This is a genomic window from Streptomyces sp. NPDC002092, assembly GCF_053593775.1.
Map to the genome: position 1 here is coordinate 337,522 of NZ_JBSFDG010000002.1, position 52,656 is coordinate 390,177.

65 protein-coding genes, 1 tRNA gene and 3 pseudogenes (2 of these 69 cut by a window edge) are annotated in these 52,656 nt (G+C 70.6%); 31 read left to right on the forward strand and 38 right to left on the reverse strand.

Features of this window, described 5'->3' with window-relative positions; genetic code table 11:
• Both dnaK and ACWCRD_RS05505 read right to left on the reverse strand, forming a co-directional pair.
• On the reverse strand, positions 1–1,541 hold the 5' portion of the coding sequence (dnaK, locus tag ACWCRD_RS05500) for a molecular chaperone DnaK (protein WP_450964645.1). Its footprint begins 301 nt before the window's first position; only the first 1,541 of its 1,842 coding nucleotides appear in the window; its start codon is at positions 1,539–1,541; its stop codon lies beyond the left edge, outside the window.
• 93 nt (positions 1,542–1,634) lie between these two features.
• The gene (locus tag ACWCRD_RS05505) at positions 1,635–2,669 is read right to left on the reverse strand and encodes an MraY family glycosyltransferase (RefSeq protein ID WP_450964646.1); all 1,035 of its coding nucleotides are present in this window, start codon (positions 2,667–2,669) and stop codon (positions 1,635–1,637) included.
• Positions 2,670–2,888: 219 nt separating this feature from the next.
• On the opposite strand from ACWCRD_RS05505, the gene ACWCRD_RS05510 reads away from it, so the two are divergent.
• Positions 2,889–5,171: a (Fe-S)-binding protein gene (locus ACWCRD_RS05510; protein WP_450964647.1), complete on the forward strand. Its 2,283-nt coding sequence runs from the start codon at positions 2,889–2,891 to the stop codon at positions 5,169–5,171.
• 71 nt (positions 5,172–5,242) lie between these two features.
• Here ACWCRD_RS05510 and ACWCRD_RS05515 read toward each other — a convergent pair whose 3' ends face one another.
• The 3 genes from ACWCRD_RS05515 to ACWCRD_RS05525 are packed head-to-tail and all read right to left on the reverse strand — an operon-like array spanning position 5,243 to position 6,053.
• Entirely contained in the window at positions 5,243–5,494 is a 252-nt protein-coding gene (locus tag ACWCRD_RS05515) for a hypothetical protein (protein WP_450964648.1), read from the reverse strand.
• Positions 5,491–5,772 carry a hypothetical protein gene (locus ACWCRD_RS05520; RefSeq protein ID WP_450964649.1) on the reverse strand — a complete coding sequence of 94 codons (282 nt, stop codon included), beginning with the start codon at positions 5,770–5,772 and terminating at the stop codon, positions 5,491–5,493. The genes ACWCRD_RS05515 and ACWCRD_RS05520 overlap by 4 nt, the downstream gene beginning before the upstream one ends.
• On the reverse strand, positions 5,769–6,053 hold the full coding sequence (locus ACWCRD_RS05525) for a hypothetical protein (protein ID WP_450964650.1): 285 nt from the start codon (positions 6,051–6,053) through the stop codon (positions 5,769–5,771). Before ACWCRD_RS05525 ends, ACWCRD_RS05520 begins: the two co-directional genes overlap by 4 nt.
• Positions 6,054–6,214: 161 nt before the next feature.
• On the opposite strand from ACWCRD_RS05525, the gene ACWCRD_RS05530 reads away from it, so the two are divergent.
• Positions 6,215–6,475 (forward strand): GntR family transcriptional regulator, encoded by a 261-nt coding sequence (locus tag ACWCRD_RS05530; protein WP_450964651.1) that lies wholly within the window; start codon positions 6,215–6,217, stop codon positions 6,473–6,475.
• Positions 6,476–6,568: 93 nt separating this feature from the next.
• Positions 6,569–7,156: a TetR/AcrR family transcriptional regulator gene (locus ACWCRD_RS05535; protein WP_450964652.1), complete on the forward strand. Its 588-nt coding sequence runs from the start codon at positions 6,569–6,571 to the stop codon at positions 7,154–7,156.
• A 56-nt stretch (positions 7,157–7,212) separates the two neighbouring features.
• Here ACWCRD_RS05535 and ACWCRD_RS05540 read toward each other — a convergent pair whose 3' ends face one another.
• Positions 7,213–7,539, reverse strand: a complete 327-nt coding sequence (locus tag ACWCRD_RS05540) for an antibiotic biosynthesis monooxygenase family protein (RefSeq protein ID WP_450964653.1) — start codon at positions 7,537–7,539, stop codon at positions 7,213–7,215.
• 77 nt (positions 7,540–7,616) lie between these two features.
• Positions 7,617–9,032 carry a hypothetical protein gene (locus tag ACWCRD_RS05545; protein ID WP_450964654.1) on the reverse strand — a complete coding sequence of 472 codons (1,416 nt, stop codon included), beginning with the start codon at positions 9,030–9,032 and terminating at the stop codon, positions 7,617–7,619.
• A gap of 287 nt (positions 9,033–9,319) precedes the next feature.
• Here ACWCRD_RS05545 and ACWCRD_RS05550 point away from each other — a divergent pair, with 287 nt between their 5' ends.
• From ACWCRD_RS05550 to ACWCRD_RS05565, 4 genes are all read left to right on the forward strand, one after another.
• Positions 9,320–9,457 (forward strand): hypothetical protein, encoded by a 138-nt coding sequence (locus ACWCRD_RS05550; protein ID WP_450964655.1) that lies wholly within the window; start codon positions 9,320–9,322, stop codon positions 9,455–9,457.
• A gap of 115 nt (positions 9,458–9,572) precedes the next feature.
• On the forward strand, positions 9,573–10,976 hold the full coding sequence (locus tag ACWCRD_RS05555; RefSeq protein WP_450964656.1) for an FG-GAP and VCBS repeat-containing protein: 1,404 nt from the start codon (positions 9,573–9,575) through the stop codon (positions 10,974–10,976).
• Positions 10,977–11,188: 212 nt separating this feature from the next.
• Positions 11,189–12,664, forward strand: a complete 1,476-nt coding sequence (locus ACWCRD_RS05560; RefSeq protein WP_450964657.1) for an FG-GAP and VCBS repeat-containing protein — start codon at positions 11,189–11,191, stop codon at positions 12,662–12,664.
• 190 nt (positions 12,665–12,854) lie between these two features.
• Positions 12,855–13,760, forward strand: coding sequence for a Yip1 family protein (locus ACWCRD_RS05565; RefSeq protein WP_450964658.1), 906 nt, complete (start codon positions 12,855–12,857; stop codon positions 13,758–13,760).
• A gap of 71 nt (positions 13,761–13,831) precedes the next feature.
• Here the strand turns inward: ACWCRD_RS05565 and ACWCRD_RS05570 are convergent, their stop codons facing one another.
• The 4 genes from ACWCRD_RS05570 to dcd all read right to left on the reverse strand — a co-directional run bounded on the left by ACWCRD_RS05570 (position 13,832) and on the right by dcd (position 16,343).
• On the reverse strand, positions 13,832–14,617 hold the full coding sequence (locus ACWCRD_RS05570) for a calcium-binding protein (RefSeq protein WP_450964659.1): 786 nt from the start codon (positions 14,615–14,617) through the stop codon (positions 13,832–13,834).
• A 120-nt stretch (positions 14,618–14,737) separates the two neighbouring features.
• Positions 14,738–15,151, reverse strand: coding sequence for a VOC family protein (locus tag ACWCRD_RS05575; protein WP_450964660.1), 414 nt, complete (start codon positions 15,149–15,151; stop codon positions 14,738–14,740).
• Positions 15,152–15,243: 92 nt separating this feature from the next.
• Positions 15,244–15,753: a phosphoribosyltransferase gene (locus tag ACWCRD_RS05580; RefSeq protein ID WP_450964944.1), complete on the reverse strand. Its 510-nt coding sequence runs from the start codon at positions 15,751–15,753 to the stop codon at positions 15,244–15,246.
• A gap of 14 nt (positions 15,754–15,767) precedes the next feature.
• Positions 15,768–16,343: a dCTP deaminase gene (dcd, locus tag ACWCRD_RS05585; RefSeq protein WP_115906897.1), complete on the reverse strand. Its 576-nt coding sequence runs from the start codon at positions 16,341–16,343 to the stop codon at positions 15,768–15,770.
• A gap of 513 nt (positions 16,344–16,856) precedes the next feature.
• Here dcd and ACWCRD_RS05590 point away from each other — a divergent pair.
• Positions 16,857–16,927: transfer RNA gene (locus ACWCRD_RS05590), tRNA-Gly, on the forward strand.
• Between the two features lie 183 nt (positions 16,928–17,110).
• On the opposite strand, the gene ACWCRD_RS05595 is transcribed toward ACWCRD_RS05590, so the two are convergent.
• Positions 17,111–17,554 (reverse strand): PIN domain-containing protein, encoded by a 444-nt coding sequence (locus ACWCRD_RS05595; protein ID WP_450964661.1) that lies wholly within the window; start codon positions 17,552–17,554, stop codon positions 17,111–17,113.
• Positions 17,551–17,817: a ribbon-helix-helix domain-containing protein gene (locus tag ACWCRD_RS05600; protein WP_450964662.1), complete on the reverse strand. Its 267-nt coding sequence runs from the start codon at positions 17,815–17,817 to the stop codon at positions 17,551–17,553. Before ACWCRD_RS05600 ends, ACWCRD_RS05595 begins: the two co-directional genes overlap by 4 nt.
• Before the next feature lie 180 nt (positions 17,818–17,997).
• On the opposite strand from ACWCRD_RS05600, the gene ACWCRD_RS05605 reads away from it, so the two are divergent.
• Positions 17,998–18,477, forward strand: a complete 480-nt coding sequence (locus ACWCRD_RS05605; protein WP_450964663.1) for a hypothetical protein — start codon at positions 17,998–18,000, stop codon at positions 18,475–18,477.
• Positions 18,478–18,790: 313 nt separating this feature from the next.
• Here the strand turns inward: ACWCRD_RS05605 and ACWCRD_RS05610 are convergent, their stop codons facing one another.
• The 4 genes from ACWCRD_RS05610 to ACWCRD_RS05625 form a co-directional block, all read right to left on the reverse strand.
• Positions 18,791–19,465, reverse strand: a complete 675-nt coding sequence (locus ACWCRD_RS05610) for a hypothetical protein (RefSeq protein ID WP_450964664.1) — start codon at positions 19,463–19,465, stop codon at positions 18,791–18,793.
• Positions 19,462–19,833, reverse strand: coding sequence for an STAS domain-containing protein (locus ACWCRD_RS05615; protein ID WP_450964665.1), 372 nt, complete (start codon positions 19,831–19,833; stop codon positions 19,462–19,464). The genes ACWCRD_RS05610 and ACWCRD_RS05615 overlap by 4 nt, the downstream gene beginning before the upstream one ends.
• Before the next feature lie 365 nt (positions 19,834–20,198).
• Complete coding sequence (locus ACWCRD_RS05620) at positions 20,199–20,468, reverse strand: hypothetical protein (RefSeq protein ID WP_450964666.1); 270 nt, start codon at positions 20,466–20,468, stop codon at positions 20,199–20,201.
• A gap of 5 nt (positions 20,469–20,473) precedes the next feature.
• The gene (locus ACWCRD_RS05625; protein ID WP_450964667.1) at positions 20,474–21,070 is read right to left on the reverse strand and encodes a DUF5994 family protein; all 597 of its coding nucleotides are present in this window, start codon (positions 21,068–21,070) and stop codon (positions 20,474–20,476) included.
• 296 nt (positions 21,071–21,366) lie between these two features.
• On the opposite strand from ACWCRD_RS05625, the gene ACWCRD_RS05630 reads away from it, so the two are divergent.
• The 4 genes from ACWCRD_RS05630 to ACWCRD_RS05645 are packed head-to-tail and all read left to right on the forward strand — an operon-like array spanning position 21,367 to position 24,514.
• Positions 21,367–21,723, forward strand: coding sequence for a PRC-barrel domain-containing protein (locus ACWCRD_RS05630; protein WP_389072315.1), 357 nt, complete (start codon positions 21,367–21,369; stop codon positions 21,721–21,723).
• Between the two features lie 36 nt (positions 21,724–21,759).
• Positions 21,760–21,930, forward strand: a complete 171-nt coding sequence (locus tag ACWCRD_RS05635; RefSeq protein ID WP_450964668.1) for a hypothetical protein — start codon at positions 21,760–21,762, stop codon at positions 21,928–21,930.
• Positions 21,931–21,957: 27 nt separating this feature from the next.
• Positions 21,958–23,667: a SpoIIE family protein phosphatase gene (locus tag ACWCRD_RS05640; RefSeq protein WP_450964669.1), complete on the forward strand. Its 1,710-nt coding sequence runs from the start codon at positions 21,958–21,960 to the stop codon at positions 23,665–23,667.
• A 16-nt stretch (positions 23,668–23,683) separates the two neighbouring features.
• Entirely contained in the window at positions 23,684–24,514 is an 831-nt protein-coding gene (locus ACWCRD_RS05645; protein ID WP_450964670.1) for a GAF domain-containing protein, read from the forward strand.
• 6 nt (positions 24,515–24,520) lie between these two features.
• Here the strand turns inward: ACWCRD_RS05645 and ACWCRD_RS05650 are convergent, their stop codons facing one another.
• Genes ACWCRD_RS05650 through ACWCRD_RS05660 form a run of 3 tightly spaced genes read right to left on the reverse strand, consistent with a single transcriptional unit; the run spans position 24,521 to position 26,452 of the window.
• Entirely contained in the window at positions 24,521–24,988 is a 468-nt protein-coding gene (locus tag ACWCRD_RS05650) for a DUF5994 family protein (protein ID WP_450964671.1), read from the reverse strand.
• Positions 24,958–25,395, reverse strand: coding sequence for a DUF5994 family protein (locus ACWCRD_RS05655; protein WP_450964672.1), 438 nt, complete (start codon positions 25,393–25,395; stop codon positions 24,958–24,960). The genes ACWCRD_RS05650 and ACWCRD_RS05655 overlap by 31 nt, the downstream gene beginning before the upstream one ends.
• Positions 25,396–25,441: 46 nt before the next feature.
• Positions 25,442–26,452, reverse strand: coding sequence for an acyl-CoA desaturase (locus ACWCRD_RS05660; protein WP_450964673.1), 1,011 nt, complete (start codon positions 26,450–26,452; stop codon positions 25,442–25,444).
• 231 nt (positions 26,453–26,683) lie between these two features.
• On the opposite strand from ACWCRD_RS05660, the gene ACWCRD_RS05665 reads away from it, so the two are divergent.
• The gene (locus ACWCRD_RS05665; RefSeq protein WP_450964674.1) at positions 26,684–27,070 is read left to right on the forward strand and encodes a transposase family protein; all 387 of its coding nucleotides are present in this window, start codon (positions 26,684–26,686) and stop codon (positions 27,068–27,070) included.
• A 13-nt stretch (positions 27,071–27,083) separates the two neighbouring features.
• Here the strand turns inward: ACWCRD_RS05665 and ACWCRD_RS05670 are convergent, their stop codons facing one another.
• From ACWCRD_RS05670 to ACWCRD_RS05690, 5 genes are all read right to left on the reverse strand, one after another.
• Positions 27,084–27,605, reverse strand: coding sequence for an aldo/keto reductase (locus tag ACWCRD_RS05670; RefSeq protein ID WP_450964675.1), 522 nt, complete (start codon positions 27,603–27,605; stop codon positions 27,084–27,086).
• Between the two features lie 248 nt (positions 27,606–27,853).
• On the reverse strand, positions 27,854–28,048 hold the full coding sequence (locus ACWCRD_RS05675; protein WP_450964676.1) for an NmrA family NAD(P)-binding protein: 195 nt from the start codon (positions 28,046–28,048) through the stop codon (positions 27,854–27,856).
• A gap of 268 nt (positions 28,049–28,316) precedes the next feature.
• Positions 28,317–28,796 carry a MarR family winged helix-turn-helix transcriptional regulator gene (locus tag ACWCRD_RS05680; protein ID WP_450758353.1) on the reverse strand — a complete coding sequence of 160 codons (480 nt, stop codon included), beginning with the start codon at positions 28,794–28,796 and terminating at the stop codon, positions 28,317–28,319.
• Positions 28,797–28,807: 11 nt separating this feature from the next.
• The gene (locus ACWCRD_RS05685; protein ID WP_450964677.1) at positions 28,808–29,869 is read right to left on the reverse strand and encodes an alkene reductase; all 1,062 of its coding nucleotides are present in this window, start codon (positions 29,867–29,869) and stop codon (positions 28,808–28,810) included.
• Positions 29,870–29,953: 84 nt separating this feature from the next.
• Positions 29,954–30,859: an NADP-dependent oxidoreductase gene (locus ACWCRD_RS05690; protein ID WP_450964678.1), complete on the reverse strand. Its 906-nt coding sequence runs from the start codon at positions 30,857–30,859 to the stop codon at positions 29,954–29,956.
• A 440-nt stretch (positions 30,860–31,299) separates the two neighbouring features.
• Between ACWCRD_RS05690 and ACWCRD_RS05695 the strand changes: the two genes are divergently transcribed.
• Positions 31,300–31,515, forward strand: coding sequence for a type II toxin-antitoxin system VapB family antitoxin (locus ACWCRD_RS05695; protein ID WP_450758349.1), 216 nt, complete (start codon positions 31,300–31,302; stop codon positions 31,513–31,515).
• Positions 31,512–31,934 (forward strand): PIN domain-containing protein, encoded by a 423-nt coding sequence (locus ACWCRD_RS05700; RefSeq protein WP_450964679.1) that lies wholly within the window; start codon positions 31,512–31,514, stop codon positions 31,932–31,934. The genes ACWCRD_RS05695 and ACWCRD_RS05700 overlap by 4 nt, the downstream gene beginning before the upstream one ends.
• 488 nt (positions 31,935–32,422) lie before the next feature.
• Here the strand turns inward: ACWCRD_RS05700 and ACWCRD_RS05705 are convergent, their stop codons facing one another.
• The 3 genes from ACWCRD_RS05705 to ACWCRD_RS05715 are packed head-to-tail and all read right to left on the reverse strand — an operon-like array spanning position 32,423 to position 33,990.
• Entirely contained in the window at positions 32,423–32,851 is a 429-nt protein-coding gene (locus tag ACWCRD_RS05705; RefSeq protein WP_450964680.1) for an arsenate reductase ArsC, read from the reverse strand.
• 24 nt (positions 32,852–32,875) lie between these two features.
• Positions 32,876–33,619, reverse strand: coding sequence for an aquaporin (locus ACWCRD_RS05710; protein WP_450964681.1), 744 nt, complete (start codon positions 33,617–33,619; stop codon positions 32,876–32,878).
• A complete protein-coding gene (locus tag ACWCRD_RS05715) occupies positions 33,616–33,990 on the reverse strand; it encodes an ArsR/SmtB family transcription factor (protein ID WP_450964682.1) in 375 nt (124 codons plus the stop codon). The genes ACWCRD_RS05710 and ACWCRD_RS05715 overlap by 4 nt, the downstream gene beginning before the upstream one ends.
• 104 nt (positions 33,991–34,094) lie before the next feature.
• Between ACWCRD_RS05715 and arsM the strand changes: the two genes are divergently transcribed.
• From arsM to ACWCRD_RS05730, 3 genes are all read left to right on the forward strand, one after another.
• Positions 34,095–34,988: an arsenite methyltransferase gene (gene arsM, locus ACWCRD_RS05720; protein ID WP_450964683.1), complete on the forward strand. Its 894-nt coding sequence runs from the start codon at positions 34,095–34,097 to the stop codon at positions 34,986–34,988.
• Between the two features lie 241 nt (positions 34,989–35,229).
• Complete coding sequence (locus ACWCRD_RS05725; RefSeq protein WP_450964684.1) at positions 35,230–35,889, forward strand: MSMEG_1061 family FMN-dependent PPOX-type flavoprotein; 660 nt, start codon at positions 35,230–35,232, stop codon at positions 35,887–35,889.
• 79 nt (positions 35,890–35,968) lie between these two features.
• Positions 35,969–36,124: a hypothetical protein gene (locus ACWCRD_RS05730; protein ID WP_450964685.1), complete on the forward strand. Its 156-nt coding sequence runs from the start codon at positions 35,969–35,971 to the stop codon at positions 36,122–36,124.
• Positions 36,125–36,431: 307 nt separating this feature from the next.
• Here the strand turns inward: ACWCRD_RS05730 and ACWCRD_RS05735 are convergent, their stop codons facing one another.
• From ACWCRD_RS05735 to ACWCRD_RS05750, 4 genes and pseudogenes are all read right to left on the reverse strand, one after another.
• Complete coding sequence (locus ACWCRD_RS05735) at positions 36,432–37,091, reverse strand: sigma-70 family RNA polymerase sigma factor (protein WP_450964686.1); 660 nt, start codon at positions 37,089–37,091, stop codon at positions 36,432–36,434.
• Between the two features lie 162 nt (positions 37,092–37,253).
• Complete coding sequence (locus ACWCRD_RS05740) at positions 37,254–37,907, reverse strand: hypothetical protein (RefSeq protein ID WP_450964687.1); 654 nt, start codon at positions 37,905–37,907, stop codon at positions 37,254–37,256.
• 112 nt (positions 37,908–38,019) lie between these two features.
• Entirely contained in the window at positions 38,020–39,006 is a 987-nt protein-coding gene (locus ACWCRD_RS05745; protein ID WP_450964688.1) for a hypothetical protein, read from the reverse strand.
• Between the two features lie 149 nt (positions 39,007–39,155).
• Positions 39,156–39,643, reverse strand: a pseudogene (locus tag ACWCRD_RS05750) (HAD-IC family P-type ATPase); the annotation flags it as partial.
• Here ACWCRD_RS05750 and ACWCRD_RS05755 point away from each other — a divergent pair.
• Positions 39,612–39,752: a hypothetical protein gene (locus ACWCRD_RS05755; RefSeq protein ID WP_450964961.1), complete on the forward strand. Its 141-nt coding sequence runs from the start codon at positions 39,612–39,614 to the stop codon at positions 39,750–39,752. The pseudogene ACWCRD_RS05750 and the gene ACWCRD_RS05755 overlap by 32 nt on opposite strands.
• A gap of 33 nt (positions 39,753–39,785) precedes the next feature.
• On the opposite strand, the gene ACWCRD_RS05760 is transcribed toward ACWCRD_RS05755, so the two are convergent.
• Positions 39,786–40,235 carry a hypothetical protein gene (locus ACWCRD_RS05760; protein WP_450964689.1) on the reverse strand — a complete coding sequence of 150 codons (450 nt, stop codon included), beginning with the start codon at positions 40,233–40,235 and terminating at the stop codon, positions 39,786–39,788.
• Positions 40,236–40,570: 335 nt separating this feature from the next.
• On the opposite strand from ACWCRD_RS05760, the gene ACWCRD_RS05765 reads away from it, so the two are divergent.
• The 5 genes and pseudogenes from ACWCRD_RS05765 to ACWCRD_RS05785 all read left to right on the forward strand — a co-directional run.
• Positions 40,571–40,786 (forward strand): hypothetical protein, encoded by a 216-nt coding sequence (locus tag ACWCRD_RS05765; RefSeq protein WP_450964690.1) that lies wholly within the window; start codon positions 40,571–40,573, stop codon positions 40,784–40,786.
• Positions 40,787–40,969: 183 nt separating this feature from the next.
• Entirely contained in the window at positions 40,970–42,874 is a 1,905-nt protein-coding gene (locus ACWCRD_RS05770; RefSeq protein ID WP_450964691.1) for a copper resistance CopC/CopD family protein, read from the forward strand.
• A 120-nt stretch (positions 42,875–42,994) separates the two neighbouring features.
• On the forward strand, positions 42,995–43,570 hold the full coding sequence (locus ACWCRD_RS05775; RefSeq protein ID WP_450964692.1) for a hypothetical protein: 576 nt from the start codon (positions 42,995–42,997) through the stop codon (positions 43,568–43,570).
• 123 nt (positions 43,571–43,693) lie between these two features.
• Positions 43,694–44,410 carry a YcnI family copper-binding membrane protein gene (locus tag ACWCRD_RS05780; RefSeq protein ID WP_450964693.1) on the forward strand — a complete coding sequence of 239 codons (717 nt, stop codon included), beginning with the start codon at positions 43,694–43,696 and terminating at the stop codon, positions 44,408–44,410.
• 421 nt (positions 44,411–44,831) lie between these two features.
• A pseudogene (locus ACWCRD_RS05785) lies at positions 44,832–45,048 on the forward strand (NUDIX domain-containing protein); the annotation flags it as partial.
• A 95-nt stretch (positions 45,049–45,143) separates the two neighbouring features.
• Here the strand turns inward: ACWCRD_RS05785 and ACWCRD_RS05790 are convergent.
• On the reverse strand, positions 45,144–45,959 hold the full coding sequence (locus ACWCRD_RS05790) for a helix-turn-helix transcriptional regulator (protein ID WP_450964694.1): 816 nt from the start codon (positions 45,957–45,959) through the stop codon (positions 45,144–45,146).
• Between the two features lie 70 nt (positions 45,960–46,029).
• Between ACWCRD_RS05790 and ACWCRD_RS05795 the strand changes: the two genes are divergently transcribed.
• On the forward strand, positions 46,030–46,743 hold the full coding sequence (locus tag ACWCRD_RS05795; RefSeq protein ID WP_450964695.1) for an SDR family oxidoreductase: 714 nt from the start codon (positions 46,030–46,032) through the stop codon (positions 46,741–46,743).
• 11 nt (positions 46,744–46,754) lie between these two features.
• Here ACWCRD_RS05795 and ACWCRD_RS05800 read toward each other — a convergent pair.
• Positions 46,755–46,900: pseudogene (locus tag ACWCRD_RS05800) on the reverse strand (IS5/IS1182 family transposase); the annotation flags it as partial.
• Positions 46,901–47,779: 879 nt separating this feature from the next.
• On the opposite strand from ACWCRD_RS05800, the gene ACWCRD_RS05805 reads away from it, so the two are divergent.
• The 5 genes from ACWCRD_RS05805 (at position 47,780) to ACWCRD_RS05825 (ending at position 50,632) form a co-directional block, all read left to right on the forward strand.
• Positions 47,780–47,989, forward strand: coding sequence for a hypothetical protein (locus ACWCRD_RS05805; RefSeq protein WP_450964696.1), 210 nt, complete (start codon positions 47,780–47,782; stop codon positions 47,987–47,989).
• Between the two features lie 217 nt (positions 47,990–48,206).
• Positions 48,207–48,461, forward strand: a complete 255-nt coding sequence (locus ACWCRD_RS05810) for a hypothetical protein (RefSeq protein ID WP_450964697.1) — start codon at positions 48,207–48,209, stop codon at positions 48,459–48,461.
• 234 nt (positions 48,462–48,695) lie between these two features.
• A complete protein-coding gene (locus ACWCRD_RS05815) occupies positions 48,696–49,142 on the forward strand; it encodes a DUF5994 family protein (RefSeq protein ID WP_450964698.1) in 447 nt (148 codons plus the stop codon).
• A gap of 361 nt (positions 49,143–49,503) precedes the next feature.
• Positions 49,504–49,848, forward strand: coding sequence for a hypothetical protein (locus ACWCRD_RS05820; RefSeq protein WP_450964945.1), 345 nt, complete (start codon positions 49,504–49,506; stop codon positions 49,846–49,848).
• 373 nt (positions 49,849–50,221) lie between these two features.
• Positions 50,222–50,632: a DUF5994 family protein gene (locus ACWCRD_RS05825; RefSeq protein ID WP_450964699.1), complete on the forward strand. Its 411-nt coding sequence runs from the start codon at positions 50,222–50,224 to the stop codon at positions 50,630–50,632.
• Positions 50,633–51,087: 455 nt separating this feature from the next.
• Here ACWCRD_RS05825 and ACWCRD_RS05830 read toward each other — a convergent pair whose 3' ends face one another.
• The 3 genes from ACWCRD_RS05830 to ACWCRD_RS05840 all read right to left on the reverse strand — a co-directional run.
• Entirely contained in the window at positions 51,088–51,375 is a 288-nt protein-coding gene (locus ACWCRD_RS05830; protein WP_450964700.1) for an SCO5918 family protein, read from the reverse strand.
• Between the two features lie 127 nt (positions 51,376–51,502).
• The gene (locus ACWCRD_RS05835; RefSeq protein ID WP_450964701.1) at positions 51,503–52,198 is read right to left on the reverse strand and encodes a hypothetical protein; all 696 of its coding nucleotides are present in this window, start codon (positions 52,196–52,198) and stop codon (positions 51,503–51,505) included.
• 216 nt (positions 52,199–52,414) lie between these two features.
• Positions 52,415–52,656 carry the 3' portion of a hypothetical protein gene (locus tag ACWCRD_RS05840; RefSeq protein WP_450964702.1) on the reverse strand. 34 nt of this gene lie beyond the right edge of the window, so the window shows 242 of its 276 coding nt (coding positions 35–276); the start codon falls outside the window, past its right edge — the gene reads right to left on this strand; the stop codon is at positions 52,415–52,417.

Here is a 52,656-nt window from a genome sequence, read left to right on the forward strand (position 1 = left end):
ACGAGCTGCTCGCCCTGGTTGCGGGTCTCGGCGGCCTCGCGGCGGGCGTGGTCCTCCTCCGCGTACTTCTCGGCCTCCTGGCGCATCCGGTCGACCTCGTCCTTCGGCAGCGAGGAGCCGCCGGTGACGGTCATCTTCTGCTCCTTGCCCGTGCCGAGGTCCTTCGCGGTCACGTGCATGATGCCGTTGGCGTCGATGTCGAAGGCGACCTCGATCTGCGGGACACCGCGCGGGGCCGGCGGCAGACCGGTCAGCTCGAACATCCCGAGCTTCTTGTTGTACGCCGCGATCTCGCGCTCGCCCTGGTAGACCTGGATCTGCACGGAGGGCTGGTTGTCCTCGGCGGTGGTGAAGATCTCGGACCGCTTGGTCGGGATCGTCGTGTTCCGCTCGATGAGCTTGGTCATGATGCCGCCCTTGGTCTCGATGCCGAGGGACAGCGGGGTCACGTCGAGGAGCAGGACGTCCTTGACCTCACCCTTGAGGACACCGGCCTGCAGGGCGGCGCCGATGGCGACGACCTCGTCCGGGTTGACGCCCTTGTTGGCGTCCTTGCCGCCGGTCAGCTCGCGCACCAGCTCGGCGACGGCGGGCATACGGGTCGAGCCGCCGACGAGGACGACGTGGTCGATCTCGTTGATGGAGATGCCGGCGTCCTTGATGACGTTGTGGAACGGCGTCTTGCAGCGCTCCAGCAGGTCGGCCGTCAGCTGCTGGAACTGAGCCCGGGTGAGCTTCTCGTCCAGGTGCAGCGGGCCCTCGGCGGACGCGGTGATGTAGGGCAGGTTGATCGACGTCTCGGTGGACGAGGACAGCTCGATCTTGGCCTTCTCGGCAGCCTCACGCAGACGCTGCAGGGCCATCTTGTCCTTGCCGAGGTCCACGCCGTGGCCGCCGGCGAACTGCTTGACCAGGTAGTCGACGATGCGCTGGTCCCAGTCGTCACCACCGAGGTGGTTGTCGCCGTTGGTGGCCTTCACCTCGACGACGCCGTCACCGATCTCCAGGAGGGACACGTCGAAGGTGCCGCCGCCGAGGTCGAAGACGAGGATCGTCTGGTCGTCCTTGTCGAGGCCGTAGGCGAGCGCGGCCGCGGTCGGCTCGTTCACGATGCGCAGGACGTTCAGACCGGCGATCTCGCCGGCCTCCTTCGTCGCCTGGCGCTCGGAGTCGTTGAAGTAGGCCGGGACGGTGATGACCGCGTCGGTCACCTTCTCGCCCAGGTAGGCCTCGGCGTCCCGCTTGAGCTTCTGCAGGATGAACGCGGAGATCTGCTGCGGGTTGAAGGGCTTCCCGTCGAGCTCGATCTTCCAGTCCGTGCCCATGTGGCGCTTCACGGAACGGATGGTCCGGTCCACGTTCGTGACCGCCTGGCGCTTGGCGACCTCGCCGACGAGCACCTCACCGTTCTTCGCGAAGGCGACGACGGACGGCGTGGTCCTGGCACCCTCGGCGTTGGTGATGACGGTGGGCTCGCCGCCCTCCAGAACGCTGACGACGGAGTTAGTCGTGCCCAGGTCGATGCCGACCGCACGTGCCATGGTGAATCCTCCAGCTGACTTGAGTGGAACGGACTCAAGTGTGCACGACGCCCGGCGATGGGTCAACAGACCTGAGTCGGGCCGACTCAACTCTTATCCGTTCCTTACACGCAATGGGCCGCTGACCTGCGTCGATTGCGTGGGCACGGACCGCCGGAGACCGTACACAGGCACCCGAAGGAGCATGAGTACGACGACGAGCGCCACCGCCCCCACCCAGTACACGGCGGACAGGGCGGTCCACCCGATGTGCATCAGCACCCCGACGAACACCCCGGCGAAGGCGCCGATTCCGGGCAGCACGGTCGCCCCCTGCGGAGTCAGCCCCAACCGCCGCAGCCGGTGGGCGACATGGTCGGGTCCGCCGCGCAGCAACGGCCGCCCGGCCAGCCGCCGCGAAAGGACCACGAGGAGTACGTCCGCGCTCGCCAGGGCGGTGAGCGAGAACAGCACTCCCGCACTGGGGGCGAGCCCGTAGCCCGCACGGGTGAACACCGCCGAGGCGGCGAGCAGGAACCCCGTGAACAGCGACCCGCAGGCGCCGAGCCCCACGCGCGCGGGCGGCCAGTTGTGCATGAGGAACCCGGTCAGCGCGGCGGCCAGCACGCTCAGCAGCACCGCGAGCCCGTCCATCAGCTCGGCCGCCGCACAGGCCCCCACCCCGAAGGCGGTGAGCACCCCGACGGTCCCCGCGAGCGCGTCCGCATGGTCGAGCGCCTTGAACCCGATGGCGACGAAGACGATCCAGCCGACGGCGAGCAGCCCGGCCGGCACCCCGGTCTCCTGGTACGGCACGACACTGGCCGCCGCCACGGCCGTACCGGCGACGAGGACCCGCGCCTTGACCCGCCCGATGTCCGCGACGAGCCCGAGCACGGCGACGGCGCCGCCCGCGACCAGCAGCCGCCCCACCCCGGCACCTAGGGGCGCGACGCCGGTCCGGTCCATGGCCACCGCCACCGCGCAGGTGGCGAGCACCACGGCCAGACCGCCGAGCAGCGGCACCGGCCGCTGCCGCAGCCGTCTCCGCTCGACGATCCCGAGGCGCAGCGCGGGCACCCGCAGCAGTGCGGTGAGCACGGCGGCGAGCAGCAGGGCGGTGGTGGCGGCGGCGATCCCGTATAGCACGGGTCTAAGTTAGGCGCAAATGTACCAATTTGGCGTGAATAACACGATCGCATCGTCGCAAGCCCGGCAGCAGACCTGGTCGCGGCCCCTTAAGGCAACCCTCAGCGACGCAGATCACCGCACGCCCGGTTACAGTGCGACGGATGATGGGGGTAGTCTCAATCGGACTACATAAGTTACCGCTTAGTAATGACCCTCGCAGTCCCGAGGAGCCCCCAAATGCAACTCGCCGCGATCATCGTGTCGCTGGTGCTGACCGTGGTCGGCGTTGCGCTGCTCGCACGCGCCATCGGTCAGTTCGTCCGGTACTTCAAACTGGGCCAGCCGGTGCCCGCCGGCACCCGGACCGACAACCCGTACGCGCGCAGCGTGACCCTTGTCAGGGAGTTCCTCGGCCACACGCGGATGAACCGCTGGGGCATCGTGGGCTTCGCCCACTGGTTCGTGGCGGTCGGCTTCCTGACCCTGCCGCCGACCCTGGCGCAGGCCTTCGGCCAGCTCTTCCAGGCCGACTGGACGCTGCCGGTGATCGGCGACTTCCTGCCGTTCGAGATGTACACCGAGTTCATCGGCGTGATGACGACGATCGGCATCCTCGTCCTCATCGCGATCCGCCTGTCGAACCTGCCCTCCCGCCCCGGCCGCAAGTCCCGCTTCGCGGGCTCCAAGTCGGGCCAGGCGTACTTCGTCGAGTACGTCATCCTCACCATCGGCCTCGCGATCTACGTGCTGCGCGGCCTGGAGGGTGCGATCCACCACGTAGGGGGCTACGAGGCGTCGTACTTCGCGTCGTACCCGCTGGTCCTGGCCTTCAAGGGCCTCGGCGTCAGCGCACTGCAGAACCTGGTCTACCTGGTCGCGATGATCAAGATCAGCACCTCGTTCATCTGGATGATCGTGGTCTCGCTGAACACCAACATGGGTGTGGCCTGGCACCGCTTCCTGGCCTTCCCGAACATCTGGTTCAAGCGCAACGCCGACGGCTCGACGGCCCTGGGCGCCCTGCAGCCGATGACCTCGGGCGGCAAGCCGATCGACTTCACCGACCCCGGTGACGACGACGTCTTCGGCGTCTCCCAGGTCGAGCAGTTCTCCTGGAAGGGCCTGCTGGACTTCTCCACCTGCACCGAGTGCGGCCGCTGCCAGTCGCAGTGCCCGGCCTGGAACACGGGCAAGCCGCTCTCCCCCAAGCTCCTGATCATGTCCCTGCGCGACCACGCGCACGCCAAGGCGCCCTACCTGCTCGCGGGTGGCGGCAAGTCCATGGAGGGCGAGGAGAAGGCCTCCGAGGAACAGCTGAAGGACGTCCCGGCCGCCGCTCTCGCGGAGGCCGAGCGCCCGCTGATCGGCACCGCCGAGGAGAACGGCGTCATCGACCCGGACGTCCTGTGGTCCTGCACCACCTGCGGCGCCTGCGTCGAGCAGTGCCCGGTGGACATCGAGCACATCGACCACATCGTCGACATGCGCCGCTACCAGGTCATGATCGAGTCCGCGTTCCCGTCCGAGGCGGGCACGATGCTCAAGAACCTGGAGAAGAAGGGCAACCCCTGGGGCCTGGCCAAGAAGCAGCGCCTGGAGTGGCTCAAGGAGGTCGAGTTCGAGGTCCCGGTCGTCGGCCAGGACATCGAGGACCTCACCGAGGTCGAGTACCTGTACTGGGTCGGCTGCGCGGGCTCCCTGGAGGACCGCGCCAAGAAGACCACCAAGGCCTTCGCCGAGCTGCTCCACATCGCGGGCGTCAAGTTCGCGATCATGGGCGGCGACGAGAAGTGCACCGGTGACTCCGCCCGCCGTCTCGGCAACGAGCCCCTCTTCCAGGAGCTCGGCATGGAGAACGTCATGGCACTGAACATGGCGTTCGGCGAGGAACTGGACGACGACGGCAAGGTGGTCCCCGAGTCCGCCAAGCCGAAGTCGGCGAAGAAGATCGTCGCCACCTGCCCGCACTGCCTCAACACGATCGGCAACGAGTACCCGCAGCTCGGCGGCGACTACGAGGTCATCCACCACACCCAGCTGCTCCAGCACCTCGTCGACGAGGGCAAGCTGGTCCCGGTGACCCCGGTCGAGGGCATCATCACCTACCACGACCCCTGCTACCTGGGCCGCCACAACAAGATCTACACACCCCCGCGCGAGATCATCGCCAACGTCCCGGGCCTGCGCAACGAGGAGATGCACCGCCACAAGGAGCGCGGCTTCTGCTGCGGCGCCGGCGGCGCCCGGATGTGGATGGAGGAGCGGATCGGCAAGCGCATCAACAACGAGCGCGTCGACGAGGCCCTCTCCCTCAACCCGGACATCGTCTCGACGGCCTGCCCGTTCTGCCTGGTCATGCTCACCGACTCGGTCAACGGCAAGAAGAACGACGGCAAGGCCAAGGAGTCCATCCAGGTGGTGGACGTGGCCCAGCTGCTGCTGGAGTCGGTGAAGACGCCGGTGGACCCGGCGGGCGAGCCGGAGACGGAGAACGAGCCGGAGCCGGAGCCGGTGAAGTAGCGGCTTCTACGGTTGTTGCGGCGCCCCCGGTCTCGTATGTCCTACGAGACCGGGGGCGCCGTCGTATGCACTCACGCGGTGCCGACAGGCTCCCACCACGAGGACAGGGTCCTCGCGCTGGCCGGCAACTCGATCTCGTACGCGCGGACGCCGAGCACCAGGGCCTGCGCGTCCTTGACCTCAGCCTCCAGACGGTAATCGTTCAGACGAGCGAACTCGCGGATGGCCAGCCAGGCGGCATCCGCCCGAAGCCTGATGGTCACCGTCTTCATCTCCATGGCTGCAACGCTGGCAATGCAGCCAAGCACCGTCGATGCCGTCATTGCTGCTCCTCCAGCCGCCGCCCCCGGCTCACCGCGACGCGCAGTACGTCATCAAGAGCCTGCGTCAGGCACTCCGTGAGGAACCGGAGCTCCCCCGGCGGGGCGGCCGGGAGGATCTCCCGGGCGTGCGCGAGGAGTTGACCGCCCATGCCCAGTTGGACGGACTCGGTGGCGTCGGCGAGGCGGGAGACGGGGCCGTCGTTGTCGTCGGTGATCAGGTAGCAGGACTTTCCTTCGGCACCGGTCCAGGGGAGGAGGCGGAGCGGATGGTGCGTCATGCGACCTCCAGCCCGTGGATCCAGTAGGGGCCGGGCATGTCCAACCCCATGGCGGCGAGGGCGAGTTCGCGACGTCGCTGGCGTTGTTCGTGGGCGATCAGATACGGGCGTACGGATCGGGTGGCGGTGGCGTCGAGGGGAGTGTCGAGGCCGTAGGGGCTGCGGTGAGCCGGGAGGGGCGGCGCGAGAGGTGGCACTGGGGGCTGCGACTCGCGTTCGACCCCGCGCGGGATGAGCAGGAAGCCCATCCAGGCGAGGAGACGGTGGATAGGGTCGGTCACGTCATCAGCTCCGATCCGGTTTGGCTGGTGGCCACACCCCGGGGCGGCTGCTACCCGTCGCCGGGGCTTCTTTGGCAGCGACCCTACCGCACCCTACTGCGGTATGAGCTGTAGACTGTGAATCGCACTGAAGTCCACCGTATGCGCATGGTGGTGCAGTGATGGAATTTGCTCCCGACATCCCTCGCTGGCGCCAGGTAGCTGATGTGATCCGTGGCCGTATCGAGGACGGCACGTACCCGCCGCGCGCCCGCATCCCGTCCGTCGTCGAAATCACCGCGGAGTTCGGCATCGCCGCAGTGACGGCGCAGAAGGTGCACAAGGGGCTGCGCGCGGAGGGGCTGATCTACACGGAACCCGGCCTCGGCTCCTTCGTCTCTCAGCGCCCGCGCCCCACCGAAGAGACCGAACCGTCGGCCTGAGCGGGACCCCTCCCCAAAAAACTGTGACACTTTCAGGGAAACCGACACACTTTTCCCGGGCACCCTCCCCGCGCCGGCACCAAGCTCGCCGGAATGAGCACAGTCACCGTTCACCGCGCGCTTCTGGACGCGCTGGCCGAGTACGGGCCGCGACGCGTCGGCGTGACGCACATCGCCCGCCTGGCCGACACCAACCGCCCGTTCATCTACCGGAACTGGCGCAGCCCCCGCGCGCTGCTCGAAGAGGCCACACTGCACGAGCTCCGACGCGTACTGCACAGAGCCCGCGAGGTGCCCGGGGGGCCGCTGTCCCCGACCTGCCTCGCGGAGCGCACAGTGGTCAGGGCCGCGGGCCTGCTGCGGGGCCACCCGGTCGTGGCGGCCATGGCACGAACCGATCCGGCACTGACGTACGCCGCCGTGCTCCACCCGACCACGGCCTGGCACCAACTGGCCTGGCGCTGGTCGAGCGACCACGTCACCGGCCATCTGCCCCGAGGCGCCGAGCAGGACACCGTCACACTCGCCGTACTCACCACGGCCCTGCCGTACGCACTCGTCCCCTCCCGGAACCCGCAGGAGTCAGCCGCCGAGAACGCGGCCGTGGACCGGCGACTCGGCCAGGTCCTGCACGCTTGCCTGGGCGTTCCGCTCAACTGCCCTGCGTGCGAACCCTCGTAGACGAACAAGCCGGGACCGACACCCCATGACGTCGGCCCCGGCCCAGCGCGCGAACGCTACGCGCCCTTCGGCCCCGCCTGCTGCACCACCTCGAAGGACCACAGCGTGGAGCCGGAGGCGGCGGGCTTCGGCCGCTCGCCGCCCTCCCCGCCGCCCTGGTGCGCGGACTTCATCGGCCCCTCCATCCACGCCTGGAAGGACTCCTCGTCCCGCCACCGTGTGTACACGAGGTACTGGTCGGTCCCCTCGACCGGGCGGAGAAGTTCGAACCACTCGAAACCGTCCGAGTTCTCCACGGCGTGGGCCCGGGAAGCGAACCGCTTCTCCAGGACCTCCCGCTGCTCGGCGGGCACGGTCAGCACATTGATCTTGACTACGCTCATGCGCTCATCCTGCCGCAGGGGTGATCAGGAGGGCGTGAGCGGGAGGAGGAGTCCGGTGCTTGCCCGTGGGCGGTGGCTCAGTTCACGGTGAGGGCGGCGGAGTCGTTGCGGCTGTCCGGTTCGAAGTCGGGCCGGTGGGAGTCAGCCGGATCCGGGCCCCAGACCAGCTGGACGCTGCCTGCGGCATGGGGGACCACGTCGTCGACCCGCAGGGTCACGGCGAAGGCGGTGACCTGTCCCTTGGGCACGACGATGCCCGGCAGTCTGCAGACGTAGGGGCCCTTGGCCTTGGCGGTCGGATTGTTCTCCTGCCACGGAGCGCAGTTGGCCGAATGGCCGACGGCGGTGGTGCCGGGCGGGAGCGTCACCCAGGCGGTGGGTACTCCCTCACCGCCGCTGCGGTCGTACAGCGTCGCCGGACCGTTGGCGGCCAGGTGGAAGCCGAGGGTCGCGGTCGTGCCGGCGCCCGCTTGAGCACTCGCGCCGGAGACTGCGAAGTCGGCCGTGTTGCGGGCCTTGAGGGAAGCGATCCCATAGTCGGTGACGTCGCCGGTCTGCGGCAGGGAGACGGATCCCGCCGGGGCCGAGGAGTGCCGGCCTGGCTTGATCACCCTCAGTTTCAGCGCGGGCGCGGACTTCTTGCCCCACGTCCACTTGATGCCCTGGCCGTCCGGCCAGCCGGGCTGGCCGAGCGGCGCGGTGAGGACGTCGAGGTAGGTGAACAGGGCGCTGGAGTTCACGTGCAGGCGCACCGGGGCGGACAGGGCGGCCGTCTCTGCAATGTTGATGGCGCCCCTGGGGTAGCACCTGGCGAAGTGGACGGTGCCGTTGGACCCGTACTGGCAGTTGGAGTAGTGGTCGACGAAGTCCAGGCCGGGTGAGGTTGCCAGGACGGTCTGCACGCCGCGGGCAGGACGGTTGCCGAGGTTGCTGAACTGGACGGGTTCCTTGAGGTTGCTGCCGACCTTCAGGTTGGTGTGATCAACGAGGCGCTTCAGGCCGAAGGACGGCCCTCCCACGGTGACCGACCCCGTGCCACCCACGATCTGCGCGTGCGCCGACCGGCCGGTGATCTTGTACGTTCCCGTGGCGCCCAGCCGACTGCCTCGGAGTGCGGTCAGGGTCAGCTGGGTCACGGACCCGAGTCCGTTCTTCGGATCGGAGCCGGACTCGAACATCTCCCAACACGTGGCGACCAGGCCATGGGCGGTGCAGTTGCTCGAGAACGTCACCTTGGCGATCTTCGACAGACCCCGGGCGTCCACGGTGAGCGTGGCATCGTCGGCCGTGAGGTTCTTGGTCCTGGTGTGGAAGTCGAAGGACATGCCTGCCGTGGCAGGAGCCGCCGGCAGGGCAGCCGTAGTCGGCGCGTCCATAGTGATCACCGGCTGGCTGGAAACAGCACCGGCCGGGCCCGCGACGAGCAGCGATGCGGCCAGACCCGCAGCCGAAGCAAACACGGCGGCTATCCCGGTGAGGGAGTTGCGTCTCATCAACGTCCTTATGTTTGAAGAGGTTTGCGTGGATTCACTGAACGGACCCGGTGAGACAAGCCAGTCATGTCCCCGGTGGTGACGAGCAGCACGACCTTAGATCACCGGTATGACAAACGCCTGGGAGATAGCAGCGGGATCAGTCTGCGGCCGCCGCCGGGTAGGGCAGCACCGCAGGTCCTCGTCGTGGCTCAGTCCTCGGGCCGGTGGTGTGTGACCTGTTCGCGCGCGGTGCGCCGGCGCATACGTGCTTGCTCGATGATGCTCTCCCACTGGCGGCGGATCTCGTGATCCGACGGTCGGCGAAGGCGGCGCCGACTGCTTCGTACCGGGCGGCGCAGGAGTTGAACAGCGTGGAGAAGGGGCTCGTGGCGGCGAAGCCGGCGGTCGCCTTCTCGACGTCGGAGTTCCTGGCGGACGACTGACGTCACGGCGGCCCCGGAAGTTCACCGAACTCCCGTACAACTCACACCCCTTGCCGGGAGTCTCCTCATCGCGACCCCACGCGATTCCGGGATCGCCACGACCTTTGGAGCCCCCTTGACCAGCCGTGTCCACGTCTCCCTCCTGGCCGCCGCCCTGCTCGCCGGCGGTCAGACCCCCCTCGCCCTGGCCGCCCCCGCCGGTGCCGCGGCCGCGAAGTACGCGGACGACTTCAACGGCGACGGCTACCGCGACCTCGTCCTCGGCGACCGCACGGCCTCGGTGGGCGGAAAGTCGGAGGCGGGCGCGGTCGTGGTCGTGTGGGGCACATCGAAGGGGCTGGACTTCACCAGGCGCACGGTGGTCACGCAGAACAGCCCGGGTATCGAGGGCGCCGCGGAGGCCAGGGACTTCTTCGGCGCGAAGGTCACCGCGGCCGATCTCAACAAGGACGGGTACGCCGACGTCATCGCCACCGCACCCGGTGAGAAAGCGGGCTCCCGCTACGGCATGTTCACCGTGCTGTGGGGCTCCAGGTCCGGCCTGACCAAGGGGAGTTCCTACACCGCGCCGGGCGGCGACGACCTGTTCGCCAAGGACGTCGCGGTCGGCGACTTCAACGCGGACGGCAAGCTCGACGTGGTCGCCGTCGGGGAGGAGTACGTCTGGTACCTGCGCGGCCCGTTCACCGAGTCCGGTTCGCGCGGCAGCGCCACCAACCTGGACCCGGTCGACGGCGAGGACATCAACCCCGAACTGGTCGTCTCCGGCAAGGTCACCAAGGACGGCACGGCCGACTTCGCGGTCGTCGGCTACGACGCGGACACCGACGGCAACCGCGTCTGGTTCTACCGGGGCAGCACGAGCGGCCCGGTCAGGCCGCCCAAGAAGTACGGGCTGCCCGCCTCCTCCGAGCTCGTCGGCTCCAGCGCCGTGATCGCCGACTTCGACAAGGACGGCTACGGCGACCTGGCGCTCGGTGTCTCCCGCTCCGGCAAGGGCGGCGCGGTCCACGTCCTCAAGGGCACCTCCACCGGCTTCGGCACCGTGAAGTCGCTCAGCCAGGACACCGCGGGCGTACCCGGCGTCCGCGAGTCCGGGGACTACTTCGGCTACGACGTCTCGGCCGGCGACACCAACGGCGACGGCTACCCGGACCTCGCGGTGGGCGTGCCGAACGAGACGATCGGCAACGAGGTCTGGCGCTCCGGTGCCGTCACCGTCCTGCGCGGCGGAGCTTCGGGTCTCACCGGCGCGAACTCCCGCCAGATCGACTACACGACGTCCGGCTTCCAGCGCCCGGCCGACGAGAGCGACTCCTGGTTCGGCGCCTCGCTGCTGCTGCGGGACTACGACCGCGACGGCCGTGCCGAACTCCTCGCCGCCGCACCGGAGATCGGCCGCCTGCACTTCTTCCCCGGTACGGCGTCCGGCCCGACGGGCACGGGCTCGACCACGTTCACCGCGAGTGGCCTGGGCCTGGGCTCCCGCGGATCGTTCGGGGCCGTACTCGCCGACTGACCACCCTCGATCAGCCCACCGGCCACACCAGCCACAGTAGCCTCAAAACTTTACCGAACTCACGTACAACCCTTACGGCGCGGTGCGGGTCTCCTGATCGCCGACCGACCCATGAACCCGAGGACAACTCCCGGCGAACCCGGGTCGGTTCGCACCCCACCGACTGCGGATGCCCGCCAGGCATCCCCCGCATGCCGCAGGAGAAAACCCGCATGCACAAGCCTCTGCGACTCGCCCTCGCGACGGCCACCGCCGCCGCTCTGACGGGCGGTCTGCTCACGTTCTCGACCGTGCACGCCACGGCCGCGGACTCCACTCACGTCCCGCAGGCCGACTTCAACGGCGACGGGATCGGCGACGTGGCCTTCTCTGCCGCCGGCGCCTATGTCAGCGGCCACAAGACCGCCGGCCAGGTGGTCGTCCTCTACGGCACCGCCACCGGCGTGTCCTCCAGCAAGCGCTCCACGATCAGCCAGGACACCGCGGGCAACCCCGGCACCGCCGAGGCCGGCGACGCCTTCGGCTCGGAGACCGCCTACGCCGACTTCAACGGCGACGGCTACGACGACCTCGCGGTCGGCTCCCCCGGCGAGGACATCGGCAGTGACGTCGACGGCGGCGGTCTGGTGATCCTGTGGGGCTCGGCATCGGGCATCACCGGCAAGGGCACCGGCATCGCCGACCCGGCCCCCTCCAGCCACGACTACTGGGGCAAGAACCTCGCCGCCGGCGACTTCGACGGCGACGGCAAGGCCGACCTGGCCGTCGGCAGTTCCGCCTCCACCATCTACGTCTACAAGGGCGGCTTCACCACCTCCGGCACCGCGGGCGGCCGCTACACCATCAAGCCCCCCATCCAGTCGGGCGGCGACGCCAACGGCCCGCTCAACCTGACCGCGGGTGACATCAACGGCGACAAGCGCACGGACCTGGTCGTCGACGGCTACGAGACCCAGACCGACTACGGCTGGAACCGCAACTACTACATCCCCGGCACCGCGAGCGGCCTGAGCGTCGCCTCCGCCCAGGCCCTCAAGCCCGGCGTGATCACCGCGATCGGCGACATCAACGCCGACGGCTACGGCGACATCGTCAGCGGCGCCTACTGGGACGCCACCACCGGCGACGGCACGACGATCCCGGACTCCGGCAAGGGCGGCAAGGTCTGGGTCACCTACGGCTCCGGCGGCGGTCCCGGCAACTCCACCGGCATCACCCAGGACACCGGCAACGTCCCCGGAGGCGCCGAGAACAAGGACTGGTTCGGCTCGGAGCTGGACCTCGGTGACATCAACGGCGACGGCTTCCTAGACCTCGCGATCGGCGTCCCCGGCGAGGACCTCGGCAGCGCCGCCGACACCGGCGCGGTCACCGTCCTCTACGGCACCTCGACCGGCCTGAACACCGCCTCCGGCGCCCAGGGCTTCGCCCAGAGCACTCCGGGCGTGCCCGGCAGCGACGAGAAGGGCGACGAGTTCGGCCTCGACGTCAAGCTCGACGACGTCACCGGCGACGGCAGGGCCGATCTGCTCGTGGGCTCGTACGAGAACGACGGCAACGGCGCGGTCACCTACCTGCCCTCGAACGGCACCGTGATCACCGCCACCGGCTCGCGCACGATCTCGCCGAGCACCTCGGGCGTCTCGACGACGGGAACGCCGGCCTTCGGCGCCAACTTCGCGGACTGACCCGCCCCGTTCGGGAGCCGGGCCCTCACCCTCGGGCCCGGCTCCTCCCCCTCGCCGAGGCCAGGTGCCGTAGGGCTTCCCTAGGGGCTCCCTTACCGTCCCCTTAAGGGATGTCACAGCTCGGCAGCAAAGCCGGGCCCAAACGCCGGGCCCGTCACGTCACTCTCCGGGACCAGGTACGTTCGAAGACGTGGCTGGATTCAGGATCGGACGCGGCGCCCGGAACAACGGCGCTCCGCAAACGCGACCGCAACAACCCCCGTACGGACAGCAGGCGCCGCAGGGCCGCCCGCCGTACGGCGGGCACCCCGCGCCGCAGCCCCACCCCGGGCAGCAGCAGTACGGGAACGGGGGCGGCCAGTGGCCGCAGGGCAGCGGCGGCGGGTACGGCGAGCCGGAGTACTTCGGTGACGGCGGCGCCTACGCACCGCAGGGCAGCCCCGACCCGTACGCGGCCAACCACCCGGGCCACACCCAGGCGTTCACGGTCGGCGAGGACCCGTACAACCAGGGCGGCACCTATCGCGCGGGCGCGGCCCCGGCGGTTCCCGCAGGCCCCCGCCTGCACTGGAAGGACCTGCTGAGGGGCATCGTCTTCTCGCCCGCCCAGACCTTCCTCCAGATGCGGGACTACACGATGTGGGGCCCGGCCCTCATCGTGACCTTCCTCTACGGCCTGCTCGCGGTCTTCGGCTTCGACGGCGCACGCTCGGACGCGATCCACGCCACCCTGGCGAACGCGGTGCCCATCGTCCTGACGACGGCCGTCGCGCTCGTCCTGTCGTCCTTCGTCCTGGGCGTGGTCACCCACACCCTGGCCCGCCAGCTCGGCGGCGACGGCGCCTGGCAGCCCACGGTCGGCCTCTCCATGCTGATCATGTCCCTGACGGACGCGCCCCGTCTGGTCTTCGCCATGTTCTTCGGTGGCAACGCGACCTTCGTGCAGGCCCTGGGCTGGGCGACCTGGGTCGCGGCGGGCGCACTGCTGACGATGATGGTCAGCCGCTCCCACGACCTGCCCTGGCCGAAGGCCCTGGGCGCCTCGGCGATCCAGCTGATCGCCCTGCTGTCGATCGTCAAGCTCGGCACGTTCTGAGAGATCTCCTACGACGCGAAGGGCTCCCGGCGCACTGCCGGGAGCCCTTCGGGTACGTGACCGTCAGGTGACTACCGGACGTCCACGAAGTCGCCGGCCGCATTGACCGCCGGGGTTGTCGCCGTGCCCGCGAAGCTGTAGCGGAAGTAGCCGTCGGTGGCGGCGGTGACGGTGGTCCTGAGGTCTCCCGTCGAGTTGGTCCTGACCGTCTTCACCGTGGTGTAGGTGCTGCTGCCCTTCTTGCGGAACTGCAGCTTCACCGGCTGGTTCGCGTAGCCGTGGTACAGGTTGTCCTCCCAGTTGGCCCGGGAGAGCTTGCCGGTGACCGTGAGCGTCCTGCCCCTCCTCACCGGCTCCGGCGAGGCGTTGGCCGTCAGCTGCGAGGCACGCTGCACCTTGAAGGTGGTGGCCGCGTCCCGGTGGATGTAGTCGAAGTCATGGGCGGAGACCAGCGTGCCGAGGTTCCAGGTGGCCGCCGCGTTGTTGTCGACGAAGCCGGTCGCCGCCTGCGGGTCGAACGTCAGCGTGCCCGAGCAGGTCGACGTGGTGTCGCTCACCTTGACGCAGGTGATGTCGCCGTCGTCGTACCAGATCTGCGCGAAGTTCGGGGTCGGCCCCTGGGCGTGGATGTACGTGGTCTCCTTGATGCCCGAGTCGTCCGACGCGGTCACGGACACCTTGGCGGTCACCACCTTGGTGGTGCCGACCACGACCGGCTTGCCGCCGTTGACGACGACCTTGTCGATCGTGATGTTGCCCGAGCCGCCGTCGTCCGCCTGCGCGGCGGTGGCACCGGCCGCCCCGGCGACCAGCGCGAGACTGGTTCCGAGCAGGGCAAGGCGCGCGATTGTGCGCATGGATGGTTCCCCCCACTGAATCCTTGATCGGTCAGAGGGAGCCTACGGCGTTGGCCAAAGCTTTACCACGCGGTTGTTTCTCCAACTCTGCGCTCAGAGCGCTTCCCGGCGAGCGGGGGGCTAATCGGTCGCGCTGGGCCAGGTCGGGCCCTGGTCGGTCCAGATGACGCCCTTGTTGCGGCACAGGCAGAAGGGGTGGCCGAACGGGTCGGTGTAGACCTGCCAGCCGTAGCCGTCGGGGCCGATGAAGTCCTGCCTCAGCGTGGCGCCGAGATCGAGGACGCGGCGCTGCTCGGACTCGATCCCGTCCACTTCGAAGTCGAGGTGGAACTGCTTGGGGTGCTCACTGTCGGGCCACTGCGGAGCGCGGTAGTCGTCCACCCGGATGAATGCCAGCTCGATCTCGCCGAACCGGATGCCGGCCCAGTGCTCGGAGCTGTCTTCCTTGATCGGACGACCCGTCACCTCGGAGTAGAAGGCCGCCAGCTTCATCGTGTCCGGGCAGTCGATGATGAAATCGGTGAGTCGCAGCATCCAGCGATCTTGGCACAAGCTCACACCCGACCTGGAGACTCAGGCTTCTCAGGCCTTGAGCAGCTCCGCTGAGGTCCCTGCCGAGCAGCAGTTCAGAGTGCTTCCTTGGACGGCGTGACCGGCTCCCCCGACCTGCGCACCACGGGCAGGACACTCCACGGGAAGTTGATCCAGTCGTCGGTCCGCTTCCACACGTACTCGCACTTCACCAGCGACTGCGACTTCTCGTAGACGACGGCGGAGCGGACCTCGGCGACGGTGTCGAGACAGAAGTCGCGTACCAGCTTCAGCGTCTTGCCCGTGTCGGCGACGTCGTCGGTGATGAGCACCTTCTTGTCGGAGAAGTCGATGACGTTGGGAACGGGCGCGAGCATGACGGGCATGTCGAGGGTGGTGCCCACGCCGGTGTAGAACTCGACGTTCACCAGGTGGATGTTCTTGCAGTCGAGGGCGTAGGCGAGCCCACCTGCGACGAACACACCGCCGCGCGCGATGCTGAGCACGATGTCCGGCTCGTACCCGTCGTCGGCGATGGCCTGCGCGAGCTCGCGCACAGCGTGCCCGAAGGCCTCGTAGGTCAGGTTCTCCCGCGCACCGCTCACCGCGCTCGCTCCGCTCACACCTGGGTCCGGTGGAAGTTGAGGTAGGACCGGGAGGCGGTGGGACCGCGCTGCCCCTGGTACCGGGAGCCGTACCGCTCGCTCCCGTACGGGAACTCGGCCGGCGAGCTCAGCCGGAACATGCACAGCTGGCCGATCTTCATGCCCGGCCACAGCTTGATGGGCAGGGTGGCGAGGTTGGAGAGCTCCAGCGTCACATGCCCGGAGAAGCCGGGGTCGATGAACCCGGCGGTGGAGTGGGTGACCAGGCCCAGCCGCCCGAGCGAGCTCTTCCCCTCGAGCCGCGAGGCAAGATCGTCGGGAAGCGTGATGACCTCGTACGTACTGGCGAGGACGAACTCCCCGGGATGCAGGATGAACGGCTCGTCACCCTCGGGCTCCACGAGCCGCGTCAGATCGGCCTGCTCGACGGAGGGGTCGATGTGCGGGTAGCGGTGGTTCTCGAACACCCGGAAGAACCGGTCCAGCCGCACGTCGACACTCGACGGCTGCACCATGGATGTGTCGTAGGGATCGATCACCACCCGCCCGGCGTCGATCTCGGCCCGGATGTCCTTGTCTGAGAGAAGCACGCCCTGAGGATACGCAGGGCGCGCGGACCGGCCACAATCCGGCCACCCGCGCGCCCGCTGCCGCTCTGCCCCGCCCCTAGTACTTCTGCCTCTCCAGGCTGACCGGCACCACACTGCGGAGCCGGGCACACCGGGGGCACCGGAGGAGCCGGCCGGGGCCGAGCCGCTCGGCCTGCTGCATCGGGAACGAAGCGGTGCTGAACACGTGCCCATCGGCACAACGGACGACGGTGCGCTCCATCAAGTCCAAGAGTCCCTTCCCCAAGAGCCGCGTCCGGCTACTGATCACCTGACGACAAATGCCACATTACGGGATCAAAGGAAAGACTCTCCAGGGGGCTCTCCGACCTCCCCCGGACCCTCACTCACCCCTCCACCGTACGCCCCAACTCCGGCCCCCCGCAGCCTCATCGCCCCCCGAAACGCACACGGGCCCCACGGCTTCAGCGCCGGGGGCCGGGGATGGGGTAAGGTGACGATGCGTTCGGACACCGACTCCGGTCGGCGTCTTACGCGGGTGTAGTTTAATGGTAGAACATCAGCTTCCCAAGCTGAGAGCGCGAGTTCGATTCTCGTCACCCGCTCTGTGATGAAACCCCAGGTCAGTAGCCTGGGGTTTGTTTCATTGGGGAGCCGTTGCCGCGTGGAGGCGAGCCCTCAGCTCACCGTCACTGGGCGATGGCGGACACCCGTCCTGCACGTGCTTCGTCGTGGGCGGCGCACAAGTCCCTGGCAGGAGCAGGCACTTGACTCCCCAGGAGCCTGTGTCAGAGCGGGAGGTCGTCGGGCAGCACCCAGAACGCCTTGTGGCGGCCCAACGGGCGTACGGCCCGGAAGTCCCGTCGGTCGAGGGTGAGAATCGCGTCCGTGTCGTAGTCGGCGGCAAGCACCACGTTCACCGCGTCGGCGAGGTCGAGGTCCAGCGCACGGTAACGGACACGGACGGACTGGGCGGCGCCCAGGTGGTCCTCCGTGATCTCCGGCAGGACGACACGACCCCGGCCCATCCAGCGCCGTAGGTCGTCGACCGCGCTGAGGGCGGCCTCCCTGCCGAGCTCACGCGCCGCCACATGATCCAGTTCGGCCAGCAGGAGCGGGGACATGACCAGCAGGCCCGCCGCCATGATCGCCTCGTTCGCCGCCCGGTGTTCCGGATGAGCCGAGTCCAGCGCCGCCAGAAGGCCGGACGTATCGGCGATGACAATGATCACGCGGCAGATCCGGAATCCGAGCCGGTCTCATGCCGGACGGCATCGGCGACCGTGTCACGGACCTCCGACTTGGGCAGCGTGCGCCCCGGCCCCTCGAAGGTGCGTGAGAACAGCGGCTCGTCCCAGACCCTGTTCGCCATGGCTGCAAGGTGGATGCCCTGGCGGATGATCTCGGCCTCGCTTATGCCTCGGCGCTTGGCGGCCTCCTTGATGATCGCCAGGTCCTCGGGGTCCGCGTAGACGTTCGTGCGCTTCATGGACATGTACCAAGAGTAGTCCATGTACCGGATTGATGTATCCCCCCACTTTCCCGTGTCCCGTTGCCGAGGACCCGCCGAGCCGACCTTGTGCCCGGGATGAGTGTGCGGGTCTCCATTCGTGGAGTGCGCACCTCGATCGGGCCACGTGCGGCGAGGCTCAGCGTGGGCAGTGGCGGTGCCAGGATGTCGACCGGGCTCGGCCCCTTCTACGCGTCGAGTTCCCTCGGCGGCAATCGACGGCGCACCAGCACGCGGCGTACGACACGATCTCGTACGGTCGCCCCCTCAGCCGCGCAACTGAACCGGGCGCGCCGTCAGGTGGAGCGGGCTCAGCAGGAGGCGGAGCGCGATGCCGCCATCTCTCAGTTGCGGGAGCTGAAGCGGCGGATGACGAGCGTTCACCTGGATTCCTTCCCCGCGGCGCATCCGCCCGCCATCCCTGACGCCCCCCAGCTGAGCCTGTCCTGGGCGCTCGCCGAAGCCCGGACGTTCCGTCTTCAGGTTGTGGGGCGGCTGGCCCGCGCGGAGAGGCTGCGGCCAAGCAACGGGCGGAACTGGGCGAACGTACTGTCGATGACCGGCATCGCCACCGCCGTCGTCCTGCTGGTGACCGTGCTCAGCCTGCTGCGGCTGATGCGGCCGGACGGGCTGCGCACCGAGTAAGACCACCGAAGGGCCCTTCCACCCGGGAAGGGCCCTTCGGGCCTCCCGGTGCAGCACCCGCGCCCGCACCCGCAGCGACAGGAGGGTGTATTGAGGGGCGCCCGAGTGAAGCGCATGATGTGCCTCGCGGCCGTCACCCGGCCGACCTCGTGGAAGGCAATCACGCGCCCAGCCTGTCGGCGGAAGCGCGGTCGACAGCGGTGCAGCCGTGTCCTGCGGCTGCGCGCTCGGTCGCTTGAGTGCAGGCAGGCGTGATCCTCGACCAACGCTGGTCGGCGATGAGTTGTACGCGCGGCGAGCCGCTCGTCGGTTGTCAGTCCGGCCGTTGGGTGCGGTTCTCGTGGGCGAGGCCGTCCGGGTGGGCAGCACTGCGCTGCCCGAGGGGAAGGACCAGTGCCCGCAGCAGCACAGGGGCCGGCGACCGGAGGACCGTGGGATCCGACGGTCGACGGACCGCTCCGATGTCCTGCCATCCCCACGACAGGAAAATGTCGCAGGCCAGGGCGTCGGCTTGGTCGACCAGGGTCGCCCCGAGCGAGGCGTGGTGGTCGGCGAGCAGACGTTGCTGGAGTCGGCGGGCGAGGCCCTGGTCGTCCGTATGGGGATGCACCACGATCTCGGTGATCGCGAAGACGTGTCCGGACACGGTGAGCTGTTCCACGCTCTGCGGCAGGGGCCCGTCGAACCCCCTCCACCATGTTCCCTCGCGCGGTACGGGGAATCCGTACGCGCACCCGGCGAAGGCCGTGTCCTCGGCGATCAGCAGGGCGAATCCGGCCCGCCGGATGTCGCCGGTGAGCCGCCGCAGAAACGCTTCCCGCCCCCGGTACTCCTGGCCTGCCTGCGCCCGGGAGGACTCCACGTACAGATCGGCGAGGTCCTCCCGCAGGGTCTCGGCCTGCCAGCGGTTCAGTCGGCGCAGACGTACCGCGTGGGAGGGAGTCGATCCCTCGCTCCATGGCGGCTCGCGGCGGAGCGGGGCCGTCACGGCGCACCGCCCGCGGCAGCGGGAACCCGACCGGGTGATGGTCGAACGGCGAACGGCTCGTGGAGCAGGAAGCCGGAGCCGGTGATCTCGATGATGCGGGCCATGACCGGCGGCGGACAGTGCAGTCGGAGGGCTGTTCCGGCATCGGTGGCCGTCCGGTGTGCCGCGAGGAAGGCGTTGAGTCCGCCGGCGTCGCAGAAGGTGGCCGCCGTGAGATCGACGTCGACGTAGCGGACGCCGTCGAGCACGCATGCGGCCACTGCGGTGCGTACGAGCGGGGCGGTGGCCGTGTCGATCTCTCCTGCGAGGGTGATCGGGGTGCGGTGGCTGCGGTCGTGCCGGTGGACTTTCAGCTGGGGTAGGGGCATGGCTCCTCGGTTCGGGGTGCCCGTCGCGGCGTACCGCCGATGCGGGGATGTACGTGGTGAGGAGTGAACGGCCGGTCCGGCGGCCCGAGTCGGGGAGGGCGGTGGTGGATCGGCCGTTCGGAGATGTGCCTGGCGATCGGACGGAAGGTCCGCACCCGGCGGGCATCGTGTCCTGAAGGGTTACCGTCCGGGGCGCGGACGGCGCTGTCGGAAGCCTGGTCGGCTCGGAGGGAAGCAGGACACGGAAAGACCCCGGCCTGTCAGGAGCGGTGCGGCGGCCGGGGTCCCGGGCTGCGGGCTGTGCGCATCAGTTGGTTCGGTTCGCCCGTTCGGTGACGGGCGGGGAGTGCCTGCCGGAGACGGGCTCACCCGGCTCCGTCACGGGTGCGGCGCCGGGGCCGGAGCCGCCCGCGTCCGCCGTCGCGATGGTCGCGGCGGCGGCCGGCGCTGCCCGTCCCCACCCCGCCGCGGGCCTTCCGCGGAGCCGACGCGGCCGGTCCCGCGACAGGCGTTCCGGAGCGGCCGTAGTGGAAGGCGGCGATGCGGTCGCCGTGCTGTGCGCCGAGCAGATGGATGAGGAACACCCCGAGAGCGATCATCGCGAGGATCACGAGCACCGTCACGAACGTCTCCACGGCCCTCACCTCCCCATCGGCCGATACGGCGGCGCAGCGGTCACGGCCGGGATCCGTGGACGTGCGACCGGATCGCGGGCCGCATGTCCTCCTTCGGAGACCCAGACCGCCTCGACGGCACGGTCGGTCTCGGACACCGTCCGCAGTCGCGCCGCCTCCTCCATCAGCCGGCTCGCGGTCGACGTGCCCAGTGGGTCGCTCGCGGCGGACATCAACCAGGCGGCCGAGACGGGAGTCGTCTGCGGCGGGACCACGAGGAGGTTCCAGCGGCCCGTGCGGTAGGAGAGCAACAGCAGTTCATGCGGGTCCTGCTCGGCCAGGAACCAGCCCACCTTCACCACATGCCCGGCGACGGGCACCTTGCGCGGGACGTCCGGCCAGTGGGTGGGATTCACCGTGACCCGGGTGATCCGCCCCCACAGCGGATCCAGCACGTCGGTCAGGGAGGGGAGCTCCGCCACCAGATCGCGGGAGCGGGGCCACCAGGCGCCGTCCAGCAGAGCCGGTGCGGGACCGACGGGAGCCAGGGACAGACGGACGGAGGACGAGGAGGAACGGTCTTCCGCTTCGGCTGTCGGCGGGAGGGAAATGGTCGCAGTCATGACGCGAACCCTGCCCCGGGCCGGCCGCAACCGGCCCGGCATATTCGATCGCCGAAAACGTCACAAGCATGGAAGCCGGTGCGCGAAATATCCTCGGTGATTTCAGCGTACTCCTCGGACAGGCTCAACGGACCGTTCGGTCGGCGGAGGAACGACCCGGTGCGCAGTTGGGCCTCGGACGCCGTACTGCCCGTAGAAGCATCCACTGACGGCAGGGTGTTTTCGGTCATACGATGACATGTGGGTCGGCCGGGGCCGTCGTACCACCGGCGGAGCGCGCAGACAGGGAGCAGGGCATGATCCGTGCAGCCGACATCCGTGAGTGGCGCGACCATGCCGTGGTCGACCCGAAACAGCGCAGGATCGGCGTACTCGAAGCGGTCTATGTGGACACGGCCACCGACGAACCGGCCATGGCCACCGTCCGGACCGGACTGCCCACCCGTCACCGCCTGGTCTTCGTCCCCGTCCACGACGCCGTCCTCGGACCCGGCTATGTGAAGGTCTCCTACGACAGGGGGCAGGTACGGAAGGCCCCGTCGATCGGAACGGACGACGTGCTGCCTGCCGAGCAGGAGGAAGAGATCTTCCGGCACTACGACATGACGTACCGGCCGGGAGCAGGGGGCGAACGTCAGCTCGCGCGCCGCTGACCCCACAGGCGCGGCCCCGAGGAGGTGATCGGATCGATGGCGCTGTTCCTTCTGCTCGTCCTCGTGGCCGTCGTGCTGGGAATCATCGGTGCGGCAGCGAACGGCCTGGGCTATCTCCTGGCCATCGGCATCGTGCTCTTCGTCGCCGACATGGCCTTCTTCGCGGTCCGGCTGTCCCGGCGCGCCAGACGGCGTCCTGTCCGCTGACGGCCGCCATGACAGGAGGGCGGCACGGTGGAGGGTGCGGGAGGTGAAGGGGCGATCGAGCAGGGTTTCTGGCGGCAGGTCGTCGAGCAGCTGGGCAACGCCCTGATGGTGGTGGATCCGGCCGGACGGATCCTCGTCGCCAACCCGGCCGCCGAACGGCTGCTGGGCCGGACCGCCCGCGCGATGCGCGGGATGGACGCGCACGAGCTGCTGCACCGGGATGCGGACGGCAGCACCCTCCTGAGGGAGCTGTGCCCGCTGCTCCAGGCGCTGGCCGGGAAGGTCGCCGCGCGCGGAGAGGGCGACAGCTATCTGCGCGGTGACGGTCGCCTGGTCACGATCTCCTGGTCCGCTTCTCCCCTGGCGGACGACGGCTCCTTCACGGGCATGGCCGTGCTCTTCACCGACGTCACGGTCGACCACGGCGCGCGCCGGGAACGTGCGGCCTATACGAGTGCTCTGGAGGATCTCAACGAGCGGCTGACGCTGGTCGCGGAGATCACCGACATACTGGGCCAGACCCTGGAGACCGACGAGGCCCTCGCCCGGCTGGGCCGTCTGCTGGTTCCGCGCCTCGCCGACTGGGCGGCGGTGGACCTACGGGCCGGTTCCGGGCAGGTCCACCGGGTGACGGTGACCGGTCCCGCGGGCCGGGACGCCGGACTGGAGGGCGGGCGTGAGCACCTTCCCGAGGCCGCGGAGGGTGACCACTCGCCTCTTGTCCAGGTGCTGAACGGCAGTTCTCCCGCTCTGCAGCAGCAGGAGGAGGCGGAGGCCGCGGCCCCCTCCGGCTCCCCGCTGGCAGCCCTCCACAGCGATTTCCTGCGCACGGTGCACGCGACGTCGGTCATCACTGTGCCGCTGGGCTCAAGACGGCAGATCACCGGCGCGCTGACGCTGGTGCGCACCGATCCGGCGCACCCCTTCGACACCGCCGACCTGGACGTGGTGAGCGACATCGGCCGCCGGGTGGGCCTGGTCGTCGACAACGCCCGCCGGTACGGCCGCCAGCGCGCCGTCGCCGAGGCCATGCAGCGCAACCTGCTCGCCCCGCTGCCCCAGCCGGGCCGCCTGCGGCTGGCCGCCCGCTACCAGCCCGCTCCGGTCGGCTCCCAGGTCGGCGGCGACTGGTACGACGCGTTCGTGCTGAAGGACGGCGCGCTCGCGCTGGTCATCGGGGACGTCGTGGGACACGATCTGACCGCGGCGGCCGGGATGGCCCAACTGCACGGCATCCTGCGGTCCCTGGCCTGGGACCACACCGAACCGCCGGGCGCGATCGTCGACCGCCTCGACGACGCCATGCCCGCCATCACCACCGTCCCGATGGCCACCCTCGTCCTCGCCCGGGTCGAAGGCCACCCGGACACCGGCCCCTGGACACTGCGGTGGACCAGTGCAGGGCATCCGCCGCCTCTCCTCCTGGCCCCCGACGGACAGGCGCAGTACCTCGAAGCCGGACAGGGACTCGTCCTCGGCGCTCCCCCGGTCACCGGCGCGAGCAGACCCGACGCCACTCTGCCCCTGCCGCCGGCCGCCACCCTCCTCCTCTACACCGACGGGCTGATCGAGATCCCCGGCAGCGACCTCGACACCGGCCTGGGCCGGCTGCGCCGCCACGCCCTCGCGCTCGCCACCGCACCGCTGGACACGCTGTGCGACGAACTGCTGGCCCGGATGCCGCCCGGCAGCACCGACGACGTGGCCCTCCTCGCCCTGCGTCTGCCTGATTCCTGATCGCGGAAAGACACGAATGAACCGCTCCGCGGGGGTGTGCGCTCGGCCGGGCAGGGGATTCGGTGTACAAGGCGGGTTTCAGCAGCATTCCCCTGGGGACTGGGCCCACCCAGACTTCTCCGGTTCAGCCAACGTCGCCGACTCCCTCGTCGACGACTTCGACGTCATCGACCTGCTGCAACGGCTGTCCACACGCTGCGTCGAGCTGCTCGACGTGTCGGCCGCCGGCATCCTGCTCGCCGACGCGCACGGCGAACTGCAGATCATCGCCGCCTCGGACGAACACATCCGGCTGCTGGAGCTGTTCGCGCTCCAGCAGGACCAGGGCCCGTGCGTGGAGTGCTACCGCACCGGCAACGCCCGCACCAACATCGACCTGACGCGCCCGGAGACGACCGTGCCCTGGCCGCGCTTCGCGGCCCGCGCCCGCGAGACCGGGTACGTGGCCACCCACGCCGTCCCGCTGCGCCTGCGCAGCAGGATCGTCGGCGCGCTCAACCTCTTCCAGACCACACCGCAACGCCTCGGCGACGACGACATCGCGCTCGCCCGCGCCCTCGCCGACGTGGCCACCATCGCGATCCTGCAGCAGCGCACGCTGGAGCAGTCGCACGTCGAGAACAGCCAGCTGGAGACCGCGCTGAGCAGCCGCATCCTGATCGAACAGGTCAAGGGCGTGCTGGCGGAACGCTGGAACACCTCTGTCGACGACGCCTTCGCCGCGTTCCGGTCGTACGCCCGCGCCCGCCACCTGCGTCTGTCGGAGTTCGCCATGCAGATCATCTCGGGCGGCTTCGACACCGCGGACATCCCGCCACCGGACCGTTCCGTGGACCGCGGCGGCTGACCTCTCTCACGTCCCGGTGTCGATGAGGATCTGTGCGGCCGGGGTGACGTTGTCGGCGCGTACCGCTTCGGCCATCGCGGCGCGTGCCGCCTCGGGCGTCGCGTGCGGCGGGACCACGAGGAGGGAGAAGTGGTCCGCCTCGCCCCGGGTGACCAGAACGGTGTCGTCGCCGACCGGGAAGGAGTCGATGCGGACCACACGGTCGTCAACGACCAGCCGCGTCGGCAGCGGGTCCCACGCGGTGGCGTCCAGGCCGACCCGTGTGACGGGACCCAGCAGCTCGGTCAACGCCGTGACCAGGGCGGGGAGTTCGGCCGCGATGTCACGGGAGCGCGGCCACCACGCCCCGTCGAGAACGCCCCGCCGGTCATCCGTCGTCTCCAGCCGCACGACGGCCGTACCGGGCTTCACGGCCCGGTGGACGGCGTCCGGCGGGAGCGGGGTCACCCGCGGGGAACCGGGTCCGGTACCCATGGCGAACCTCCCTCGATGTCGGCCACCGCGGCCGCCATGAGCGGTTCCGCGGCCTCTGCGGTCGTGTCCGGGGGCACGACCAGCAGGTCCCAGCGCCCCCGGCCGGGGGCGAGCAGGACGACGGTGGGCGGGGCGGACGCGGCCAGGGTCCTGTGCAGTCGTACGACCTGGTTGGACACGAACATCCGGCCGGCCGTCACGGGCCAGGCCGCCCCGTTGACGGTGACGCTGGTGACATGACCCCACTCCCGTGGCAACCCGGCGAGCAGGCGCGGGAGTTCGACGAGGAGGTCGTAGGAGCGTGGCCACCACGCCCCGTCGATGGCCCGGGGCAGGCCGCCGTGGGGTGCCAGGCGCAGGCGCAGAACAGGGTGGGAGGGAAGCGGGGGCTGCAGTGCGGTGGTCACGGGCTGGGCTCCTGTCGACTGGCTGTGCGCGAGTGGGTGGTTGACGTCACGCGCGACGGGCCGCGACCCGCTCCGGCGTCGGCCAGCGCACGTCGTGCACCCAGCCGAGGCGTTCGAGGAGGCGGATGACGGCGGCGGACGGGTCGATCTGGCCGCGGTCGACGCCGTGCCGGGCGCTGGTGGGGTCGGCGTGGTGGGAGTTGTGCCAGCTCTCGCCGAAGGAGAGCAGGGCGAGCGGCCACAGGTTGGTGGCCCGGTCGTGGCGCCGGGTGCGGAAGGGACGCTCACCGATCAGGTGGCAGAGGGAGTTGACGCTCCAGGTGACGTGGTGGAGCAGGGCGATGCGGACCAGTCCCGCCCACAGCAGGGCGGTCACGCCGTACAACCAGCTGCCGCCGATCGCCCAGCCCAGCCCGAACGGCAGCACGAGCGTGAGGACACACAGCAGCGGGAAGGCGCGGGCGACGGCCCGGATGTCGCGGTCGGCCAGCAGGTCGGGGGCGTAACGCTCCGGCGGCGTACGGTCGTTGCGGAACAGCCAGCCGACATGGGCGTGCAGCAGCCCGCGCAACTGGCCGCGCAGATGCGTGCCGTAGCGGTACGGAGAGTGCGGGTCGCCGGGGCGGTCGGTGAAGGCGTGGTGGCGACGGTGGGTGGCGACCCAGCCGATGACGTCGCCCTGGAAGCTCATCGAGCCGGCCACCGCGAGCGCGATGCGCACGGGACGGACGGCACGGTAGCCGCCGTGGGTGAGTCCGCGGTGGAAGCCGACCGTGACGCCGAGGCCCGTGATCGTGTAGAGGACGGCGGCGAGCACGATGTCGGCGGGGTGGATCAGGCTGCCCCACAGCAGCCAGCCGGCCAGGCCGATGGCCACGAACGGCAGGACGACGATCACCGCGGTCACGGCTACGTACAGCCGCTCCCCGCCGTCGCGCGCGGGCAACGGTCCGTCCGGCGGGAAGGGGGAGGTGCCGTCGTAGGTCTGCGGCGGCGGGACGGTGTCCGGCGGGGGTGCCGGGACAGACGTGACAGGTGTGGTGGGACTGAGTGACATGGGACGGGGCTCCTGCCCTCGATGAGGCCGCGCTGACGGAGGTGTGGCCGGGGTCACGGACTGCCCCTGGGGCGGGTGGTGTGCTGGAGACGCCCTGTCGGGTTGGCACGACACACCCTCGTTCTCCTCACCGTACTCCCGCCCGGGCGGAAGCGTCGGGGGTCTCTGACCGGAGCCTCGGACAGGGTGCGCTCAGGTCGGCACCGCGTTGACCCCGAACCCTGCCGGACGTTGACCGGCAGCAGCCGCCTGCTCTGGACATCCGCCGCCCGGCCCGGCCGCACCCACGACATCACCGCCGCCCGCCACGACCACGTCCTTGCCCACCTGCGCGCCGCCGGCCTCGGCGCCCTCGCGGACCTCGGCTTCCGCGGCCTGGACAACGACATACGCGACCCCGTGATCGTCACTGGCTTCCACGCCAGCCGCACCCACAAGCACACACCCGGCCAGAAGGAAGCCAACCGCGTCCTCGCCGTCGGACGTGCACCGGTCGAGCACAGCTTCGCCCACCTCAAGAACTGGCGGACCCTCACCAAACTCCGCACCGACCCCGCCCACGCGACCCGCCTCCTGCGCGCCCTGCTCGTCCTGACGAACCTCGAAGTCAACCGCTGACAGTGCCCGGCGCTTACGAAGGCCACGACGACCTCGATGACGACACGGCCCTCCGCCGGTGGACCACCGCGGCGCTCCACCTCGACGAACTCGGCTGGCTGCGCGAAGCCCTCGCCCGCAACGCCGTACCCGCAGGACGACAGTCTCGAACCGCTCGGTAGACCCCGCGGACCCGCCTCGCCGTTACCAGGCGGGCATCATCGGCGCGCGGGTAGCGGTCCCCGACCGCGCCGTTCGGCAGGAGCGAGCCGATCAGATCCAGCCCTTCGGGGGTGAAGGTGAGGTGCGCGGCAGCGACGTTCTCGGCCACGCGCCGTGCGCTGCGGGTGCCAGGGGCCGGCACGACGTCCTGGCCTTGGGCCAGCAGCCGGCCGAGCGCCACCTGCGCCACTGTGCAGCCCTTCCACTCGGCGATCGCGCCCAGGTCCCGGACCAGTGCCTGGTTGGTTTCGTGGTTGCCGGGCTGCCAGCGCGCGTCGTGGGCACGCAGGTCGTTCGGCGGGCAGCCGGCGGCAGGCGTGGCTGTCCCCGTCACGACTCGATACGCGCCCTACCTAGCGCAGGCAGCGATTCCGGGGACCAGCGCGTCCTCGTGCAACGGTGATTCCATGTGCTCCTGCAACGGCACCTTGCCGACCGGGGCTCGTCTCCGGAGGCCGGCTTTCCGTCAGCCCGTGAGAAGGCTCCCCCGCGCCTCCGAGCCGCCCGCGTGCCCGTAGCGTGCCCATAAGACCGGTAAACCACGGTCAACAGCGGTGCGATTTTGCGCCCTCGGACGTCACGTCACAGCACATACACCCAGGTCAGAAAGGCGATCTCGACGCCCCGGCTTTCGAGCCTGCTCGCGTCGGTGGGCGGCCTCACCAGGGCGCGCACGCTCTTGCCGCGCTTGAGCAGTTCGTCGACGGCCTTGCCCCCGAGGGAGCCGGTCGCACCGACGACGAGGACGGGGAGGGTGATTGAGTCGGTGGCAGGCATGGGGGGTCTCACTTTCCACCAGGCTGGTGGGCGGTGGCTGTGGACATGGGCGTCCGCGTGCCGGGGGCTGATGGAGGCGGGCCGTGGGGCGGATCCGCAGTGCGCCTCGCCGCCACGTGCCGCGTCCGAAGGCGGCCGCGGCGGGGTGGGTGATACGGCCGACCTGAAGATGGTCGCGCCGTGGGGGGCGGTGTGCGCCCCGGTCCGCGTGCCCCTTTTTGTTCACGTGTGGTGTGGCGTACGCGGGGGTGGGGTGCACACCGGGGAGTCATGCGGACTCTTCTTGCGGCTGCGCGCGGCTGCCGATCGCCTCGGTGATGCCGTACGCGGTCTCGACGAAGGACTGCACCTGCTGCTCCGACAGATTCCGGGCGGAGGTCTCCTCCAGGGCCTGCCACAGGGACGCGATGGGCTCGCGCATCGCCCGGCCCTTGTCGGTGAGGTGGACCACCATGACGCGACGGTCGTGTGCGGCCGGCTCGCGAACGATCAGGCCGGCGTCCTGCATGCGGCGTAGCGCCTTGGAGATGGTGGAGTGGTCCACACCGACGCTTTCGAGCAGCTCGGACTGGGACTGACCGTCCCGGTCCAGGAGCTGCATCAGCAGCAGTTCCTGTCCGGGATGCAGGTCCATCTCGCGCAGCAGGGTGGCGGCGTAGGCGCGGTGGGCGCGGGCGAGTTGGAAGATCGCGTAGCTCATCGGTCCTGCGCCGGCCGTCGTGGGGATGCGGGGTCCGGGGGTGGGCATGGTTCGGTTCCTCAGACGGTGTGGGTGGGGTAGTCGGTGTAGCCGGCGGCTCCGCCGCCGTAGAAGGTCGCCGGGTCGGGGGTGTTCAGCGGCGCGCCGGCGCGGAGCCGCTCGACCAGGTCGGGGTTGGCGAGCGCGAGGGCGCCGACGGAGACGAGGTCGGCCGTGCCGTCGTCGATGTCCTTGGCGCGGGCGGGCAGGTCGGTGCCGCCCCGGTTGAGGATCAGCGTGGTCGGCCACAGCGCGCGCAGGGTGCCCAGCAGCTCCTCGTCGCCGGGGTGCATCACGTGGAGGTAGGCGAGGCCGAGCGGGTTGAGGGCGCGCAGGAGCGCCGGATACAGCTCGACGGTGTCGGACTCGGCGATGTCGTTGTAGGGGTTGCCGGGGGAGATACGCAGACCGGTGCGCTCGGCGCCGATCTCGTCGGCCACCGCGGCGGCGACCTCGACGGCGAAGCGGATACGGCCCTCGATCGATCCGCCGTAGCCATCGGTGCGCTGGTTGGTGTTGTCGGACAGGAACTGGTGCACCAGGTAGCCGTTGGCGCCGTGGATCTCCACGCCGTCGGCGCCTGCCGCGACGGCGGCCGCTGCGGCGCGGCGGAAGTCCTCGACGGTCTCTGCGACCTCCTGCGTCGACAGAGCACGGGGGGTGGGCATCTCCTGGGGCCCGGCCGCGGTGAACATCGTGCCCTGCGGCCGGATCGCGGAGGGGGCGACCGGCAGGCGGCCGTGGGGGGTGTTGTCGGGGTGGGCGATGCGTCCGGTGTGCATCAGCTGGATGACGATCCGGCCGTCGGCCGCGTGCACGGCGTCGGTGACCTTGCGCCAGCCGGCGATCTGCTCGTCGTTGTGGATGCCGGGGGTCAGGAGGTAGCCCTGGCCGTCGGCGGAGGGCTGGGTTCCCTCGGTGATGACGAGCGCGTGCGAGGCCCGCTGGGCGTAGTACTCGGCGTTCAGCTCGGTCGGCACGCCTTCAGGTGTGGAGCGGTCACGGGTCATGGGGGCCATGACCAGGCGGTGCGGCAGAGATATGCCGCCAAGAGTGGTCGGCGTCCACAGGGAGTCCAGCATGAGGGGGTCCTTCGGTAGGGCGGTGACCGGCCGGTCACCGAAAACGCAGCGGGGTGGTCGTGGGGAGGCGGTGGGCGGGCGTGCTCAGTCGACGGTCAGGACGAGCTTGCCCCGCACGTGCCCGGCGTCGCTGACCTGCTGGGCCGTGGCCGCCTGGTCGAGCGGGTAGGCGGTGACGGTGGTGACGAGCTTTCCGGCCGCGGCGTCCTGGGCCAGGGCGGCCAGGCGGGCGGTCGAGCGTTCCTGGGACCCCTGGGAGAAGATGATGCCCAGTTGCCGTGCACCGAAGTCGGCGATGGTGACGATGCGCTCGGTGCCGCCCCGCAGGGTGATGGAGTCCTCCAGGGCGCCCTTCCCGGCCAGATCGAACACCGCGTCCACGCCGTCGGGGGCCAGCGCCTGCACCCGTTCGACCAGGCCCTCGCCGTACACGGTCGCGGTGGCGCCGAGCGAGGTGAGGTAGTCCTGGTTGGAGGGGCCCGCGGTGGCAATCACGCGTGCTCCGCGGGCCGTGGCGAGCTGGACGGCCAGGGTTCCCACCGCTCCGGACGCGCCATGCATCAGCACGGTCTCCCCGGCGGCCACCCTCAGCAGACCCAGAACCCGCTCCGCCGTCTCGCCGGCCACCGGCAGCGCGACCGCGTGCTGCCAGTCGAGGCCGGCGGGCTTGGGGGTCACGGTGGTGGCCAGCGCGTACTGGGCGTACGAGCCGGTGTCCGACCAGCCCAGCACCTCATCGCCGACCTGCACGTCGCTCACGCCCTCGCCCAGGGCGTCCACCACGCCGGCGAGCTCGCCACCGGGGACGGCGGGGAGAGGCGTCGGGCGGACGGCCTCCAGCAGCCCGGCGCGGATCTTGCCGTCCAGCGCGTTCAGCCCGGCGGCCTTCACGCGGACCCGGACCTGGCCGGGGCCGGGCGGCGGGACCTCGATGTCCGCCTCGTGCAGCACGTCCGGGCCGCCGAACTGGTCGAAAACGATTGCTTTCAAGATGACTCCGTTCACTTCCGCCCGCAAAAGCGTGGCTGGCCACATAATCAGGGTAACAGCAATCATGTGGCTAGCCAAGTAATGCCGAACGTAGGGGCGGAGGCAGCCACCTCGCCTCGCTTCGGGGTGCGCCACCCACTTGCGTGGCCGACCACGTAGACGAACGCGGCTACCGCCAGGTCGTGAACAAGGGGCGACACCCCTCGGCACCTTTTCCGGTCCGGTACGGGGAGCCCGTGGGGGGGGCGGCGCAGAGGCCGGGGTCGGTGTGGACCGAGCTGCCCCGCCCTGTCGGCGCCGACACCGAACCCGTCCGGGCACGTCCGCCTCGGGTCGCCCGCGCGGCGCGCCCGGCCGATCACCCTGCTTCGGTAGCCCAACCCGTCGCCTATCACCTAAGATATAAAAGATGGCTGCGATGATATCAAGGGAGATACCCGATGAGTCGAACCGTGATCGACCTCGATGATCAACTGGTCGCGGAGGTGGCCAAGGCCCTCGGTACCAGCACCAAGAAGGAGACAGTGAACACCGCGCTCCGCGAGGTGCTGGAGAACCGGCGGCGGGCCCTGGCGCTCACCCGCCTGCGGGCCTCGGCGGAAGAGGGCGCCTTCGACCTCGACCTCTTTGAGAACAAGGGGAACTACCGCCGGTGAACGCCGCGCAATACCTCATCGACACCAGTGCGCTCGCTCGACTGCTGCGCGGCGATGCCGAGCAGTACGGATGGGACCAGGCGGCAGCCGCCGGGCTCATCGCCACCTGCCCCATCACCGAGCTGGAGTTCTTCTACAGCGCGAGTTCGCCTGCCGACCGCGCACAAGGGATCGAAGACATGCGCCTGCTCTTCGGCTGGGTGCCGGTCGACGACCGCGCCTACGACCGCGCCTGGCGGGTCCAGGAGGTTCTCACCCAGCGCGGACAGCACCGCAGCGCCGGGGCCGTCGATTTGGTGGTGGCCGCCACAGCCGAGTTGCAGGGGCTCACTCTGCTGCACCGCGACCGGGACTTCGAGTGCATCGCCGCCGTCACCGGGCAGGCACTCCAGTGGTACGGCCCTGAGGCAGGCAAGTGAGCCAGGTGCAGGCAGGCGGCTTCGCCGGACGGCTCTGCACTCGCGAAGCGCTCCCCGAGCCGGACATGCGAGACAGCCGAGCCGCGAGCGGAGTCCGTTCGCTCAGGCGCTCGGCCCGCCGCGCTTCGGATCCGTGCCCACTGCGTGCCCGTAAGAACGACAACCACGGTCAACAGCGGTGCGAACCAGTTCTCGCGAGGCGGCCGCTACGCCACATAAGTGCAGGTCAACGATCACATGACCCGGTTGCGTGCCCTCCGCGTGCCCTGAGTCGAGGTAACGCGACCGCTCCAGAGGCATTCAGCGGGCACTTTGGGCCCACGCGACTCCCGATCGCCTCAAATGGCGAGACGCATTTCATGTGACCTGCGTCATTACCGTGCGCCATTTCTGCGAAGTCGTGTATGCAAAGCGGCAGTTCACTGACCGCCGCGTGCGGCCGTCGCGGCAGCCGAGGCGTTCGGCGATTGCCCATGCCATGGCGGCCGCTACAGGGGCGGTTCCACGCCGAGGTCGGCGAGCAGGTCCCGGACTCGACTCTCGATCTCGTCGCGGATGGGGCGTACGGCGTCGACGCCCTGCCCCGCGGGGTCGTCCAGCTTCCAGTCCAGGTACGTCTTGCCGGGGAAGACGGGGCACGCGTCCCCGCAGCCCATGGTGATCACGGCGTCCGACGCCTGGACGGTCTCGACGGTGAGCATCTTCGGGGTCTCGGCGGAGATGTCGATGCCGGCCTCGTTCATCGCTTCGACGACGGCGGGGTTGACCGTGTCAGCAGGGGCCGAGCCGGCCGAGCGGACCTCCACCGCGTCTCCGGCCAGGTGCGTGAGGAACGCCGCCGCCATCTGGGAGCGGCCGGCGTTGTGGACGCAGACGAAGAGGACGGAGGGCCGGTCGGCGGCGGGAGTGCTGGTCATGATGGCGTCTTCCTGGGCGGTGGGTCAGGGGAGAGCAGGGGCGGCGAGTTCGGGCTCGGTGTGCGCGGCGGAGGTATCGGCCGGTGCGGGAGCCGGACGCCCGAAGACCGCCGCCACGAGCGCCAGTCCGAGTAGGGCACCGACCACCTGCGCCGCTACGAAAGGAGCGACCGAGCCGGGCGCGATGCCGGCGAACGTGTCCGTGAAGGCACGGCCGATCGTCACCGCCGGGTTCGCGAACGATGTGGAGGACGTGAACCAGTACGCCGCGCCGATGTACGACGCCACCGCGACCGGGGCGAGATGGGCACGGCTCACCCGGGCAAGGCCGAAGATCACGAGTGTCAGGCCGGCCGTGGCCACGATCTCGCCCAGCAGGAGGTGGCCGGCCGAGCGGTCGTGCGTCGACCACCGCACCAGTGGCTTGCCGAACATGGCGTCGGCCAGGACCGCACCCGCTATCGCTCCCGCGATCTGAGCGGCGACGTACGCGGCCAGATCCCGCGTGGTGAATCCGCCGCCCGCACGACGGCCGGTCAGCCAGGCGGCGAGCGTGACGACAGGGTTGAAGTGGGCTCCGGAGACCGGGCCGAGCAGCACGATGAGCACGCCCAGGCCGAACACGGTGGCCAGCGAGTTGGCGAGCAGTTGCACGCCGACGTCTCGCGACAGTTCGCCGGCCTGGATGCCGGAGCCGACCACAACCGCCACCAGCGCCGCCGAACCGAGAGCCTCCGCCAGGACACGGCGCCCCAGCGAGGCGCTCACGCGAGCGCCTCGGCCGCGGTCGGTGCCTTCAAGAACATGGCGAGCCGGTCGAGAGCCGCCGGCAGCACCCAGTAGTACACCCACGTGCCGCGCCGCTCGCAGTCGATGAGACCGGCCTGGCGCAGCAGCTTGAGATGGTGGGAGATCGTCGGCTGGGAGAGATCGAAGGCCGGGGTCAGCTCGCAGACGCAGGTCTCGCCGCCCTCCCCACGCGAGGCGATCATCGACAGCAGGCGCAGCCGCACCGGGTCACCCAGGGCCTTGAAGACCCTGGCCAGTTCGGCCGCCCGCTCGTCGTCGAGCGGTGCCGTGGACACTTCGGCGCAGCAGTCGGCGTCCCGGCCGATCACCTCAAGCTCTTGTTTCGACATGCCTCTATGTTGACGTTTTTCGATTCAAGGCGCAAGGTTGCATCAACGAACTTCAATACAGGCCGTTCCGGGCACCGCCATGCCCCTCACCCAGGAGTGAAGTGATGAACGAGCAGTCCACCGACCTGCGCGAAACCGTCCGCCGGCGCTACGCCGCCGCAGCCGTGAAGGTCACCGAGGGCGGCACCGCCTGTTGCGGACCGCAGCCGGTCGAGGTCGACGAGAACTTCGGCTCCACGCTGTACGCCGCCGACGAGCGCGACGTCCTGCCTGCCGAGGCCGTCGCCGCCTCTCTCGGCTGCGGCAACCCCACCGCCGTAGCAGAACTGCGGGAGGGCGAGTACGTCCTCGACCTCGGCTCCGGCGGCGGCATCGACGTCCTGCTCTCCGCCCGCCGCGTCGGCCCGACCGGCAAGGCGTACGGCCTCGACATGACCGACGAGATGCTCACCCTGGCCCTGGCCAACGCCGAGAAGGCAGGCGCCACCAACGTCGAGTTCCTCAAGGGCACCATCGAGGCCGTCCCGCTCCCCGCCGGCACCATCGACGTCGTCATCTCCAACTGCGTCATCAACCTGTCCGTCGACAAACCCGCCGTCTTCGCCGAGACCTTCCGCGTCCTCAAGCCCGGCGGCCGTATCGGCGTCACCGACGTCGTCGCCGACGACAGCCTCACACCCGAGCAGCGCGCCGAGCGCGGCGACTACGTCGGCTGCATCGCCGGCGCGCTGTCCTTCACCGAATACCGGCAGGGGCTCGAAGCCGCCGGGTTCACCGGCGTCGGGATCACGCCCACCCACGCCGTCGCCGACGGGATGCACTCGGCCATCGTTCGCGCGGTCAAGCCCTCCACCACTGATGAGCGGGGCTCCTCGAACGCCGCGACGGGCGCGTGCTGCGGCGTCGCCGCCTGCTGCACCTCGGACGAGCAGGCGACCGATCCCTCCACCACGGTGGCGGAAGCCAAGGCCGCCTCGGGGTGCGGTTGCCAGGGCTGACCATGGGACTCACCCGCGATTGATCTTGGGCGGGTTGGCCTGCGCGATCGGCTGGGTCGTGGTTCAGCAGGCCATACAGCGAAAGCGCATCACCTCGGTGGTGGGTTTTGAGACGAATAGGCGCTTTGCGGTGGGACCAGAGACGAAAGCGGTGATGGCGAGGCGGGTCTCGCCATACATCGCTCGCGGCTACCGGAGCACCGCAAAAGCGGGCACGACTCGGCTCGTTAGTGTCGGGGGCATGACGACACCCCTTGCCGGCAGTGCCTTCGACTTGCTCCGCCTCAACGCCGTACCCGACCAGGAGGCGCTGCGCCGGGTCTACGCACTCCCCAACGACACGGCCGTGCGCAAGCAGATGACCGAACTCACCGAACAGACCCAGGCGTTGATCGGGTGCTCATCGCTGGTCCTGGTCGCCAGCGTGGACGCCGAGGGCCGCTGTGACGTTTCGCCGCGCGGCGGCCCCGCCGGATTCGTCGCCGTCCTGGACTCACGGACAGTGGCAATACCAGACGCGACCGGCAACAAGCGGCTGGACACCCTGCAGAACGTCGTCGCCACCGGACAGGCCGGGCTGCTGTTCGTCATCCCGGGGCGCACCACCACGCTCAGGGTGAACGGCCGGGCCTGCGTGTCCACCAGCCCGGAGCTGCTGTCCCAGCTGACCGCCGTGGGCAAGCCGCCGGCCAGCGCGCTGGTGGTGGGGATCGAGGAGGTCTACCCGCACTGCCCCAAGTCGCTTCTGCGCAGCGGGGCCTGGAGGCCGGAGCAGTGGCTGCCGGCGGACGCCCAGCCGACCTCGGCCGAGGTGACGCTGGCCCAGCTGCGGATGCCGGAACTGACGATCGCTGACATCGAGCAGGCTGAGGCGGATTCGCTGAAGTACCGGTACGAATGACGGATCGTGGATCAGCTGGTCGCCGCCACCCGGCACGATCAGAAGATCGGAGTCGGTCGGCTCCCGTGCGGTCGGCACCGTGATTCTTGTGCCGAAGAAGCAGGTCACCTCGCCAGGAGCCGAGGGCCGGACCAGTGTCGCCTCCACCTGCCCGCCTGCCTGCACGGCCTGCCCGAAGACGTCACGCGGCCCGATGGCGTCCTGCTCCTCCACCCCGTCGTACATCAGGATCTGAACGCGTAGAGGCATCAGCTTTGTCTCCCTGGCTGGTGAAGCGTCCCGCGGGCCGTTTGAGCGGGTTCTGCGCTCCAACGGCCCGCGGCCTGCTCGCTCTTCGGCAGTAGCACTGACCTGCCCTACATGAGTCGGTCGCACCGGTCGCGTAGTTCTCCCCGGCCGCGGTTCAGAGCGCGCTACGAACACGGCCCCCGCAGGTGCCCGGGCCGATGCTGCCGACGCTTGCCGCAGGACCGATCCGCGCACCTGAGGTGCTGCCGAGGGTGTCGGGGCCGACCGCCCCGACGCCCTCGTACGAATGCGGATCAGACCGCCGCCGGCACGGCGGGCTCCTCCTCCCCCACTGCCTGAAGGGCGTGGGAGGTGCCCCCATCCCCCAGCAGGTCCATCAGGCCGGCCCGGGCGCGGGCCACGCGGGAGCGGACCGTGCCGATCGGGCAGTCGCTGACCTCGGCGGCCTCCGCGTAGGGCAGGCCGACCATCTGCGTGAGGATGAACGCCTCGCGGCGTTCCTCGGGGAGTCTCGCCAGGAGGTCCAGCAGCGCGACGCCGTCGTCGAAGCCGGGCAGATCGCACGGCTGCGACAGCTCGATGGCCAGCTGCCAGTCCGGTACGTCGGACAGGCGGGGGCGGGCCGCGGCGTAGCGGTAGCTGTCGATGACCGCCCGGCGGGCGATGGACAGCAGCCAAGTGCGTGCCGAGGAGCGGCCCTCGAAGCGGTGCAGACTGCCGAGCGCCCGTAGGAACGTGTCCTGGGCGAGGTCGTCCACAGCCTGTGGGTCGGCGCACAGATGGGCGACGTAGCGCTGGACGTCCCGCTGCAGGGCGCGCACGAACTGCTCGACCGCGTCCGCGTCGCCGCCCCGGGCGGCGAGTGCCCAGGCCGTGATCGACTCGTCGAGGGCTGCCGTTGTGTCACCTTTACCGCTTTGGGTGCGCGAGGTGGGCAGGGCAGAGGTAATCACCTGGTGTCCTTCTCGGGATCCTTGACCCGGACCTGGGCGCGCGTGGGCGCGGGCGGTCCGGTGAACGGGGAGGCGGCCTACGGCACGAGCGCTACGGCGCCGGTGCGGTCGTACGGCCGTGGCCCGAGGCGCGCACGGGCAGCCTCGGGAGACCAGCTGTCGTCAGGCGACAGCCGTCCCCGCGGGAGGGCCCCGAGAGGTGATCGCGTGGACGAGCAGGAGAAGACGCGGTGACCGATCCGAGCGGCGGCGCCGCAGGTGCGGGCGCGGGCGCTCGGGGGTGGCCGGCAGGGCCAGCAGCAGCCGTAGCGGTGCGGCCAGCCATCCGGCGACGGCCCGCAGGAGGCGGAAGGCGGCCTTCTCGCCGTACGCGAGCCACAGCCCGCACAGCAGCGCGGCCAAAAGGTGGGCGGCGAGCATGCCCGACGACGAACCGCCGGACGCCGTGTGACCCATGTGATCCATATGGGCCATGTCCATGGAGCCCATGTGCATCGACCCCATGTGCATCGAGCCCATCCCGCTCATGTCCATGGAGGCCGACGAACCGGATGCCTCGGTGGTCGACTGCGCGAACGAGAACGCCTCGTGCAGTGCAGCCTGGGCGGCGGCCACGGCCGCCACGATCAACGGCACCCCGCGCTCCCGCCCTGCCAGGCACCAGCCGACGGCCCCGGTCCCGACCCCTCCGGCGGCCAGCGCCCAGGCGGGCACGTCGCTGCCGGACATCAGGATGTGGCCCAGGGCGGCGAGCAGCACACAGACGGCCGCGAACACCGCGGCCCGTACCGTGCGCGAACACCACCCTGCTGTCATGGCGCCTCATCCTTGCATCCGGGCGTCGCTCGTCAGGTGGGGGTACGGATATCCACAGGCACCCCCGCTCAACCCACAGCGTGTGATCCAGGCCACGGAAATGGGCGGGAACTCAGCGGGACATCGGCCCGACGTTTCCTGAGCCGGGGGCGTGTGCGGGAGTCGGTGGGTGCTGCGTGTGGAGGGTCGCGCGCGGCCACAGGGTCAGGGCGAACAGCACCAGGGGAGGGCCGGTGCCCGGGTCGGTGGCGTGGCCGGTGAGGAGTCCGCCGAGGTCCTGGCCGAGGAGGCCGGTGGCGACCGCCAGCGCGATGCCGGCCGACAGCGCCGCGCGTCGCGTGCGAGGGGACAGGACACCCACGCCGACAGCAACCTGGAGCAGCCCGAGGACCACGACGAACCCCGTTGCCCATCCGCTGACCAGCCCGCCGACCGCATGGTTGAGGGCGGCGATCACGGCCGGCTCGTCCTCGCCGGCGTTGGAGAGCTGGGCGGCGGGCACATGGGCGGCGGGCTCCAGCTCCAGCGCTGCCATGCCGATCCACAGGAGCAGCCACACCCAGCGCGCCGCCACACCGCCCAGCACCCCGCCGTCCGCGATGCTCGGCCCGGCTCGATCCGGCCGCGGCCACACTGCCAGGGCGACCAGGACGTAGAGCAGCGCCGCGCCCGGGGCGCCGGTCAGCAGGTCGGTGCCGCCCATGAACAGTCCGCCGAAGCCCTCGCCGACGGTCCACACCCCCAGCGCCCACAGGACCGACAGGGCCAGGGCCGGGCGGGCGGTGCGGCGCCACAGCAGGCCCACGCCGAGCGCGACCTGCAGCGAGGCGAACAGCGCGTTCCACAGAACGGGCTGTGCGGCGAGCATGCTCGTCAGGTCGTACTCCACCGTCGCCACGGGCCCGGGCAGGCCCATGTTCGCCATGCCCAGCGTGTCCACGAAGAAGCCCCGGGTGAACATGGACGGCTGGAACTGCAGCGCCCCGTCCACCAGCCACAGCGCCCCCAGCGCGATCTCCACACCGCGCCGAGTCAGCCGCAGCGTGCTGCTTGCATGCCTGAGGGAGAAGTCCTGGATCTGCCGGTGGTCGACGGTCATGAGCCGGCACCTCCGATCGCTCATCGCGCCCATGAGTACGAGCGGGAAGCGCCAAATGTTCACCTACGTCTGTTTTGCCGCCCTGTGCGAGCCGTACGGACCGGTGATCAGAAGAAGGGGCCGCTCGGGCTGATCACCACCGCAATCGTCGGATGTTCCGACCCCTGCTCCACGGCGCCCGCCAGCCGCAGGACGGCCTCCCGACCGAGTCCGTCCGGTACGGCGGTGACACGGGCGACGCTCATGTGCCCGGAGGTGAGCGTGCCGGTCTTGTCCAGCACCACGGTGTCGAGATGCTGCAGCCCTTCCAGCGCCTGCGGACCCGTGACGAGCACGCCCAGTTGGGCGCCGCGCCCGGTCGCCGCCATCAGCGCGGTCGGCGTCGCGAGCCCGAGGGCGCACGGGCAGGCCACGACCAGGACGGCCACGCACGCGGTGATCGCCGCCTGCAGATCGGCACCGGCGGCGAGCCGGAACCCCAGCGCCGTGACCGCCAGGGCCAGTACGACGGGCACGAAGACCCCGGCCACCGTGTCCGCCAGCCGCTGCGCCCGCGCCTTTCCCGCCTGCGCCTCGGTCACCAGCCGGGTGACCTGGCGAGCCGGGTGTCGGCGCCGACCGCGGTGGCCCGCACCAGCGCCCTGCACCGGTCCGGCGCCGTCACCGCCCTGGCCGCCGCCGGAGTCCTGGCCGCTGCGGGCGTCGCCTCCGCCCACGAGAGCGGGTCGCCACCGACGGGCAGGTGACGGAGGGGAGTTCGGCCGTCGACCTCTCCCTCGTCACCGGGGCATCCCCGTCGGCGGTCCCCGCCGGTGGACGGCGTATCGCAGGCGCACACCCTTCAGGGACCGGGACTCCGCGAAATGCCGTGCCCCCGGCCGCGGCATGTCCGGCACCCTTGCGGCGTCCTGCCACCAGGCGACGAGCCCCGGCACTACCTCGATCGCCCACCGCAGCAACGACCACAGCGCGGCCCCACCCCTCCGCAGCCGCCAGGTCAGCACGAGCGCCGCCCCGAGGTGGGCGGCGGTGGCGTGCGGTGTCAGCGCATGTGCGTGGGCGTCGGAGGTCATTCGCATGCCGTCCATGACCATCCCGGCGTGGTGTGGCCGGACCGCGTGGAAGGCGACATGCAGTCCGCCCTGGGCGGCGAGCGCCACGGTACCGATGCCGGCCAGCGACCGCTCCCGGCCGCCCAGCAGACAGCCGGCCACGAAGACAGGGCCCACTGCGACGACCTGAACCCACACCGGCGGTGCCTCACCCGTTGCCAGCGCATGTCCTCCGGCGGCAAGCAGCACGCACGGCGCGGCACTGCTTGGAAGACCTGCCTCCTCCGTACGAGTCGGACCGGCATGCCGTTCAGTTCCCGGCCATCCCGGCGATATGGAGGCAACGGAAGCGCGGGAGGAGTACGAGCGCGTATCGGCCATCGACCGCGCACCCACCCGGGGTGGGGGCGCGCGTCCAGCAGCGTCGCGCCGGGTATCCCTTGGGCAGTCCCTGCGGCCGGCGGTTTCGGACACCGATGCGCCGCGACCCCACACCACGGAGGTGGAGCAGCATGCCCGAGACCAATGGACCGGAGCCCGTGGCGACCTTCTGCGGCAACTGCGACTGCGGCTGTCCCCAGCTGTTCGTCGACCCGAGCGCACCCGCCGAACAGCGCATCATCCTGACCGACGACTTCGGCCAGCGCGTCCAGATGAGCGCCGACCAGTTCTCCAACCTGGTCTCCGATGCCAAGGCCGGCAAGCTCGACGGCATCGCCGTGCCCTGATCCCCGGCTACCGCGAAGCCGGTCGTCGGCGGTCCCGGTGATCGCCGACGACAACCATCACGAACAACGCACAGGTCCCACGCACAGCTCACTGCGGCACATGCCCCCGACGGAGCCCGACTTTACGGCGGCCGAACGGCGTAGCGATGCCGCGGCAAACGGCGGGGCCCAACTTACCTGTGCATGACGACGGGTTGGCTCAGGTCCGCACGGCCGGCGATCAGGACTTGGGTCCGGTGGCTGGTCCGGTCCCTGGCGCTGTGCGCCGCGGTGTTCGCGGTTTCGCTCGCCGGGGCCGCAAATGCCTCGGCCCACGCCGCCCTGCTGTCGACGGACCCCGCCGCGAACGCGACCCTGGCCACTGCACCCCGGCACATCACGCTGACCTTCGGCGAGGGAGTGGGGATCGCCGACGACTCGATCCGGGTCTTCGGCCCGAGCGGCAGCCGTGTGGACGACGGCCACCCAGGGCACGCCGAGGGCGGCGACGCGACGGTGCGCGTGGCGCTGCGAGGCGGTCTGCCGCACGGGACGTACACGGTGGCGTGGCACGTCGTGTCCGCCGACACCCACCCGGTGGCCGGGGCGTTCGTCTTCTCCGTCGGCGCTCCGTCCGGGCATGTCACGGCCCCGCAGACCAGGTCGCCGAACGCGAGCGCGGCCGGTGTCCTGTACGGCCTGGGCCGGTACGCGGACTACACCGGCTACACGGTGCTCGTCGGAACGAGCGCCTTCGTCCTGCTGTGCCGGCCGACCCGGCAGGCGATACGGCCGCTGCGGCGGCTGCTGCTCACCGGCTGGGCGGCGATGGCGCTCGCAACGCTCGCCCTGCTGGTGCTGCGCGGTCCGTACACCGAGGAGCAGGGACTGGGCCGGGCGCTGGACATCACGCTGCTCCGGAACACCCTGGACAGCAGGGCCGGCACCTTCCTCCTCATACGGCTGCTGCTCCTGCTGGCGACGGGTCCGTTCCTGTTCCTCCGGGCCGGGCGCTTCGGCTTTCCGTCCGCCGTCGGCGAGGAGGACGCGGGAAAGGGGCGGGCCCGTCGGGTCGGCCTGTCCGTCGCCGTCGTGGTGACGGCCGTCGGCCTGGCGGTCACCTGGTCCCTGGCCGAGCACGCCTCGGTCGGCCTTCAGGTGCCGCTGGCGGTCCTCCTCGACGTACTGCACCTCGTGGCGATGGCGGTATGGCTGGGCGGCCTCCTGGCCCTGCTGACCGTCCTGTACCGCGTCCCAGCCGATCAACCCGACGATGCCGAGACCGCGCGGCGCTTCTCCGTCGTCGCGCTCGTCGCCGTCGTCACGCTCGTCGCCACCGGCCTCTATCAGTCGTGGCGCCAGGTGGGTTCCTGGGACGCGCTCGTCACGACCGCCTACGGGCGGTGGCTGCTGCTCAAGGTCTACGGCGTGCTGATGATGCTGACGGCCGCCTTCTACTCGCGGCGCTGGACGGCGGGACTGCGTGCGACGGCCCGCGTCCGGGAGAGCGAGCCCGTGCTGGTCATGGCCGGTCACTCCGACGGCACCCGGCCCAAGCCCGCCGGTGACGCCCCGTCCTCGACGGCATCGGTCTCCGTGGCCTCGGACACGGTCGGCTCCTACCGGCGGGCCCTTCGCCGGACGGCGGGCATGGAGGCGGTCGTGGGCATCCTCGTGCTCGCCGTGACCACCGTGCTCACCAACACCCAGCCGGCGCGAACGGAGGCACACGGCGCCGCCGCCTCGCAGGCGGGGCCGGTGCGCGTCGCCGTCCCCTTCGACACCGGTCAGGGCGACGGCACGGGCCGAGGCACGGTCGAGATCACGCTGGCCCCGGGCCGTCCGGGAACGAACGCCCTCAAGGCCGTCGTCCTGGGCCCGCACCACACCGCCGCGCACGTCCCGGAACTGGACATCGCCTTCGCGCTCCCGGCGCGCGGCATCGGCCAACTCAAGGCCGTCCTCAAGGAATCCGGGAACGCCTGGGTGGCACAGGCGCTCCAGCTGCCCGCCCCGGGAACGTGGCAGCTCTCCGTCACCGTACGGACCACCGCCATCGACGAGGTCACCAAGACCAGGACGGTGCGGATCCCCGGAGAGGGACGGTAGGCCGTGGCCCACGTCGTCCCGCGCGCGAAGCATTCCGGCCGACACAGGCCCCCAACTCGCCTATGCCCTGCGGCAGTTCACCACCCGGCGTCGAGGGCACTGCGGAGCCTGCGGGCCGCCGTGTTCGCCGCGGTGTGCGTGACGCTCGCGGCGGCCGGACACAGCCTCGCGGGACATCCGACCCCTGCCTTGTGGGCCGACGGCGTCGGCTTCGCCACGGTCTTCGCCCTGGGCTGCCCGCTCGCGGGCCGCGAGCGGTCGCTGACCGGGATCTGCGCCGCCATGGCCGTGGTCCAGGCCGGCCTGCACATGTTCTTCGACGCCACGTCCCCTCTCACCGGGCCCGGCATGCCGGCCACGCCCGGCGCACCCGGCTCCGTGACGGCGTCCGTGATGACGCACCACGGAGCCGACGGACGGGCGATGACGGCGCACGCCGCGGCGGCACTGGTGGCCGCCTGGTGGTTGCGGCGCGGTGAGGCGGCCGTGTGGTCGCTTCTGCGACAAGTTGCCACACTGGCCCGCGGTTCCGGGCTCCAGTGGCCGGTGACCGTCACCCTCGCCGAGCCGCCGCCCGACGCGGTCGTCCGGCGGCGTGACGCGCGACAGCGGTGCATGCGGCAGGTCCTGCTGCGGCATGCCGTGACACGCAGGGGACCTCCGGCGAGGGGGCCGGTCACGGCCCCGCCCCGGTGAGCCGTCCTCGTACGGCTCCGCACACAGCCCCCGCCACGAACAGCGGCCCCCTCTTCGACCGCTCCACCGGCGCACTTCGCTGCCCGCCGGACGCTTCCCTACAGCCCCTTACGGAGTCTTCGCATGTCTGCGACCCCTCTCGCTTCCCCTCCCCTGCGCGGGTTGCGGCGCCTGGCCGTGGTCGGCGCCCTGGCCATCGCCGGTGTGCTGGCCGGCGCCGGTGCGGCGTTCGCGCACGTCACCGTCCACCCCGACAGCTATCCGCAGGGTGCCTCGGACGGCACGCTGACCTTCCGGGTGCCCAATGAGGAGGACAACGCCCGCACCACCAAGGTCGACATCGTCTTCCCCGCCGACCATCCAATCCCCTCCGTCCTGGTCAGCCCGGTCGCGGGCTGGACGGCCCAGGTGAAGAACACCCACCTCAAGACGCCGATCAAGACCGACGACGGCGACATCACCAGCGCCGTCTCCGAGATCGTCTGGACCGGCGGCGGGATCGCCCCCGGCAACTACCAGGACTTCACCGTCGCCTTCGGCCAACTGCCCAGCGGCACCGACCAGTTGGCCTTCAAGGCCCTCCAGACCTACTCCGACGGCAAAGTCGTCCGCTGGATCGAGCAGCAACAGTCCGGCCAGCCGGAACCGGACAACCCCGCCCCGACACTGAAGCTCACGCCGGCTGCCGCCTCCGGAGCATCGGACGGCGCCTCGACCGCGACGGCGAAGGCCGGCGATTCCACCGCCCGCACGCTCGGCATCGCCGGCCTCGCCGTCGGCGTACTGAGCCTGATCACGGGCGGCCTCGGCCTGGCCCGAGCCCGCGCCGCCCGCCGGTAGCCGCACCTGACGCCTGAGCCCCGGCCGAAATCACCCGGCCGGGGCCCGACGTTTGGCGTACGGCCGCTCAAGACGGCTCTTCCTGCTCCGCGAGGCCCTTGATCGCGTCGAGGCGGCGGTCCCACTGGGCGGCGAGGGCATCGAGTCAGCGCCGAGCACGCCCTGCCGCTGAGCTCCGGCCGACTTGCCCGGATCGGAGAGCAGATGGGCGCCTACGGGGACCCCGACCGAGCCGCCATCTCGCAGCCCCCACGCGACCTCGACCGGTGGAGGGTTCCGCCGGGCGACCGCCAGGCCCTTGACCCGGACACGCGCGAGTTCCGGCACCATCAACTTCTGCCCCCGCCCAGACTTTGATCGTCCACTCACCCTGCAAGGCCCCCGGTTGCCCGATCCGGACTCGAGCCAAAGATCACGATCTAAGCCTGACGGACGTAGGTGGGAGTACCACGTCGTCCGACTTCGGCACCTGGCCTTGGCTGCCGTGGGTCGACGACCGCAAAGAGGTCCTGATGATGTGGCGGCACCGCTTCATCACCGACTCGTGGGCCTGGGAGTTGCCCACGGGCCTGGTCGAAGAAGGCGAGACACCGGAAGCTGCAGCCCGGGAAGTCCTGGAAGAGACACGAGTCCGACCGCATCGAGTGGGTTCCCCGGCCGTCACGAAGGCCAGCGAGTCAGCGGGTTTGTCCTGGTAGGTGGGCAGGCTCCCGCTCCTGAGGGGGCTTCTGTTTCAGGCCGTCTGCCTGGCCAGCCTGTGCAGGGTTCGTGCGGTGGGTGATCCGGGGTCGGCCGTGATCAAGACGACTTCTTGGTCGTCCTCGGGTACGAGCAGGACATCGCAGTTCAACCGCAGAGTGCCGGTCTGGGGGTGGTGGAGGGTCTTGGTGCGGTGGCCGGGGGCGTGGATGGGTCGCGTGGCCCAGATCTGCCTGAACTCCTGGCTTTCGGCGTGCAGTTCGGCCAGCAGGGTGGTCAACTCCGGGTCGTGCGGGTAGCGGTCGGCGGCCCGGCGCAGCCGTGCCACCACGATGTGCCCGAACTCCTCGGCGCTGGAGCTCTCATGCATCCGGCCCTGGCCCAGGAAGCGGCGCCGGGCGAGGTTCGTGGTCCCGTCTGTGAGGTTGTAGCCGAGCAGTGCCTGGGCCAGGGGGTTCCAGGCGATGACGCCGTAGGCCGCGTCGGTGACGATGGCGGCGGTCTGCGGCAACCGGTCCAGCATCCGGGCCACGTGCGGGCGTACCCGTCGCACGGCGCTGCTGGCGGGCGGCGCGCTCGATCCCGCCAGGCGGAACAGGTGGCTGCGCTCGGCCGGGGTGAGCCGCAGGGCTTGGGCCAGCGCGTCCAGGATCCGGGCCGATGGCCGCGGTCCCCGGGCCTGCTCCAGCCGTGTGTAGTAGTCGACCGACATGTGGGCGAGTTCGGCCACCTCTTCGCGGCGCAGGCCCGGTGTACGGCGAGCGGTGCCCGTCTCCGTCAGGCCGACCTCGTGCGGACGCAGCCCCTCCCGGCGGTCCCGCAGGTAGCGGGCCAGCTCCTGCCGCGCCATGCCGCCTCCTCCGCTGCCTGGTACAGGCTGTCCCTGGCAGGGCGCCAACGACCAGGGAACCGTAGTTGCCATGAACGATCGCACAGCTCTGGTCACCGGTGCCAACAAGGGCATCGGTAAGCACATCGCCCGGTTGCTCGTCGCCGAGGGCTTCACCGTGTACGTGGGCTCCCGTGACCGCGGTCGCGGGCAGCGGGCCGTCGCGGAGATCGGCGCCGGCGCCCTCCCGCTGGTCCTCGACGTGACAGATCCCGACGGCATCGCAAAGGCCGCGGCCCAGGTGGACCGCGTGGACGTGCTGGTCAACAACGCCGGAGTCGCACTCTCACTCGCCCCGCCGGCAGATACCGGTGTCGAGGAGTTCCGGCGCACCTATGAGACCAACGTGTTCGGGGTGGTGGCGGTGACCAACGCCTTCCTGCCCGCCCTGCGCCGGTCCCCGCACCCGCGCATCGTCAATGTCTCCAGCGGCACCGCGTCGCTGGACTGGAGCCGGAACCCCAACCCCCAGTTCACCCCGGGAAGCGGTCGCGCCGCCGCCTACCGCTCCTCCAAGGCTGCCCTCAACGCCCTCACCGTCCTCTACGCCCAGACGCTGGCCGAGGAGGGCTTCAAGGTGAACGCGCTCGCCCCCGGCGCGCGGGCAACCGATCTCACCCCCGGGGCCGCTGCCGGCGGCGACCCCGCCGAGGCCGCCCACGGTGCCCTGCGCCTGGCCCTGCTGCCGGACGACGGCCCGACCGGTGGTTTCTTCTCCTGGGACGGAACGCCCGTGCCCTGGTGATGCCTGATCGGTCATGGGCGTCGCTTGGGGCGGTCGTCCCAGCGGTGGGTGGTCCAGCCTCGTCGGATCAGGTACGGACGGTAATGATGGTGTCTGCGAGATCGAAGAAGGCGTCGATGACAGTGGTGCGGCGCTCGTAGCAGCGGGCGAGGCGGTTGCACCGTGATCACGGAGGCCTGTGCCCGTAGCTGTCGTCCGGCTGGGCGCGACGGGTACAGCGCGTTGCGGCCCAGGAGTTCGCCGTGCCGGCCCCGGTCCTGCGCACGGCCGTCGGCCAGCACGACCGTGTGAGGAGCGGAGGCCACGGTGGACAGCCGGTGGGCGATCAGGAGCACCGTGCACCGCCGCGCGGCCCGCTGCACCGTGTCCCGCAGTGCCGTCTCACTCAGTCCGTCGAGGTGGGCGGTCACCTCGTCCAGCGGGAGCACCTGCGGGCGGCGCAGCAGCGCCCGGGCGATGGCCGATCAGGCGCGCGTCAACGGTGGTGCGAAAGTGCCCAGCCCCCCCAGCCGCCCCCCATGCACAGCGGCACGAGAATAACAGCAAGCCCAGACGCCTCGGGGGTACCGGGAAAAGAGTGCGCGAAGTGGCCCACTCTGTCCGCCACCGCGCGGGGACAGGTTCCCAATTGCCTCTGCGGTGCGGTGCGTTGGGCGACGGATTCCGCACCATTGTGATGCCGCACGAGCGGGCACCACGGCAGTGGCCCACGGCGCTGCTGTGAACGGGTGCGGTGGCCGAGCGCACGCAGAAGGACGCCCGGCGTCGGCCGCGGCTTCTGGATCGAACGCCGCATCCCGGCCCTACGCCGGCGGAGGTCGCGGAACGCTTGCCTCGGCCATGACCTGAGCGACGGCGTACAACTCGTCGAGTCGAACCGTCTCAAAGTTGAGCGGCGCGGTGGCGCTCAGGGATGGACCTGCTCCAGTACCCTCAGCGCCCTTGTCAACCTGCACACAGGCGACGCCTGCAAGCCGGTAGTGACTACACTCGCCGAGGCCGTGATCGCGTGAGCCCGCAGAACAGGAACACGAAGATGCAGAATCCGTTCAGGGACGGCGGTCCGCTCGACATCGCCCTAGGACTGCTCGGTCTGCTGCTCTCGATCGCTCTCTTGTGGATGGGCCTGCAGATGATCCAGAACGGGAGCTCGTGGTGGTGGCCGCTGACGGCAGGCGTGATGGTCGTCCTCAACCTGCATGGCCTGTATCGGCGCCGCCCGTCGAAACGCCAGAGCCGTCCGTAGGCACGGCAGGTGATGTCGTCGGCGCGTACCGCTTCGGTCGTCGCGGCGCGTGCCGTTTCGGGCGGCGGGACGACCAGGAGGACTTCCTCGTTGCACGGTGCTTCCCGGCTCACTGCGGCCGGGGAGGCCGCTGGTCACGGGCGTCAGTCGCGAGACGGCCCGGAGTAGAGTCGAAGATCCGGTCCGCTCATCCGTGCCCAGATGACCCGAGGTCGCCATGCAGCAGCCCAAGCACACCCCCTCGGAAGGGCACGCCGACGTACGCATCGTCGCGGCCTCCCCCGAGGTCGCCCGCCGTGTCGCGGAGGTGCTCCGCCGTTGCTTCGCGGCGACCGAGCAGCGCAGCTATCCCTCGGGCGCCGGGGGAGGAACGCGCCTCGAGCTCGTCGTGGACACGACGCGGGCGGCGGAACCGGCGCGGTCCTGGCTGGAGACCAGCCGCTCCCCGGGAGCGGACGGGCGGCGCGAGTGAGGCGACGGGCAGGGCGGCCCGTGCAGCCTGTTCGAGGAGTAGCGTGAGGTCATCGGGAGCATCTCGCGCACCGGCCCCGACGCCGGTGTCGTTCCCGGTGAGCAACGACGCCGGACGACTGCCCACGTGCAGGGAGTCCGGAGACGGGTCCGCACGATGTCCGCGACCACCGGCCGTCCTCCGCTGAGCGCCATGCCCTTCAGAGCTCCGACCGCACGCCTCTCCCTCAAACCCGTGAGCTCTTCCCCGGGACACGACGAGCTGGACGGCGCCTGGTGGCCCCGCTCCCGTGACCTGACACAGGAACTCGCCCCGCTGGCCGACGTACTGGACCCGCTGGGGGGCCGGATCACCCGGATCGCCGTCAATCCCCGCTACTGGCCGATCATTCCGCGCAGAATCTTCGTCAACGGCCATGTGGTGAAGGTGGGTTGGTTCACCTCGGAGCTGGATCCGCACAAGATCCTGCTGCTGTCCGGCGCGTCGGGCGGCTGGAACCTCCTGGTGGTTCCCCCGGAGACCGACGACCCGGTTGCCGCCCGGCTGATGGCCGCCGCGAGCGCCGACACGGGCCCGCGTTGGACCGCGTCCGCCCTCATGACGGCGGAACAGCCCGACGGCACAGCCTCGTCGTACGACACCGGGACCGGCCCGGCGGACCGGCCGGCGGCAGGCATGTGACGGCCGGCCCACGGCCCCGGTGACCTGGTGAGCCGCCAGGCAGCCGGTCACGGCCCGGGGTCAGGCCCGACCGCCAGGGCGCACGGGACGACGGTGGGCGGGGCGGATGCCGCCAGTGGCCGCGCAGCCGTACGGCCTGGTCGGAGACGAGCATCCGGCCGGGCACGGCCCTCCGGGCGGAGTGCGCTCGGGCCGGTGCCGCATTGACACGGATCATCGCGGGACGTTGACTGACCGGACGGCGCAGTGCCGTGATGGCAGGGCCGATCGGGCTTCCGGGAAGCCTGAAACAGGCCGCCGAGAAGGCCGAAGGCGTCTTCGGGCGGCGACCCCCATCACCACGGGAACGGTGGATACGACGATGTACGACCAGACACGCGCCCAGCAGCCCGCCGACCGGCCCCCGGGCCCCGCCGGGCGCCGCGCCCCGGGCCCGGAACCGCTGCTCCCGTCCGAGGAACGGGACAGGATCGTCCGGCGCCTCGGACACGCCGTGAACACCTTCGCGGACGCTCCGGGCAAGGCCCTGGAGGAGGCCGAGAACGCCTTCGACGAAGCCACCGAGGCACTGGTGAACGCCCTTGCGGCACGTCGGCGCACCCTGCGCGCCGGCTGGCAGGACCGGGACCCCGAGACGCAGTCCGACGAACTCCGACTCGCGCTGCGGGAGTACCGGGAGATCACCGGGCGGTTGCTGCGCGCCTGAACCAGGAGGATGCTGCGCGCACGAACGGCCACAGGTCCGTCGGTGCAAGCGCCTTGCGACGGCCGCCGCCGGTCGTTCTTGATCCCCGGCGGCGGCCGTTCGGGACTCCCCGCGCGGTACGCGGAGTGCGCGCGGTGCCGGCCCTGTGACCGGCCTGGGACCGGGCCCGGGCGTTCACTGCTCGCATCGCTCCGCCCCCTCCAGGCGTAGCCTGAACGTACCGAGGGCTTTTCGCGCAGCGCGACCGGCGGTGCCGTTCCCGGCGAGTGGCGAAACGGGCAGCCGCCCTCGGCTCCCGGGACGGGACCGCACGATGGAACCCAGGAGAACGCCTGCCGAAGACCCACCCGCGGGCGGCGGGCACACCTATCGCATGCCCCTGCCCCGCCTGGCCCTCACCCCGGAAGTCAGCCACGGCCCGCTGGACGGAGCCTGGTGGCCGCGCTGCGACGCGCTTGAACTGGAACTGCCCTCGCTCGTCGCCGCGTTGGAGCCGGACCGGTTCACCACGGTGGCCGTCACCGTGGACCCCGCTCAATGGCCCGACGCACCGCACACGGTGATGGCACCCGACCGAGTGATCACCGTGGAGCCGACCCGATCCGCGGGCCAGGAGCATGTCATCACCCTCGACTGCGACACCGTCGGACGCTGGGTGCTCCTCGTCGTCCCGCCCCAGGAGCCTCCCGAGGAAGCCTCCCGGCTGATGACCGCCGCGGCCGATCCCGCGCTCCACCTCGGCGCGAGCGCGATACGCGCCCGCGTCGAGGAAGATTCCACATGAACAGAGCACGCGTTTGACGCGCTCGACGCACCCAGCGAACCACGCGCGCCACCCGCCCTCACGACCGTTTCAAGGGCTCCGCCAACCGCTCCGGCGCCCGGCGCCGCCCCAAGGCGGCAGGACCGCCGCGACTTCACCAGCGGCGAGGTCATCCGGACCATGGCCCGCCTCGGCTTCACCTGCCACGCCCGTCCCGAAGCCGCGCCGATCCTGGATGCGGGTGCCCGTAGCCCCCTCCGGGCCGCCTCGGAAGCGCTCAGGGGCCGCGGCCTCCAGGACGCGTAATGCCGGACGGCCGGTGGCCGGCCGCAGGTTTTGCGCCACCGCTCGCGCCTCCTGGTCGGCTCGGACACGGCGTCGGTCCGGCGCGGGTGCGTTGACCTGCGCGGGCAGGCGGCGCGGAGAAGGGCCGCCGTATCCCGGATCGGCCGGATCACGGCGGACGTACGGGAGGGTCAGCCGAGCGACCGGTCGACGGAACCGTACGACAGGCCGGGCGAGGGCTGCGGAGGTGCTGTCCGGCAGGTGAAGCCGAGACGGACCAGTGCCCGGACCATCTCCGCGGCGGTGAAGTCGCGCGGGTCCTGGCGGGTGATCACCACTCCCACCTGCTTGACGAGGTACACCCGGTCCCCGATGACGACACAATCCCCCGTCACGGGCTCGGGCAGGACGTTCGCCATCGACATCTCCACCCCGGCCTTGGACAGATCGAAGGGATAACGGGCGATCACACAGCGCATGGTGCCTCACCAGGGTCGGGACGGATCCGGGATGCGTGGAACGCGAGCGGGGGCGGTGCGGTCGACGCGGGTGTCGGCCGCACGAGGACGGGCAGGGGCTCCACGCCCGCCGGTCGTCATCCGCCGGTCAGCGGAACACCAGAAGTCGGCTGGGAGCGAGATGCGGCGCCTCGCGGGCATCGGCCGACAGGCAGCGCCAGCCCCAGGACAGCAGTGCTTCGAGCGTGTCCGCGTTGTCCCGGTCGACCAGCGTGACACCGAGCGCGGCTGCGTGATCGCTCAGCAGCCGCTTCTGCAGGCGCCGGGCGAGGTTCCACTCTCGGCTCTGGTCCTGGGTGCGTACCCGTCGCTCCACGAGAATGTCGCCGATCGCGAAGAGCCTGCCGAAGGCGGCGACGCGGAGCAGGCTCTCCGGGAGGTACCCGTCGAGGCCGTCCCACCAGGGCCCGTCGCCTCGCACGGGGAAACCGTAGGCGCATGCCGTGAGGCCGATGGCGCCCGAGGGGCCGACGGTCTCCGCCACGAGCAGCTCGAATCCCGGTCGCCGCATATGGCCCGCGAGCCGTCGCCGGAATGCGGCGGACCGGCCCTGGTCCGACGCGTCCGAGGCCCGCACCTGGTGGGAAGAGGTGTTCGTGTACAGCTCGCCGAGCTCTCGCATACGGTCGTCGATCTGGCGCCGGGTCAGCGGACGGACGAACTCGCCCTTCTCGGGTGAGGGCCCCTGCCGGCGACGCTGCGTCGGCGCAGCGGGAAGCGCTGGTCGTCGGCCCGGTGTCCCCGGGTGGGCGGTCTTCGGGCGGTCCGGCGTGTTCACGGTCATGGGCGAACCCTGCTCCGGGTCCGGACGGGTCCGCCCCGGCGTCGTCGTTCGCCGAGAACGGCACCGGCGCGTGAGCCGGCACACGAGGTGCCCTCGGTGCCTTCGAGCCTACGCCCGCCGACGTGGCCGGCGGGAGCGCACATCCGCCTGGCAGGGCCGAAGGCCGACGAGGAGCGGCCTCGGCGGAGGAGTGTGGGACGTCGGGCTTAACGATCCTTATGTATCCGTTCGCATATATCCAAGCCTCCTGGCGACGAAGCACCCAAGACCGAAGGTGCCGCCGAACACGCCCACAGCGGCCATTGCCGTCACCTTGAGGCCCGCACCGACGACGGCGAGCACCAGCTCAGACATGAGTGTCACGCAGGTCGACGCGAGAAGGATGATCCCTACGGCAAACCTGCGGATCTCGACGTCTTCCGATTCCACTTGAGAGGTTTCACCTGCCGGAAGCGTCC

Bases quoted from the DNA above. Each gene is read 5' to 3' on its own strand.
- ACWCRD_RS05510 (WP_450964647.1), top strand. From the start codon at position 2,889: ATGCAACTCGCCGCGATCATCGTGTCGCTGGTGCTGACCGTGGTCGGC.
- ACWCRD_RS05515 (WP_450964648.1), bottom strand. From the start codon at position 5,494: ATGACGGCATCGACGGTGCTTGGCTGCATTGCCAGCGTTGCAGCCATG.
- ACWCRD_RS05520 (WP_450964649.1), bottom strand. From the start codon at position 5,772: ATGACGCACCATCCGCTCCGCCTCCTCCCCTGGACCGGTGCCGAAGGA.
- ACWCRD_RS05530 (WP_450964651.1), top strand. From the start codon at position 6,215: ATGGAATTTGCTCCCGACATCCCTCGCTGGCGCCAGGTAGCTGATGTG.
- ACWCRD_RS05535 (WP_450964652.1), top strand. From the start codon at position 6,569: ATGAGCACAGTCACCGTTCACCGCGCGCTTCTGGACGCGCTGGCCGAG.
- ACWCRD_RS05540 (WP_450964653.1), bottom strand. From the start codon at position 7,539: ATGAGCGTAGTCAAGATCAATGTGCTGACCGTGCCCGCCGAGCAGCGG.
- ACWCRD_RS05545 (WP_450964654.1), bottom strand. From the start codon at position 9,032: ATGAGACGCAACTCCCTCACCGGGATAGCCGCCGTGTTTGCTTCGGCT.
- ACWCRD_RS05560 (WP_450964657.1), top strand. From the start codon at position 11,189: ATGCACAAGCCTCTGCGACTCGCCCTCGCGACGGCCACCGCCGCCGCT.
- ACWCRD_RS05570 (WP_450964659.1), bottom strand. From the start codon at position 14,617: ATGCGCACAATCGCGCGCCTTGCCCTGCTCGGAACCAGTCTCGCGCTG.
- ACWCRD_RS05575 (WP_450964660.1), bottom strand. From the start codon at position 15,151: ATGCTGCGACTCACCGATTTCATCATCGACTGCCCGGACACGATGAAG.
- ACWCRD_RS05600 (WP_450964662.1), bottom strand. From the start codon at position 17,817: ATGTCCATGAAGCGCACGAACGTCTACGCGGACCCCGAGGACCTGGCG.
- ACWCRD_RS05605 (WP_450964663.1), top strand. From the start codon at position 17,998: ATGTCGACCGGGCTCGGCCCCTTCTACGCGTCGAGTTCCCTCGGCGGC.
- ACWCRD_RS05615 (WP_450964665.1), bottom strand. From the start codon at position 19,833: ATGCCCCTACCCCAGCTGAAAGTCCACCGGCACGACCGCAGCCACCGC.
- ACWCRD_RS05625 (WP_450964667.1), bottom strand. From the start codon at position 21,070: ATGACTGCGACCATTTCCCTCCCGCCGACAGCCGAAGCGGAAGACCGT.
- ACWCRD_RS05630 (WP_389072315.1), top strand. From the start codon at position 21,367: ATGATCCGTGCAGCCGACATCCGTGAGTGGCGCGACCATGCCGTGGTC.
- ACWCRD_RS05635 (WP_450964668.1), top strand. From the start codon at position 21,760: ATGGCGCTGTTCCTTCTGCTCGTCCTCGTGGCCGTCGTGCTGGGAATC.
- ACWCRD_RS05645 (WP_450964670.1), top strand. From the start codon at position 23,684: ATGAACCGCTCCGCGGGGGTGTGCGCTCGGCCGGGCAGGGGATTCGGT.
- ACWCRD_RS05650 (WP_450964671.1), bottom strand. From the start codon at position 24,988: ATGGGTACCGGACCCGGTTCCCCGCGGGTGACCCCGCTCCCGCCGGAC.
- ACWCRD_RS05660 (WP_450964673.1), bottom strand. From the start codon at position 26,452: ATGTCACTCAGTCCCACCACACCTGTCACGTCTGTCCCGGCACCCCCG.
- ACWCRD_RS05675 (WP_450964676.1), bottom strand. From the start codon at position 28,048: ATGCCTGCCACCGACTCAATCACCCTCCCCGTCCTCGTCGTCGGTGCG.
- ACWCRD_RS05680 (WP_450758353.1), bottom strand. From the start codon at position 28,796: ATGCCCACCCCCGGACCCCGCATCCCCACGACGGCCGGCGCAGGACCG.
- ACWCRD_RS05685 (WP_450964677.1), bottom strand. From the start codon at position 29,869: ATGCTGGACTCCCTGTGGACGCCGACCACTCTTGGCGGCATATCTCTG.
- ACWCRD_RS05695 (WP_450758349.1), top strand. From the start codon at position 31,300: ATGAGTCGAACCGTGATCGACCTCGATGATCAACTGGTCGCGGAGGTG.
- ACWCRD_RS05705 (WP_450964680.1), bottom strand. From the start codon at position 32,851: ATGACCAGCACTCCCGCCGCCGACCGGCCCTCCGTCCTCTTCGTCTGC.
- ACWCRD_RS05715 (WP_450964682.1), bottom strand. From the start codon at position 33,990: ATGTCGAAACAAGAGCTTGAGGTGATCGGCCGGGACGCCGACTGCTGC.
- arsM (WP_450964683.1), top strand. From the start codon at position 34,095: ATGAACGAGCAGTCCACCGACCTGCGCGAAACCGTCCGCCGGCGCTAC.
- ACWCRD_RS05725 (WP_450964684.1), top strand. From the start codon at position 35,230: ATGACGACACCCCTTGCCGGCAGTGCCTTCGACTTGCTCCGCCTCAAC.
- ACWCRD_RS05740 (WP_450964687.1), bottom strand. From the start codon at position 37,907: ATGACAGCAGGGTGGTGTTCGCGCACGGTACGGGCCGCGGTGTTCGCG.
- ACWCRD_RS05745 (WP_450964688.1), bottom strand. From the start codon at position 39,006: ATGACCGTCGACCACCGGCAGATCCAGGACTTCTCCCTCAGGCATGCA.
- ACWCRD_RS05765 (WP_450964690.1), top strand. From the start codon at position 40,571: ATGCCCGAGACCAATGGACCGGAGCCCGTGGCGACCTTCTGCGGCAAC.
- ACWCRD_RS05770 (WP_450964691.1), top strand. From the start codon at position 40,970: ATGACGACGGGTTGGCTCAGGTCCGCACGGCCGGCGATCAGGACTTGG.
- ACWCRD_RS05780 (WP_450964693.1), top strand. From the start codon at position 43,694: ATGTCTGCGACCCCTCTCGCTTCCCCTCCCCTGCGCGGGTTGCGGCGC.
- ACWCRD_RS05790 (WP_450964694.1), bottom strand. From the start codon at position 45,959: ATGGCGCGGCAGGAGCTGGCCCGCTACCTGCGGGACCGCCGGGAGGGG.
- ACWCRD_RS05795 (WP_450964695.1), top strand. From the start codon at position 46,030: ATGAACGATCGCACAGCTCTGGTCACCGGTGCCAACAAGGGCATCGGT.
- ACWCRD_RS05805 (WP_450964696.1), top strand. From the start codon at position 47,780: ATGCAGAATCCGTTCAGGGACGGCGGTCCGCTCGACATCGCCCTAGGA.
- ACWCRD_RS05810 (WP_450964697.1), top strand. From the start codon at position 48,207: ATGCAGCAGCCCAAGCACACCCCCTCGGAAGGGCACGCCGACGTACGC.
- ACWCRD_RS05820 (WP_450964945.1), top strand. From the start codon at position 49,504: ATGTACGACCAGACACGCGCCCAGCAGCCCGCCGACCGGCCCCCGGGC.
- ACWCRD_RS05825 (WP_450964699.1), top strand. From the start codon at position 50,222: ATGCCCCTGCCCCGCCTGGCCCTCACCCCGGAAGTCAGCCACGGCCCG.
- ACWCRD_RS05830 (WP_450964700.1), bottom strand. From the start codon at position 51,375: ATGCGCTGTGTGATCGCCCGTTATCCCTTCGATCTGTCCAAGGCCGGG.
- ACWCRD_RS05835 (WP_450964701.1), bottom strand. From the start codon at position 52,198: ATGACCGTGAACACGCCGGACCGCCCGAAGACCGCCCACCCGGGGACA.